40 protein-coding genes and 1 pseudogene (1 of these 41 running past the window's edge) are annotated in these 57671 nt (G+C 67.9%); 18 read left to right on the top strand and 23 right to left on the bottom strand.

What is annotated here, in order from left to right; genetic code table 11:
* Positions 1-399: 399 nt before the first annotated feature.
* The 5 genes from EPA99_RS07935 to aceE all read right to left on the bottom strand — a co-directional run bounded on the left by EPA99_RS07935 (position 400) and on the right by aceE (position 5906).
* Entirely contained in the window at positions 400-1413 is a 1014-nt protein-coding gene (locus EPA99_RS07935) for an XVIPCD domain-containing protein (RefSeq protein WP_129470668.1), read from the bottom strand.
* A 12-nt stretch (positions 1414-1425) separates the two neighbouring features.
* On the bottom strand, positions 1426-2070 hold the full coding sequence (locus EPA99_RS07930) for a hypothetical protein (RefSeq protein ID WP_241688313.1): 645 nt from the start codon (positions 2068-2070) through the stop codon (positions 1426-1428).
* Positions 2071-2495: 425 nt separating this feature from the next.
* On the bottom strand, positions 2496-2807 hold the full coding sequence (locus tag EPA99_RS07925; protein ID WP_129470667.1) for a type II toxin-antitoxin system RelE/ParE family toxin: 312 nt from the start codon (positions 2805-2807) through the stop codon (positions 2496-2498).
* On the bottom strand, positions 2804-3073 hold the full coding sequence (locus tag EPA99_RS07920; protein WP_129470666.1) for a ribbon-helix-helix domain-containing protein: 270 nt from the start codon (positions 3071-3073) through the stop codon (positions 2804-2806). Before EPA99_RS07920 ends, EPA99_RS07925 begins: the two co-directional genes overlap by 4 nt.
* A 142-nt stretch (positions 3074-3215) precedes the next feature.
* Entirely contained in the window at positions 3216-5906 is a 2691-nt protein-coding gene (aceE, locus tag EPA99_RS07915; protein WP_129470665.1) for a pyruvate dehydrogenase (acetyl-transferring), homodimeric type, read from the bottom strand.
* A 180-nt stretch (positions 5907-6086) separates the two neighbouring features.
* Here aceE and EPA99_RS07910 point away from each other — a divergent pair, with 180 nt between their 5' ends.
* The 4 genes from EPA99_RS07910 to EPA99_RS07895 all read left to right on the top strand — a co-directional run bounded on the left by EPA99_RS07910 (position 6087) and on the right by EPA99_RS07895 (position 10750).
* Positions 6087-8543 (top strand): SpoIIE family protein phosphatase, encoded by a 2457-nt coding sequence (locus tag EPA99_RS07910; protein ID WP_129470664.1) that lies wholly within the window; start codon positions 6087-6089, stop codon positions 8541-8543.
* A complete protein-coding gene (locus tag EPA99_RS07905) occupies positions 8540-8926 on the top strand; it encodes an STAS domain-containing protein (protein WP_129470663.1) in 387 nt (128 codons plus the stop codon). The genes EPA99_RS07910 and EPA99_RS07905 overlap by 4 nt, the downstream gene beginning before the upstream one ends.
* A 389-nt stretch (positions 8927-9315) precedes the next feature.
* Positions 9316-9849 carry a PadR family transcriptional regulator gene (locus tag EPA99_RS07900; RefSeq protein WP_129470662.1) on the top strand — a complete coding sequence of 178 codons (534 nt, stop codon included), beginning with the start codon at positions 9316-9318 and terminating at the stop codon, positions 9847-9849.
* A gap of 100 nt (positions 9850-9949) precedes the next feature.
* Positions 9950-10750 (top strand): siderophore-interacting protein, encoded by an 801-nt coding sequence (locus EPA99_RS07895; RefSeq protein ID WP_129470661.1) that lies wholly within the window; start codon positions 9950-9952, stop codon positions 10748-10750.
* A gap of 31 nt (positions 10751-10781) precedes the next feature.
* Here EPA99_RS07895 and EPA99_RS07890 read toward each other — a convergent pair whose 3' ends face one another.
* The 4 genes from EPA99_RS07890 to EPA99_RS07875 all read right to left on the bottom strand — a co-directional run bounded on the left by EPA99_RS07890 (position 10782) and on the right by EPA99_RS07875 (position 17854).
* The gene (locus tag EPA99_RS07890; RefSeq protein ID WP_129470660.1) at positions 10782-11282 is read right to left on the bottom strand and encodes a hypothetical protein; all 501 of its coding nucleotides are present in this window, start codon (positions 11280-11282) and stop codon (positions 10782-10784) included.
* A gap of 259 nt (positions 11283-11541) precedes the next feature.
* Positions 11542-12924, bottom strand: coding sequence for a GDSL-type esterase/lipase family protein (locus EPA99_RS07885; protein ID WP_164978598.1), 1383 nt, complete (start codon positions 12922-12924; stop codon positions 11542-11544).
* 12 nt (positions 12925-12936) lie between these two features.
* A complete protein-coding gene (locus EPA99_RS07880) occupies positions 12937-14979 on the bottom strand; it encodes a beta-L-arabinofuranosidase domain-containing protein (protein WP_129470658.1) in 2043 nt (680 codons plus the stop codon).
* A 133-nt stretch (positions 14980-15112) separates the two neighbouring features.
* On the bottom strand, positions 15113-17854 hold the full coding sequence (locus tag EPA99_RS07875; RefSeq protein WP_129470657.1) for a TonB-dependent receptor plug domain-containing protein: 2742 nt from the start codon (positions 17852-17854) through the stop codon (positions 15113-15115).
* A 576-nt stretch (positions 17855-18430) separates the two neighbouring features.
* Between EPA99_RS07875 and EPA99_RS07870 the strand changes: the two genes are divergently transcribed.
* From EPA99_RS07870 to EPA99_RS07860, 3 genes are read left to right on the top strand one after another with little or no spacing between them, the layout of a single operon-like run.
* On the top strand, positions 18431-19528 hold the full coding sequence (locus EPA99_RS07870; RefSeq protein ID WP_129470656.1) for a LacI family DNA-binding transcriptional regulator: 1098 nt from the start codon (positions 18431-18433) through the stop codon (positions 19526-19528).
* On the top strand, positions 19528-22890 hold the full coding sequence (locus EPA99_RS07865; RefSeq protein ID WP_241688312.1) for a GH92 family glycosyl hydrolase: 3363 nt from the start codon (positions 19528-19530) through the stop codon (positions 22888-22890). Before EPA99_RS07870 ends, EPA99_RS07865 begins: the two co-directional genes overlap by 1 nt.
* Positions 22890-23597: a basic secretory protein-like protein gene (locus tag EPA99_RS07860; RefSeq protein ID WP_129470655.1), complete on the top strand. Its 708-nt coding sequence runs from the start codon at positions 22890-22892 to the stop codon at positions 23595-23597. Before EPA99_RS07865 ends, EPA99_RS07860 begins: the two co-directional genes overlap by 1 nt.
* Positions 23598-24244: 647 nt before the next feature.
* Here the strand turns inward: EPA99_RS07860 and EPA99_RS07855 are convergent.
* Positions 24245-25744, bottom strand: a complete 1500-nt coding sequence (locus tag EPA99_RS07855) for a serine hydrolase domain-containing protein (protein ID WP_129470654.1) — start codon at positions 25742-25744, stop codon at positions 24245-24247.
* Between the two features lie 156 nt (positions 25745-25900).
* On the opposite strand from EPA99_RS07855, the gene EPA99_RS07850 reads away from it, so the two are divergent.
* Genes EPA99_RS07850 through EPA99_RS07840 form a run of 3 tightly spaced genes read left to right on the top strand, consistent with a single transcriptional unit; the run spans position 25901 to position 29076 of the window.
* Positions 25901-26311, top strand: a complete 411-nt coding sequence (locus EPA99_RS07850; protein ID WP_129470653.1) for a GntR family transcriptional regulator — start codon at positions 25901-25903, stop codon at positions 26309-26311.
* A complete protein-coding gene (locus EPA99_RS07845) occupies positions 26311-27252 on the top strand; it encodes an ABC transporter ATP-binding protein (RefSeq protein WP_129470652.1) in 942 nt (313 codons plus the stop codon). The genes EPA99_RS07850 and EPA99_RS07845 overlap by 1 nt, the downstream gene beginning before the upstream one ends.
* A 21-nt stretch (positions 27253-27273) precedes the next feature.
* A complete protein-coding gene (locus EPA99_RS07840) occupies positions 27274-29076 on the top strand; it encodes a hypothetical protein (RefSeq protein WP_129470651.1) in 1803 nt (600 codons plus the stop codon).
* Positions 29077-29226: 150 nt separating this feature from the next.
* Here the strand turns inward: EPA99_RS07840 and EPA99_RS07835 are convergent, their stop codons facing one another.
* From EPA99_RS07835 to EPA99_RS07825, 3 genes are all read right to left on the bottom strand, one after another.
* Positions 29227-29703 carry a hypothetical protein gene (locus EPA99_RS07835; RefSeq protein ID WP_129470650.1) on the bottom strand — a complete coding sequence of 159 codons (477 nt, stop codon included), beginning with the start codon at positions 29701-29703 and terminating at the stop codon, positions 29227-29229.
* A gap of 188 nt (positions 29704-29891) precedes the next feature.
* A complete protein-coding gene (locus EPA99_RS07830) occupies positions 29892-32189 on the bottom strand; it encodes an NADP-dependent malic enzyme (RefSeq protein WP_129470649.1) in 2298 nt (765 codons plus the stop codon).
* Positions 32190-32359: 170 nt separating this feature from the next.
* The gene (locus EPA99_RS07825) at positions 32360-33703 is read right to left on the bottom strand and encodes a dicarboxylate/amino acid:cation symporter (protein WP_129470648.1); all 1344 of its coding nucleotides are present in this window, start codon (positions 33701-33703) and stop codon (positions 32360-32362) included.
* Between the two features lie 316 nt (positions 33704-34019).
* Between EPA99_RS07825 and EPA99_RS07820 the strand changes: the two genes are divergently transcribed.
* Both EPA99_RS07820 and EPA99_RS07815 read left to right on the top strand, forming a co-directional pair.
* Positions 34020-35183, top strand: a complete 1164-nt coding sequence (locus EPA99_RS07820; RefSeq protein WP_425479187.1) for an OprO/OprP family phosphate-selective porin — start codon at positions 34020-34022, stop codon at positions 35181-35183.
* A 114-nt stretch (positions 35184-35297) separates the two neighbouring features.
* Entirely contained in the window at positions 35298-37949 is a 2652-nt protein-coding gene (locus tag EPA99_RS07815; protein WP_129470646.1) for a hybrid sensor histidine kinase/response regulator, read from the top strand.
* A 232-nt stretch (positions 37950-38181) separates the two neighbouring features.
* Here the strand turns inward: EPA99_RS07815 and EPA99_RS07810 are convergent, their stop codons facing one another.
* Positions 38182-38820, bottom strand: coding sequence for a LuxR C-terminal-related transcriptional regulator (locus EPA99_RS07810; RefSeq protein ID WP_129470645.1), 639 nt, complete (start codon positions 38818-38820; stop codon positions 38182-38184).
* A 475-nt stretch (positions 38821-39295) separates the two neighbouring features.
* On the opposite strand from EPA99_RS07810, the gene EPA99_RS07805 reads away from it, so the two are divergent.
* Positions 39296-41401 carry a phosphoglycerol transferase I gene (locus EPA99_RS07805; protein WP_129470644.1) on the top strand — a complete coding sequence of 702 codons (2106 nt, stop codon included), beginning with the start codon at positions 39296-39298 and terminating at the stop codon, positions 41399-41401.
* 68 nt (positions 41402-41469) lie between these two features.
* On the top strand, positions 41470-42417 hold the full coding sequence (locus tag EPA99_RS07800; RefSeq protein ID WP_129470643.1) for a cyclase family protein: 948 nt from the start codon (positions 41470-41472) through the stop codon (positions 42415-42417).
* A 594-nt stretch (positions 42418-43011) separates the two neighbouring features.
* Here EPA99_RS07800 and dcp read toward each other — a convergent pair.
* The 3 genes and pseudogenes from dcp to EPA99_RS18920 form a co-directional block, all read right to left on the bottom strand.
* The gene (gene dcp / locus EPA99_RS07795) at positions 43012-45171 is read right to left on the bottom strand and encodes a peptidyl-dipeptidase Dcp (RefSeq protein ID WP_129470642.1); all 2160 of its coding nucleotides are present in this window, start codon (positions 45169-45171) and stop codon (positions 43012-43014) included.
* 229 nt (positions 45172-45400) lie between these two features.
* Positions 45401-46357 carry an isoaspartyl peptidase/L-asparaginase family protein gene (locus EPA99_RS18925; RefSeq protein WP_241688324.1) on the bottom strand — a complete coding sequence of 319 codons (957 nt, stop codon included), beginning with the start codon at positions 46355-46357 and terminating at the stop codon, positions 45401-45403.
* Between the two features lie 219 nt (positions 46358-46576).
* A pseudogene (locus EPA99_RS18920) lies at positions 46577-47140 on the bottom strand (cyanophycinase); the annotation flags it as partial.
* 314 nt (positions 47141-47454) lie between these two features.
* Between EPA99_RS18920 and EPA99_RS07785 the strand changes: the two are divergent.
* From EPA99_RS07785 to EPA99_RS07775, 3 genes are all read left to right on the top strand, one after another.
* Entirely contained in the window at positions 47455-48027 is a 573-nt protein-coding gene (locus tag EPA99_RS07785; protein ID WP_129470640.1) for an RNA polymerase sigma factor, read from the top strand.
* A complete protein-coding gene (locus EPA99_RS07780) occupies positions 48008-49087 on the top strand; it encodes a FecR family protein (protein WP_129470639.1) in 1080 nt (359 codons plus the stop codon). The genes EPA99_RS07785 and EPA99_RS07780 overlap by 20 nt, the downstream gene beginning before the upstream one ends.
* Positions 49088-49231: 144 nt before the next feature.
* Entirely contained in the window at positions 49232-52297 is a 3066-nt protein-coding gene (locus tag EPA99_RS07775; protein WP_129470638.1) for a TonB-dependent receptor, read from the top strand.
* A gap of 199 nt (positions 52298-52496) precedes the next feature.
* Here EPA99_RS07775 and EPA99_RS07770 read toward each other — a convergent pair whose 3' ends face one another.
* Positions 52497-53057 carry a lysophospholipid acyltransferase family protein gene (locus EPA99_RS07770; RefSeq protein ID WP_129470781.1) on the bottom strand — a complete coding sequence of 187 codons (561 nt, stop codon included), beginning with the start codon at positions 53055-53057 and terminating at the stop codon, positions 52497-52499.
* 44 nt (positions 53058-53101) lie between these two features.
* Positions 53102-53533, bottom strand: a complete 432-nt coding sequence (arfB, locus tag EPA99_RS07765; protein WP_129470637.1) for an alternative ribosome rescue aminoacyl-tRNA hydrolase ArfB — start codon at positions 53531-53533, stop codon at positions 53102-53104.
* Positions 53534-53655: 122 nt separating this feature from the next.
* Here arfB and EPA99_RS07760 point away from each other — a divergent pair, with 122 nt between their 5' ends.
* Positions 53656-54291, top strand: coding sequence for a DUF2059 domain-containing protein (locus EPA99_RS07760; protein WP_129470636.1), 636 nt, complete (start codon positions 53656-53658; stop codon positions 54289-54291).
* 136 nt (positions 54292-54427) lie between these two features.
* On the opposite strand, the gene ung is transcribed toward EPA99_RS07760, so the two are convergent.
* From ung to ftsE, 4 genes are all read right to left on the bottom strand, one after another.
* Positions 54428-55144 carry a uracil-DNA glycosylase gene (gene ung, locus EPA99_RS07755; RefSeq protein WP_129470635.1) on the bottom strand — a complete coding sequence of 239 codons (717 nt, stop codon included), beginning with the start codon at positions 55142-55144 and terminating at the stop codon, positions 54428-54430.
* Between the two features lie 157 nt (positions 55145-55301).
* Complete coding sequence (locus tag EPA99_RS07750; protein WP_129470634.1) at positions 55302-56144, bottom strand: response regulator; 843 nt, start codon at positions 56142-56144, stop codon at positions 55302-55304.
* A 16-nt stretch (positions 56145-56160) separates the two neighbouring features.
* Entirely contained in the window at positions 56161-57111 is a 951-nt protein-coding gene (gene ftsX, locus EPA99_RS07745; protein WP_129470633.1) for a permease-like cell division protein FtsX, read from the bottom strand.
* A gap of 16 nt (positions 57112-57127) precedes the next feature.
* A protein-coding gene (ftsE, locus tag EPA99_RS07740) for a cell division ATP-binding protein FtsE (RefSeq protein ID WP_129470632.1) crosses the window boundary here: on the bottom strand, positions 57128-57671 show its 3' portion. The gene runs 143 nt beyond the window's last position; 544 of the gene's 687 nt are visible here — the last part of the coding sequence; its start codon lies beyond the right edge, outside the window; the stop codon is at positions 57128-57130.

Below are 57671 nucleotides of genomic sequence, written 5' to 3'. Positions count from 1 at the left end.
CTAATGAGACTGATTCTCGTCTGTGAACTGCGTCACAGGCCTCCAGTCGTGACGGGAATGTAAGAAGTGCGTCATTGGATATGCGTGCCAATGTCCAGAGACGAACCGCAGACGGGACGGGAACAATGCTTCATCGCGCCGATTTCAAAGCAGCGCGGTGAGCAGGGCCTGGGTTGGCTACGCGCAGGCGGAGGCACGTGCCATTGCGGTACTGGTGGCGCGTGGTTGGCCGGCCAACAACGAACGGGGTCAGGTTTACTTTTCCTACTGAAGCGGGCCGGCATGCGCATCACCGACATCAAGCAGTAAATGGACCTGAACCCGTCTTTTTTGCGCAGCTGGCTGGCGCTGCAGACAGGACAGAAGTAAGGGAAGGCGTCTCAAGCGCCGCGCCAGGCGTCACACCATCCCATGCTGCTGGGTGAGCACCTGCTCAGGTTGCGCAACCTGAGGCGTCTGTTGCAGGCGCTGGCTGTCGTTCAAGGCCTGCAACTGCGCGAGTGACTGCTCCACCGGCCTGGCCAACGCCTCGTCGGTGCGAATGTGCGCACGAAGATGCGCAGGGTTGTTCAACTCACCCTGCACGACGAAGAGATTCTCGCCCTGGCGGACGGGGCCTGCGTCACGACTGAGCACGACATGGTCAATCCGGGTGAGGCCATTCTCTTTCGCGAGGCATGCCGCGCTTGCAGCCAAGCGCTCGCTATTGCTGTCGTAGTCACGGCACAGACCTTTCTCCAAGCGCCTGACCGCATCTTCAGCTTGAGAAAGCAGTGGATCTCCCCGGCCGGCCATCTGCCCCTCCCTGCCCGGCTTGGCAGCAAGCTCGCCGCTCTGATGCCGGGTGCCATCGCTCTGATCCTGCTCGGTGAGCAGCCACTGCATGACTGATCGCTTCGGCATCTTGTTCTGATGCTCGGAGTTGAGCGGGCTGTCCTCGATGGGCGCCTTGATGCTCTTGATGTCCTGGATGTTCTCCAGCGGCTTGAGCTCGCCGTCAAAGCGCTTGTCACCGATCCCGAGGAGCGTCTTGCGGTGAAGCCCCGCATGATTCAGCGCGCCCCAGGTGAAGTCGATGCAGCTGTTAGACAAGCCGCCGTACTCCATGTCGAACTTGTACTTGGCTGGGTTGTCGCCGAACTGCTGCAGCTTGTCGTATTGCGCCTTGGTGATTTCCATGGTGCGCGCGTAGTAAGGCTCTTTGTAATCCTTGAGGTCGGTGTCATAGACCTTGCCTGGGCCGCTGGACTCACCATGCTCCTTGGGCGCGAAGCCGTAGCTCTGCTCCCGCTTTCCGTCGGAAATGACGTAGTACATATGGCCGGCGGCCGAGGTCCCACCCGAAAGCGCCAAAGGCGTGCCGGGTGCGGCCACATAGACGGTTACGGTGTAATGGGGGTCCTGCTTGTCCATAAGCGGCTCCTGTTACTTTGCCTTCCGGGTGTAAGCCACCAGAAGCTCGGCATGGGCATCGGTCAGCGCATTGCGGTTCTCGCTAACCACGAGGACCAGGCGGTAGCGACCGGCCGGCAGGTTGGGAACCAGGGCGAATGCCAGCTCGCGGTAGCTTTCCTCCACGAGCAAGCCCGCGGCCTGCATCGTGTTGAAGTCTGAATCGAACGGCATCAAGCCAGGGACAAGGCCGTCGGCTGGAAGCTCAATGAGCTCCGTGCCGCTTCCGGGTGTCATATCGCTGCGCAGCAAGGTGACCTGCGTTTGTCCTACGTGATCAAGGTGGAACAACTGCACGCGGGCAGAGACACCTGCATCTACCAGCCGCCGGGCCACTTCGGCTGTTACTGAAGGATCATTGCCGGCGATCCGCACACCAATGAACAGCGGCGGACTATCGTCATCTGGCAACGCGGGCACATCGAAGTCGAGCTCGAGGGGGCCGGTGTCAGCTGGATCGAGACGACGCACTAAGGGGACAGCAGTCCGCATGTCGCTGGGCTCCGTTGCAGTGGATTTGCTTGCTGGTTGAGGAGGCTGTGGCTGCCCATTGCAGGACACCAGCAACATCACCACTGCCATGGGCGCAATCCGTTTCCCGACCTTGGCCAACAACATGCTGATCCTCCCTGGGCCTGTGGCGCATACGGCGCACGCCGCTCGTCATCGACCAAGTTTCATGCTTCCTCCAGATAAATAAAAGGGGCGACCAATGGTCACCCCTTCACCAAAATCGAACCGTCTGGGCATCGAGCCTCGTCCAGGCTCGCCTTCTACACATCGACTTTGTACTGCTTGATCGCCCGGGCCCTGGTCGCTGTAGCCGCGCACGTCGCCGGTGGCGAAAATGATCGGCTCAAAGCCGAGCGTGCCACCCGCGCATAAGGCCAATTTGCTTTTTTTGCGCCACAACCAAGCCTTTCGCGCCGGAATTTTTCGGAGATTCGCGCCGCAAAGAGGGCTTGCGGCGGCTGTATTCGCGCAAGAATCCTCCGGATTCCGCCGCCTTTTGCTAACAGCCACGCCCTGTCCCGTGATGCATCTCAGGCGTCGCGCCAGCCGCCTTCGTAATCCTGACCTCCGTAGAACACACCGAGGATCGACACCACCTGCCGCGGGGCATCGACGTGGAAGGCGATCACGCAGGTGCCTTGGTAGTGGGTGATCCGAAGGCCCGGGAGCAGGTCATCTCGCCTGGCTCCCCTTTCCGGGAAGGTCTGCAGACGCTCGCAGTAGTCCACGATGGCATCGACATAGCGCGTGGCCGAAGCGGGCGCACCGGCAGTGATGATGTATTCCTCGAGGGCAGTGAGGTGGGCGACCGCCTCGGGTGCGAACTCGACCCGCCAGCTCACGTCCGACGCCGACGCTTCTCCGCCAGTTGCTCGCGGGCCTGCGTGGTGGACAGGCTGCGCCCTGGGTCGGCCTGCAAGGCAAGCGCCGCCGGCACCACTTGCTCGCGCAACCAGGTCTCCATCGCCCGGTCGCGGGCCAGCAGCGTCCGCAGACCATCCCGGAACACCTCGCTCTCCGTCGCGTACTCGCCCGCAGCCACTTTGGCCTTGACCAGGTCCGCCATCTCGTTGGGCAGGGTGATGCTGAATTGCTGGGTCGAACGCATGGCGACCTCCAACGCTTCGAATAGGATTGAATCCTACTCATCATTTCCAGGCTTCACAACCGAGCCGGCTCGCTTCGGGATTTAGCGAAGAACAAAAAAAAAGCGGCCCGAAGGCCGCTTTTTTTCTCACCCCAACAAAGCATCAAGCCCCATCAGGATTCATCTTCTCCACATCAATCTTGTACTGCTTGATCGCCCGGGCCACATCCTTGCCGGTCATCTTACCTTCCTTCGCCAACGCGGCGATGGCGGCATGGGCGATGTAGTACCGATCCACCTCGAAGAAGCGACGCAGGTTGGCGCGCGTATCCGAGCGGCCGAAGCCGTCGGTGCCCAGCACGGTGTAGTTGGTGGTGGGCAGGAAGGCGCGGATCTGGTCGCTGTAGGCGCGCACGTAGTCGGTGGCGGCGATGACCGGGCCTTGACGGCCTTCCAGCAGCTGGGTGACGTAGGGCTTGCGCTGCTCGCCTTCCGGGTGCAGGCGGTTCCAGCGCTCGCAGTCGAAGCCGTCGCGGCGCAGCTCGTTGAAGCTGGGGCAGGACCAGATGTCGGCGGTGACGCCGAAGTCCTTGTCCAGCAGCTCGGCCGCGGCGATGGCCTCGCGCAGGATGGTGCCGCTGCCCAGCAGCTGCACGCGCAGCTCGCCCTTCTTGGGCTTGCCGGCGTCGGTGAGCAGGTACATGCCCTTGATGATGCCTTCCTCTGCACCGGCCGGCATTTCCGGGTGGGTGTAGTTTTCGTTCATCAGCGTCAGGTAGTAGTACTCGTCCTTCTGCTCTTCCATCATCGCCTTCATGCCGTGCTGCAGGACCACGGTGACCTCGTAACCGAAGGTCGGGTCGTAGCTGCGCACGTTGGGGATGGAGCCGGCGATGACCAGGCTGAAGCCGTCCTCGTGCTGCAGGCCTTCACCGTTGAGCGTGGTGCGCCCGGCGGTGCCGCCCAGCAGGAAGCCGCGGGTGCGCATGTCGGCGGCCTGCCAGGCGATATCGCCCACGCGCTGGAAGCCGAACATGGAGTAGTAGATGTAGAACGGCAGCATCGGCACGTTGGACACCGAGTAGCTGGTGCCGGCGGCAAGCCACGAGGAGATCGCGCCCGGCTCGCTGATGCCCTGCTGCAGCACCTGGCCGGACTGGTCCTCGCGGTAGTACATCAGCTGGTCGGCATCGACCGGCTTGTACTTCTGGCCGTGCGGGGCATAGATGCCGATCTGGCGGAACAGGCCTTCCATGCCGAAGGTGCGGGCCTCGTCGGCCACGATCGGCACGATGCGCGGGCCCAGCTCCTTGTCGCGCAGGGCGATGTTGAGCGTCTGCACGAAGGACATGGTGGTGGAGTACTTGCGCTCGCCGCTGTCCTTGAGCAGGCGCTCGTACTTGTCCAGGCCGGGCACGGTGAAGGACTTGTCGGCCTTGCGGCGACGCTGCGGGAGGAAGCCGCCCAGCGCGTTGCGGCGCTCGAGCATGTACTGCACTTCCGGCGAGTCCTTGCCCGGGTTGTAGAACGGCACCTGGCCATCGGCCAGCTGCGCGTCGGTCACCGGGATGTCGAAGCGGTCGCGGAAATGGCGGACGGCATCGTCGTCCAGCTTCTTGGTCTGGTGGGTGGGGTTGAGCGCCTCACCGGCGCTGCCCATGCCGTAGCCCTTGACCGTCTTGGCCAGGATCACGGTGGGCATGCCCTTGGTGTTCACGGCCTGGTGGTAGGCGGCGTAGACCTTGTGCGGGTCGTGGCCACCGCGGTTGAGGCGCCAGATGTCGTCGTCGGACAGGTTGGAGACCATGGCCGCGGTCTCCGGGTACTTGCCGAAGAAGTTGGCGCGCGTGTAGGCGCCACCGAAGGCCTTGCAGTTCTGGTACTCGCCGTCGACGGTTTCCATCATCAGCTTGCGCAGCACGCCGTCCTTGTCCTGGGCCAGAAGCGGATCCCAGTAGCCGCCCCACAGCAGCTTGATGACGTTCCAGCCGCCGCCGCGGAACACGCCTTCCAGTTCCTGGATGATCTTGCCGTTGCCGCGCACCGGGCCGTCCAGGCGCTGCAGGTTGCAGTTGACCACGAAGATCAGGTTGTCCAGGCCTTCGCGGCCGGCCAGGGCGATGGCACCCAGGGTTTCCGGCTCGTCGGACTCGCCGTCGCCAATGAAGCACCACACCTTGCGGTCGGACTTCTCGATCAGGCCGCGGTGCTCCAGGTACTTCATGAATTGCGCCTGGTAGATGGCGCTCAGCGGCCCTAAGCCCATCGACACGGTGGGGGTCTGCCAGAAGTCCGGCATCAGCCACGGGTGCGGGTAGGAGGAAATGCCGCGGCCGTCCACTTCCATGCGGAAGTTGTCCAGCTGCGACTCGCTGATGCGGCCTTCCAGGAAGGCGCGCGAGTAGATGCCCGGGGCGCTGTGGCCCTGGATGTACAGCAAGTCGCCGGGGTGACTCTCGCTGGGGGCGCGCCAGAAATGGTTGAAGCCCACGTCGTACAGGGTGGCGGCCGAGGCGAAGGAGGCGATGTGGCCACCCAGGTCGCCGGGCTTGCGGTTGGCGCGCACGACCGTGGCCATGGCGTTCCAGCGCACCAGCGAGCGGATCTTCCACTCCATGGCCGAGTCGCCCGGGCTCTTGGCCTCATGGGCGGGCGAGATGGTGTTGACGTACTCGGTGGTGGGCGAGAACGGCAGGTAGGCGCCATTACGCCGGGTCAGTTCCACCATGTCTTCGAGCAGCTGGTGGGCGCGCTGCGGGCCGTCGGCGTTGATGACGGCCTTGAGCGACTCCATCCACTCCTGGGTCTCGACCGGATCCGGGTCGCTCTGCAAAATGTCGTTCAACCAATTCATCGCCACTCCCGTCAGCAGCCATGCCATGCATGACTTGATGTGTGTTTTATCGAACGCTCGATTCTAACGCAGCGGTTTCAGCGCTTATGCCGCAGCGCGGGGGGAGCCCCATTCCAATTGCGACGCACCACTATGATGGGCGGGCATAGAGGCAGCTAAGTCATGGAACGGACTACACCTTTGCCCGCCCCGGCAGCCCGTTTGACCTGGCGCAACAGCCTGCGCACCCGCCTACTACTTTGGTCGGGGTTGTCGCAGATGGCGCTGTGCGCGCTGCTGCTGGGGCTGTTCTACCTGGCCGCACGCGCGGCGATCCTGGCCAATGCGCAGACCGAGGCCGAGAGCCTGGCCTTGCAGGCCTCGCGCAGCCTCAACGAGACCCTGGGCTCGGTGCAGGTCAGCGCGCGCGTGCTGGAGCTGTCCGGCGCGGCCATCGGCCGGCAGCCGTTCAACCTGCGCTCGCTGCTGCGGGCCACGGTGCTGGGCGATGACAACATCGACGGCGCCATGCTGGTGCTGGCCCACGACGCGCTGGGCCCGGGCACGCCGGGCTTCACCTGGTACCTGCGCCGCGACGGCGGCCAGCGCCTGCGCGAGATGTCCGAGGCCGACCTGCGCTACGACCCGGAGCAGCAGTGGTGGTACGAGCGCACCGTCACCGGCGGTGCGGCCTGGTGGTCCGAGCCCTACCGCAACACCAACACTGCCGCCGAAGACTTCGTCACCTACAACGTGCCGCTGCGCCGGCCCGGCGACAGCCCGCGCGCGCGGCCGATCGGCATGGTCAGCGCCGACCTGCCGGTGGCGCGGCTGCGGCGCATGCTGGCCACCCTGCCGCACGATGCCGGGGTGGAGGCGCTGCTGCTGTCGCCGCAGTCGCGCGTGGTGGTGTCCACCCGCGATGCCGCGCTGGAAGGCCACACGCTGGAGCAGCTGGTGGGCGATCAGCGCGCGGACCTGGCGCCGCTGCGCACCGCCCTGCGCGGGCTGGGGCAGAACGACAAGCCGCTGGTGTTCCGCCACCGCGCGCGCGAGCAGAGCCTGTACACGGTGGCGGTGCCGGTGGAGGACAGCGGCTGGCACATCGCGCTGTCGGTCTCGCGCGATTACGTGCTGGCGCGACTGAACCGGGTGGCGGTGTGGCTGGCCCTGGGCGCGCTGCTGGGCACGGCGCTGGCGTGGTGGATCGGCCGGCGCATCAGCCGCAATGTCGCCGGCCCCATCGAGGACCTGTCCGGCAGCGCGCAGGGCTTCAAGCAGGGCCAGTTCCAGCAGCCGCTGCCGCATACCGAGCGCGACGACGAGGTGGGCGTGCTGGCGCGGGCGCTGGATTCGGCGCGGCACTCCATCCGCGACCAGATGATGGAGATCGAGAGCCTGGCCACCGAGCGCCAGCGGCTGGAAAGCGAGCTAAGCATCGCCCGCGACATCCAGACGGCGATGCTGCCGGTGGGGCGCATCATCGAAGGCCACCGCGCGATTGTGGAAGTCGGCGCGCGGCTGCAGCCGGCGCAGCTGGTGGGCGGGGATTTCTATCAGTTCTCCGAGGTGCAGCCGGGCATGCTGTGGTTCGCGGTGGGCGATGTCAGCGACAAGGGCCTGCCGGCGGCGCTGTTCATGGCGCGCGCGACCAGCGTGCTGGAGATCTCAGCGCGCGCGGCGCGCCCGGTGGACGAGGTGCTGCGCGCCGCCGCCCGCCGCCTGGCCGAGAACAACGACACCTGCATGTTCACCAGCGTGCTGTGCGGGCGGGTGGACGTGGAAACCGGCGAGTTCTGGATGGCCAGCGCCGGCCACGAGCCGCCGCTGCGCCTATGTGCCAATGGCCACGTGGAGACCGTGGCGATGGAGACCGGCTCGGTGCTGGGGATCGAGGCGGATTTGCGCTTCCCGGTGCTGCACGGCACCCTGTCGCGCGGCGAGACCCTGGTGTTGTTCACCGATGGCGTCAGCGAGGCCTTCGATGGCGACAACCATGCCTTCGGCCGCAGCGGCCTGCGCCAGGCCTTGCAGGCGGGCCTGAGCGCGCAGGCGCAGTGCGACCACGTGCTGGAACAGGTGCACCTGCACGCCGGCGATGCCGCGCAGTCCGACGACATCACCCTGCTCGCCATCCGCCTGCCCGAAGACCACACCCCGTCCGTTGTCGAAATTCCCGAAATGACCGTCGAACCCGCCGTTGCCGTCGCCGCCTTCCGCACCCGCCTGCGCATGCCGCTGCGCCACGACTCGCTGGGCACGCTGACCGATGCGGTGGACGCGCGCCTGGCCGGCTGGGGCCTGGACAGCGAGGCGATCAACGACGCGCGCCTGGTCACCGAGGAGCTGGGGGTGAACCTGATCGAGTACGGCCGCGCCCCCGGCCACGAGGCGCCGCCGATGGAGCTGTCGCTGTCGCTGCAGGATGGCAGCCTGCAGATGCAGTTCCGCGACCAGGGCGTGGCCTTCGACCCGTGGGCCCAGCCTGAGCCGGACCTGGACGAGGACCTGCTGGAGCGCCCGGTGGGCGGCCTGGGCCTGCACCTGGTGCGCAACATCGCCACCTCGGTCAGCTACCGTCGTGAAGGAAATGCCAACGTGGTCGGTGTCATCCTTTCCGCTTCCCCCACCGCCCCCGACGGGGCCGAGACACCATGAGCACGCTGAGCATCGAAATCGACCCGCCGGACAGCAAGCGCCAGCGCGTGGCGCTGACCGGACGCCTGGATACGCACACCTACGCCGCACTGGACGATGCGCTGGCGCCCCTGCTGGGCGCCGGGCCTTCCACCCTGGTGCTGGACCTGTCCGGGCTGGAGTACATCAGCAGCGCCGGCATCCGCTCGATCTTCAAGGCGCGCAAGGTGCTGGCCGGGCGCCAGGGCAAGGTGCTGATCGCCAACCCGCAGGCGCAGATCCAGAAAGTCTTCGACCTGGTCAAGGCGGTGCCGATGAACGAGATCTTCGCCAGCACCGCCGAGGCCGACGCCTACCTGGACGCGATGCAGCGCAAGGTGATCGATACGGCTGAGGGCGTGTAGCGCCTGGCCGCATGGCTTGATGGGATTTGACGACGCCGGCCTTGTGCCGGCGTTGTTGGTTTTGGTTGTGGGTGATTTGGCGTTGAAGGTCGCCTGCCCGTACTCACGCGCAGCGCTGATGCCGATCAAGTGTTCTCGTGAGCCCCCGCGGCTCCTGTGGGAGCGGTTCTGTGGGAGCGGCTTCAGCCGCGAATAGGCTTTACCGGTAAGGCCTCTTCGCGGCTGAAGCCGCTCCCACGGCAGTAACTGACAGCTCGTCATTGGCCTGGCGCGGGATGCCGAACTCAGACCAGCCTCTCACTGAACGATGAGATGTTCCAGACCGGAGGGGCATGGACCGCGACGCTATTTCGATATATCTTTTCACTGAATTCGATATGTCGAAACCCATGCGCCCAGGATCCCTGCCCCCACAGCCCTCTGACAGCCGCCGCGGCGGTGGTCGCCGCCGATTGGCGCACGGCGACCTGCCGCTGCTGCTGCTGAGCCTGATCGCCGGCCAGCCCCGCCATGGTTATGAGCTGATCCAGCTGATCGCCGACACCTTCCATGGGCACTACACGCCCAGCGCGGGCACGGTGTATCCGGCGCTGGCGCAGCTGGTGGAGGCCGGGCACATCAACGCCACCGAGGACGGCAGCCGCAAGCGCTATGCCCTGACCGAAGCCGGGCGCGAGTTCATGCGCGCGCAGGCCGAGCTGATGCAGCAGATGCAGGCGCGCACCTCCCACAGCGCGCGCATGGTGCTCAAGGCCTCCGTGCCGCCGGCGGTGCGCGATGGCATGGAGCAGATCAAGCAGGCGCTGGGCACGCGCCTGGGGCGCTGGGACCAGGCCAGCATTGCCCATGCCGTGCAGGCGCTGCGGCGTGCGGCGCGTGAGATCGATGCCGGGCCTGCGCAGCCACACGACAGCCTCGACTGACCCCTTATCCCCGCTGCCGCGACCCGCAGCGGCGCCCTGCCAGCCAGTCGCGCCTGGTGCCGACCCGCCCGCTTCCGCTTTCTCCTCAGGAGTGTTTTGAATGTCTCTTCATGAAAGCCGCGTGGTGCGGCACCCCGTGGTCTTCCGCCGTGTCCAGGTGATCAGCACGCAGGTGCTGAGCCCGAGCATGCGTCGCATCGTGGTCGGTGGCGAGGAGCTGGCCGGCTTCACCAGCGGCGCACCCGACGACCACGTCAAGCTGTTCTTCCCCAATGCCGAGGGCGAGTTCGTGACCCCGACGATGACCCCGCAAGGGCCGGTGTACCCGGAAGGCAAGGCGCACTCGCCGATGCGCGACTACACGCCGCGCCATTACGACGTGGAAGCCAACACGCTGACGCTGGACTTCGTGCGCCACGGCGATGGCCCGGCCGTGCGCTGGGCCGAGCGCGCCCAGCCAGGCGATGCGCTGGCGCTAGGCGGCCCGCGTGGCTCGTTCGTGGCGGCCGATGACTTCGACCACTACGTACTGCTGGGCGATGAGACCGCCCTGCCTGCCATCAGTCGCTGGCTGGAGGAAATGCCAGACGATGGCCGCCAGGTGCAGGTGTTCATCGAGATCCCCGAGGAGGACGACCGCCAGGACCTGCAGTGCCAGGCCGATGCGCAGGTGAGCTGGCTGGAGCGCAACGGCGTGCCGGCCGCGACCAGCACGCTGCTGGAAGACACACTGCGCGATTTCGACCCGCCCGAGGGCGATACCTTCTACTGGATCGCCTGCGAATCGCGCCGCGCGCGGATGATGCGCAAGTTCCTGGAAGGCCACCTGCAGGTGCCCAAGGACTGGATCCGCGCCACCGGCTACTGGAAGCACGATGCCAATGGCGAGGATGAAGACTGAAGCCGTGCCGCGCCGCACTCGCGCGGGCGCATCAGCTGACCGTCTTGCTGACCTGCATGACCTCCGGCGCGTTGCAGTCCTGCACGATGGCGAACTGCTTGGTGGTGGCGACCCAGGCGTTGTCCTGGAAGGTGTAAGTCACCTCCAGCCGCGAGTGGCGCGTGTCGCCGGTGTCCTGCGCGCAGCTCAGCACAGTGGCGGTATTGCCCTCGGCAGCGGGCAGCTGCAGCGCCTGCGGCGATGGCCGGGCGCTGCCGTCGGTGGTCGCGTGCAGCTCGACCAGCAGGTGGGAGTAGCGCTTGGCGCGCAGGCGCTGGATCTGGCGCTGGCCGATGTCGACACCGCCGGCCGCTTCGGCAGCCGAACGCGTCGCATCGCGCTCGAGCAGGCCGAGAAAGGTCGGTCGCCAGCGCTCGGCATCAGCCTGGGTGTACTGCGTGACCGAGGTCTGGGTGATGCGGGCCGCGGCGTCGGTGCCGAAGACTGAGAGCAAAGCCACGACGGCGGCGAGGAATGCGTGACTGGTGCGCATGGCGGAAACTCCTTTTCGCTGGGAAAAAAAACGATGATCGGTCGGGGTTAAAACTGGGCGGTTGCCTGCCCACCGTAATCGGGACGGATCGTGCATGGAAGGCGCCTCCCGAGTCGCGAAGAGGCTTCCTGGGAAGGCCCTTCGCGGCTGATGGCCCGAGGCCACCTCGAGCCGCTCCCACAGAAACTCCAGGTCTCCCTGCGCGCATTTCTCACTCCTCACTCCTCTGCGCTCACTCCTTGCCTCTAGCGCCCGGTCATCACGGAACGGCGGGCGCCGCACTCGCCCGACAAGGCGCGGCAACCTTACCCCTGGCGCCCGTCAGCGCATTGAACGCCACCTGCCCCATCGCCGCGTAACCGCGGTCATTGGGATGCACGCCTTCATCGACCACGCACACCGTGGCGATGCCCTGCGGCACCGGCGCGCCTGCGGGCGGCTGGCGGGTGTCGTAGGGGCCTTCGACCGCGTCGGCAAAATCGATCACGCCGTCGAATACCTCGGCCTTGGACAGCCAGGCATTGACCGTGCGGCGGGTGGCGTCGCGCTGGGGCGAGTACCAGTTGTCATCGTCGGAGAACGGCAGCACCGTGCCAGCCCAGATGCGCAGGCCGTGCTGGTGGGCCACGTCGGCCAGCAGCCGATAGCTGGCGATCAGCTCACGCGCATGGGCGCCGGTGGGCGAGAGTGCGGTGTCCGGGCCACGGTTGATGTCGTTGGCGCCGAACAGCACCACCACATCGGTGACGCCGGCACGGTCGATGACATCGCGGTAGTAGCGCTTCAACCCGGCGATGCCGGCACCGGGTTGCTCCAGCTGGTCGGCCGCCATCTCATCGGCGCTGATGCCGGCATTGCCCACCGCCAGCCCGGGCGCGCCGGCGGCATTGCTCAAGGTGGCCAGCACGGACGGCCAGGATTGCCAGGGCGTGCTGGCGCCGTGGCCATCGGTAATGGAATCGCCGAAGGCGATCACGCCGCGCGTGCCCGGCCTGGCGCCCACCTCCACCGAGGTCAGGGCGTAGACGTGCTCGCCGTTGTCGGCCGACAGCCCGGTCACGGGCGTGCGGCCTTCCAGGGTCTTTGCGGCCACCGCATTGCCCGACACCGCCCAGCGCACGCGACCGTGCTGCAGCGGATGCATGTCCGCCAGCTCGGCCTTGCCCGGCAGGTACAGGCTGATGCTCAGGATCGACAGCGCCGGTGCATCGAAGGAAAGCGGATCGCTGAGCAGCTCCTCGCCGGCGGGCACCTGCGCCTGGCTGCGCCCGTTGAAGGTGATGGGCACGGAGGTGCCGGGGCGGATGGCCGAATCCTGCGCGGCCAGGGCCAGCTGCGCCGCGCCGATGGCCAGGGGCTGGCGGCCGAACACGTTGGACACGCGGATCCGCAGTCGCGAGCCACCCAGGCTCAGGCGCACTCGCTGGCGCAGGGTGATGTCCTGCACGACCGGCCGCTGCTGGACGGGGTCGCCGCCAGCATCGCGCAGCAGCTTGCCGTCCGGCCCGCGCTGGTTGCTGACCTGCGCGGTCATCGGCTGCATCCAGCTGGTGACCCAGTGCGTGGCCTCGCCGGCCTGGGCCAGTCCTGCGCTGCACAGCAGGCCCAGCGCCAAGGCCACGTTTCGTAGGGCAGCCGTCATGCGCATGTCTCCTCAGGTGGCCGCGGGCACGCGCGGGAAGGCAGTGATGCGTAGCTTGGCCGCACCGTAAGGGATCAAGGTCAGCGCCACGGCCGGCTCGTCTTTGGCGGGTTCCGGCTTTTGCGGCACCGGGTCGGCCGCGCCTTCCTCGGCCTTCCATGCCGGCACCGGCCGCCCCTGCACCTGCAGGGTCACCGCCGGATGCTTGCCGGCGAAGGGCACCGGGCCGACCGGATGTTCTTGCACGCTGGCCGGCGCATCGACGATGCCGTAGTTCCAGCGCGTGGTCGGGTACACCATCCAGTCGGTGGTCAGCCCGCGCTTGCGCCAGGGCACCCAGGCCTCGCCCACCGGCAGCGAATACACCAGCGCGCCGCGCGTATAGGTCACCGCGTCGTGGTGGCCGCGTTCGACCCGTACCTGCGCGTCGAACTCCAGCTCGATCACATCGCCTGGCGACCAGCGCCGCATCAGCTGGGTAAAGCCGGCAGTTGCTTTCTGCGCCTGCCCGTTGACGCGCAGCACGGTGGCGCGCGACCACGCCGGGATGCGCAGGTGGATGGGGAACTCCAACGCCTGCTGCGGCCGCACGGTGATGCGCACGCTCTGGCGGAAGGGATAATCGGTGCTCTGCTCGATCTCCACCGGCGTGCCGCGCACCTGGGTGGCGATGCGGCACGGCGCGTAGACCATGGCCGCCAGGCCTTCATCGCGCGAGGCCATCCACAGGCTGGCGGTCAGCTTGGGCCAGCCCTGGTGGAAGTTGGCGGTGCAGCAGCCGAAGTTCGGCTCCAGCCCGTAGAGATTGGCCTCCGGTCCATTGGTAGTCCACGGCTTGCGGTGCAGGCTGCACTCGACCTGGTTGGGCTGTTGGTCGTACTGGTGCCCCCACATGTCGTCGGTGAAGGTGGCCGGCAAGGCGTTGAAGGCGATGCGCTCCAGGCGATCGCCCAACGGCGCATCGCCGGTCACGGCCAGGGCCAGTTCCAGCGAGTACATCACCTCCACCACCGCGCACAGTTCCACGCCCTGCGAGGGGCTCAGGCCGGCCAGATGCTCATCGGCCGCATACATGCCGTTGGGCATGCCGTGGTAGCGGTCAAGCATGGCCAGCTGGTGGTGGATGGCCTTGCGGTCGGCCTCTTGCTTGGACACCAGGTACCACATGGGCGAGGCCTTGATGCCTTGGGCGTGGTTGACGCCGTGCACTTCCTGCCCGCGGTCCTGCATGAACACCGCATCGCCCACGCCGGCCTGCAGCCCCTTGGCGTCCACCTTCTCCTTGAACGGGAAATCGGCAAAGCGCGCCTGCCAGTCGTAGCCCTGCTGCTTGAGCAGCGCGGCCAGTTCCAGCAGCTTGGGGTCCTGGGTGCGCGTGTACAGCCACACCACGCTGATGATTTCATCGGCCCAGCGCATGCGGCCCCAGTCGCGCAGCGGGCGCGCCGGCATGGCCTGCAGCTGATGGTGGAAGTAGCGGGTCATGAACGGGATCACCCGCGCATCGCCGGTGAGCTCGTGGTACTGGGTCAGCACCTTGAGCATCACCATGCGCGGCCACCAGTCATCGTTCTGGCGCGGGCCAAACATGCCGTTGTCCCACGGGTGCTCCAGGGTCCAGTCGATGAAGCGCTGGGCCTTGGCCTTCAGCCCCGGGTCCTCCAGCTGCCAGGCCAGCGGCAGCAGGCCATCGATGAAGTACGGGCCGCGCTCCCACGACTCGCCCTTGCCGCCCAGCCAGCCGCTGTCCGGGCCGACATCGGGCCAGGTCTCATCCAGCCGCCCGCCCAGGCCCGCGGCCTGGATCTCCAGCTGGCGCCGCAACCAGCCGGTGGGCTTGATCGCCCCGACCGGCAGCAGCTGATACGGCTGCTGCGCCAGCGGTGCCGGCGGAAACAGCACCGCATCGTGGCGCGGTGCGCCGCTGCCCGATGGCGTTGGCGGGCTGGCCTGCAGCGCGGTGGCGCTGGTGCTGGCGAACAAACCGCCAACCCCGGCAGCGGCGGCCGCCTGCAGCAGCGCGCGGCGGTCCTGCGAGATCGTGTCCTGCTTCATCGCTCTCTTCTCCCGGCATGCCTTGCACATGCCACTGGCGGCCAAGTGTGCAACAGCACGCACAGATTTGTCCTACAAAAAAGCGCCGTGCGATCAAGCCCGACGCTTGGCGGCGCTCAGATGTTGCGGCGCATTACAGATCCACCTGGAATTCCAGCGTGCCCGAACGCCCAAAGACGTTGTAGTTGCCGGTGTCGTAGAACGGCCAGCCGCCATTGGTGCGATCGCGCGGCGGCATCTGGTTGGTGATGTTGTTCATGGTGAACAACACGCCCATCTTCTCGTTGAAGCGGTAGCTGAAGCTGCCGTTGAACGTGGTCCATGGACCGATGTCGCGGTGCTCGCCGTCCTGGCGCCAGGTCGGGGCGTTGTTGATGCCCCACAGGGTGGCGCCCATCGGCCCCTTGTTCCAGCTCAGGCTGGCGGTGGTGCGGTAATGCAGCTCGTTAGAGTTGTTGCAGCACAGCTGGTCGTAGGTGGGATCGCCTTCCTGGTACTTGGTCTCGTGCTTGAGCACGCGGTAGTGGCCGATGGAAGTGCTGAAGTCGCCCCAGTTGCCGCCGTTCCAGCGGTAGTCGATCTGCGCCTGCAGGCCGTTCTGGCGCTGCTTGGACAGGTTGATCGGATAGGTCGCCACTTCGGTGATGCCATTGGGCGTGACCGGGTCGTTCGGGCCCAGGCGCGTGACCTGGGCCAGCACGTCGCGGCAGGTCGGCGAGTTGATGTCGAAGGGCGTGCCGCTCTCGGAGGCGCCCAGGCGGCAGTTGGCCTCGGTCTCCAGGATGTCGCCGGAACCCAGTACCGCCACCTCGTTTTCGATGAACACCGAGTTGAAGTCCAGCGAGGCGGTCAGCGCGTTGTCCGGGGTGGACCACACCACGCCATAGGTGAAGGTGTTGGCGGTGATGTCGCGCAGGTCGGTGTTGCCGGTGGACACCGCGCGGATCGATTGCCCGCCCTGCGCGCAGTCGTCGAAGTTCTCCGAGGTGAAGCCAGCCTGGCGGCACAGGTACTGGTCGGTGGCCGTGGAGAAGCCGCTGGACTGGCGCGAGTACAGATAGAACAGGTCCGGCGAGCGGAACGCGGTGGCATAGCTGCCGCGCAGCAGCAGGGTGTCGGTGGGCCGGAACTCCAGGCCGGTCTTCCAGGTCAGCTTGCCGTTGCCGCCACCGCCTTCCAGGCTGTACTTGTCATAGCGCGCGGACACATTGGCGTTGAAGCTTTCCAGGATCGGCACCTGGAACTCCACGCCGGCCGCGGCCAGGTCGCGTGAGCCGGCCGCGGTGGTGCTGCCACCGTTGCCGCGGAACAGGTTCTCCGAGCCGGGCATGGTGGACTGGTTGCTGAACTTCTCCTGCTGGCCCTGGACGATGGCGGCAAAGCCCACGGAGCCTGCAGGCAGCTCGAACAGCGAGGTGTTGGTGACCAGGGCGGTGATGTTCTGGGTCTGGCTCTCCGATTCGGCCCGGTTGGTGGCGCTGAACTGACCGTACAGCTCGCGCGAGAGCGGCTGGTACAGCCGGGCCAGGTTGGGCGAGAACACCGGATAGCCACCGTTGGTGCCCAGGCGTGGCCCCAGGTAGTAGTCATCCACGCCGTTGGCGGCCAGGAAGTCGGTGGACTTGCGGATGGCGTTGGACCAGGAGCGGTTGAGGTAGACGTTGTAGTCGAAGCCGGTGTCGCCCAGCGGCCCGCGCACGCCGGTGGCGATGTTGTACGAGCGCGTGTACACGCGCTGGTCCTTGGAATGCAGGCCGACCTCCTCTGGCGAGAAGATGCGCTGCCACAGCTCGAAGCGGCCGGCATCCTGGTTGTAGAAGGTCTGGTTCCAGGACGGCAGGCCGCCGGTGTAGGTGGGCTTGCTGTAGCTCACCAGCAGGTCGGTGTAGAACTCGGTCTCCGGGGTGATGTCATAGCGCAGGAACACGCTGCCGTTGACCGCCTCGCTCTCGCTCATCAGCGAGGCCGCGCCCACGTTGCGCGGGCTGCCGCAGTAGTAACCGCCGCCAGCCACATCGCGCAGGCTGTAGCTGTTGCTGCCGCCGAACATGTAGTTGAGCGGGTCGCAGGTGGCCTGGCCCGGGTCCACGTAGGCGGTGGCGCCGGTGTTGGTCACCTGGCGCAGGAAGCTGCGCGAGGGGTAGATGCCCTGGCCGGTGGGATTGTCCTCCACGCTGTCCACCTCATCGCGCTGATAGGCGTAGATCGGCTTCTGCTTGGACAGCTCCAGCGCGTAGCTGAGGTTGAGGTTGCCAAAGGCCGTGCCACCGCTGAACTGGAAGCGCTGGCTGGCGCCGCCGCCGTCCTCGTAGCCTCCCACGCGATAACGCAGGTGCGTGCCTTCCACATGATCCTTGAGGATGATGTTGACCACGCCGGCGATCGCCGCCGACCCGTACACCGAGGACTGGCCGCCGGTGAGCACGTCGATGCGCTCGATCATGCCCATCGGGATGTTGGCGATATCCACGATGCTAGTGCTGCCGTTGTAGGCCAGCGGGTAGCTGCTCATCGGCCGCCCGTTGAGCAGGGTCAGCGTATAGCTGGGGTCCAGGCCGAACAGGCTCACCGTCTTGGCGCCAGGCGTGTAGCCGCCGGTGAACTGCGAGTCCTGCACCGAGCCATTGGACTGCGGCAGCGAGCGCAATGCGTCGAACACATTGGTGAAGCCCTGCTTCTCCATGTCCTCGGCGGTGATGGAGGTGATCGGCGAGGGGCCTTCCACCTGCGCGCGTGGGATCAGCGAACCGGTGACCTGCACCGTGTCCATCTGCCTGGGGGTGGGCGCGGCGGTGTCCTCTCGCTGGTCCTGCGCCAGCGCCGCAGACGGCAGCAGGGCGGCGGATATCATCAACGGCAACAGTCGTGGCTTCATCGGGTCTCTCTTCCTGCAACGGGCATGAGGCGGCGCAAAGGGGCGCCGAAAGTCTGGGCACTGCGGAATGCGGAACGGTCGGGGCGGCAGCCACTGCGTCAGCCGGAGCACCTCGCTTTCTGACGTGTGCGCGAGCTGGGCGCGCGGACCGAAAGGTGCTGCGTCGCAGCAGCGGGCTGCGCGAAACGTGCGCCGTCAGGCGGGGGGATCACGTTGCGCAGAGGTCCTGGGGAATCGGGCCAGCCCCTTACGGGCAGGAACAGACCGCGCAGCAGGCAAAGGGCGGGAAATGCCCGGTCCGACAGGATCGGGGCGGTCTTCCACACTGCGGTCTGGACCACCTCACACATGCACGAACATCCGTGTGCTTCCGGCTGGCTGCTTAAATCGTTTTAACCCGGTTTGTCAGACAAATGCAATGTGCCGGACGGGCGCGTGTCATTTGATGCGCCGCGGAAGAATTCGTACCCATCCGATCCGTGCTCGGCTTCGGTTTTGGACGCCATGACGGAAGTTGTTGCCACCGCGCGATATTTTCTGCACGATCAAGTCCCGCCTTGAATCGTTTCAGCGCGCATGACGGAATCAGATCATCGTCGTCGCCGTATCACACTGGCCGATATCGCCAGCGCCTGCGGCGTGTCCTCGGCGACGGTGTCGCTGGTTTTGAGCGGAAGCCCCGCGGTGGCGGCCTCGACCCGCAAACGCGTGGAGGCGGAGATCGTCCGCCAAGGCTACGTCTATAACCGCAGCGCCGCCAATCTCCGCCGCAAGATTTCCAGCAGCGTGGCGGTGGTGATCAACGACCTGTCCAATCCGTTCGTGGCCGAGTTCGCCGCGGGCGTGGACGAGGCGCTGGCCGAAGCCGGCTGCGTAATGCTGCTGGGCAGCAGCGGCGAGTCGGTGGAACGCCAGCGCGCGGTGCTGCAGTCGCTGATCGAACACGGCCCTGCCGGGGTGATCCTCACCCCCGCCGAAGGCAGCAAGGTCTCGGACCTGCAGCCGGTGGTGGGCCTGCACACGCCGCTGCTGCTGTTCAACCGCGAGGTGCCCGAGGCCAAGTGGGATTACCTGGGCGCGGACAACGTGGCTGGCGCGCGCATGGCCACCGAGCACTTACTCGCGCAGGGCCATACCCGCATCGCCTTCTTCGGTGGCCATCGCGACTCCAGCTCGTGCCGGCAGCGCGTGGAAGGCTATCTGTCGGCGCTGGCCGAGGCCGGCATCTCGCCCGAGCCGCGCTGGATGGTCGAATGCGCGCCCACGCGCATGCAGGCGGCCACCGCCACCGCGGCGTTGTTCGCCCGCGACCCGGCACCGACCGCGGCGGTCACCTACAACGATGGCGTGGCGCTGGGCCTGATGATGGGCCTGCGCGCGCGCAACATCACCCCGGGGCGCGATTTCGCCATTACCGGCTTCGATGACATCCCCGAAGCCCACGCCCAGGTGCCGGCGCTGACCACGCTGGCCACCGGCCCGCGTGCGCTCGGCCGCCAGGCCGTCGGCCTGGTGCTGGGGCGCGGCAACAAGCCGGACCTGCCGGCGCGGCGCACCATTTCCCCCGTGTCGCTGGTCACCCGCGACAGCTCCCTCACCTACGCCCATCCCCTCGAAGCGCCTGCCGGCAAGGCCGCCAAGCGCAAGAGTCGCCGTACTGGAGAACCTGCCTGATGAATTCCCCGCTGCTGTCCCGCGTCAAGCGGGACATGTTGTCCGTTGCCGTGCTCGTCGTTCTGGCAACGCCGGCCGTGGCGCAAACGCGCGGCTTCGCCTCGTCCTTCGAACAAGGCCAGCCCAAGCTGGCGCAGGCCACCGCCACGGGCGTGAGCGTGCAGGTCGGCAGCGGCCCCGCGCAGCCCTACGCGGCCAAGGAAGGCGCAGGCTACAGCGGCAAGCAGGCGCTGGAATACCAGGGCACCGGTGGCAGCGTGCGGCTGTTCGAGGTGGATGCGGTGATCGGGCCGGACACCACGCTGTCCTGGCTGGTGCTGCCGGAGATCGTCGGCAAGGACACGGTGGCCTCCACCTATGTCTCCCTCGATGCGGTGCTGGACGATGGCACGCGCCTGTCGGCCTTGAATGCGCGCGACCACCATGGCTTCGCGCTCGGTGCCCAGGCGCAGGGCGATTCCAAATCGCTGTATCCGCAGCAGTGGGCGCGCAAGGCCGTGCGCCTGGGCGAGATGGCCGCCCTGCGCGGCAAGCGCGTCAAGGCCATCGAGCTGCAGCTGGCCCCACCGGCCGGTGCCACGGCCAAGGGCTGGATCGACGATGTGGCCCTGGCCGAGCTGTCGGTGGCCGAGCGCACCGCACCCAGCGACTGGGTGCTGACCACGCGCGGCTCGCAGGCCAACAGCGCGTTCTCGCGCGGCAACAATTTCCCGGCCACGGCGGTGCCGCACGGCTTCAACTTCTGGACCCCGGCCACCGATGCCAGCTCGCTGTCCTGGCTGTACAGCTGGAACGAGAAGAACGACGCCAGCAACCAGCCGCGCCTGCAGGCGTTCTCGCTCAGCCACGAGCCCAGCCCGTGGATGGGCGACCGCCAGACCTTCCAGGTGATGCCCTCCACCGACAGCGGCGTGCCCGAGGCCGACCGCGCCAAGCGCGCGCTGGCCTTCAGCCACGACAACGAAACCGCGCGCCCGCACCGCTATGGCGTGCGCTTCGACAACGGCCTGGCCGTGGCGCTGGCGCCGACCGACCACGCCGCGGTGTTCGAGTTCGCCTTCCCCGACAAGGGCGATGCCAACCTGCTGTTCGACAATGTCGATGACCGCGCCGGGCTGACCCTGGATGCCGGTACCCAGACCCTGTCCGGCTACACAGATGTGCGCAGCGGCCTGTCCACCGGCGCCACGCGCATGTACGTCTATGCCACCTTCGATGCGCCCTGGCAGCGCAGCGGCATGATCCAGACCGGGCGCCCGACTGGTTACGTGAAGTTCGCCGACGGCACGCGCAAGGTCGGCATGCGCATCGCCACCTCGCTGATCTCGCTGGAGCAGGCCAAGCACAACCTGGCGCTGGAGGTGCAGCGCGGCGATACCGTGGACAGCGTGGCCGCGCGCGCGCAGTCGCAGTGGGACGCGCTGCTGGGCCGGGTGGCCGTGGAAGGCGCCAGCGAGGATCAGCGCACCACGCTGTACTCCAACCTCTACCGCCTGTTCCTGTATCCCAACTCGGGCTCGGAGAACGTGGGCACCGCGGCCGCGCCGGACTGGCGCTACGCCAGCCAGAACAGCTGGTCCGACGACAACACCGATGGCAGCCCCACGCGCAGCTTCGCGCCGATCCGCGACGGCCAGGTCTACGTCAACAACGGCCTGTGGGACACCTTCCGCACCGCCTGGCCGGCCTACACCCTGCTCAGCCCGGACAACGCCGGTGGCCTGATCGACGGCTTTCTGGAGCAGTACCGCGCCGGTGGCTGGGTGGCGCGCTGGTCCTCGCCGGGCTACGCCGACCTGATGGTGGGCACCAGCTCGGACGTGGCCTTCACCGATGCCTGGCTCAAGGGCATCGACGGCTTCGACGTGCCGCTGGCCTACGAGGCCGCGCTGAAGAACGCCACCGTGGTGCCGCCGGACCGCCACGTCGGCCGCAAGGGCATGGCCACCTCGATGTACCGCGGCTACGCCGACATCGACACGCACGAAGGCATGTCCTGGACCCTGGAAGGCGCGCTCAACGATTTCGGCATCGCCGAGATGGCCAAGCGCCTGGCCAAGCAGGGCGGCGACGCCAAGACGCGCCAGCGCTATGCCGAGGAAGCCGAGTACTTCAGCCACCGCGCCGCCGACTACGCCAACCTGTTCGACCGCGATGTCGGTTTCTTCCAGGGCAAGAAGGCCGATGGCCAGTGGCGCGTGCCCAAGGGCCAGTACGACGCACGCGTGTGGGGCCATGACTACACCGAGTCCAATGGCTGGACCTTCGCCTTCACCGCCGCGCACGACGGCAACGGCCTGGCCGCGCTGTACGGCGGCCGCCAGGCGCTGGCGGACAAGCTGGATACCTTCTTCGCCACCCAGGAAACCGCCGACCCGGCTTTCGCCGGCTCCTACGGCGGCACCATCCACGAGATGATCGAGGCCCGCGACGTGCGCATGGGCATGTACGCGCACAGCAACCAGCCCTCGCACCACATCGCCTGGATGTACCTCTACGCCGGGCAGCCGTGGAAGACCCAGCAGCGCACCCGCGAGATCCTCTCGCGGCTGTACCTGGGCAGCGAGATCGGCCAGGGCTATCCGGGCGATGAGGACAACGGCGAGATGTCGGCGTGGTACGTGCTGGCCTCGATGGGCCTGTACCCGCTGCGCATGGGCTCGCCGGACTGGGTGATCGGCTCGCCGCTGTTCAAGCAGTCCTCGCTCACCCTGCCCGGCGGCAAGCAGGTCACCGTGCGCGCGCAGAACAACTCGGCCGAGAACGTCTACGTGCAGTCGCTCAAGGTCAACGGCAAGGCCTGGACCAAGACCTGGATCCCGCATGCGGTGCTGGCCCAGGGCGCCACGCTGGACTTCGTGATGGGACCCAAGCCGTCCAAGTGGGGCAGCGGCCCGCAGGACGCGCCGCCCTCGCTGACCCCGGCCGGCCAGGCGCCGCAGCCCTTCGCCGACCTGATCGACACCCAGGCCAAGGTGGCGCTGCACGATGGCCGCGATGCCACCGCCCTGCGCGACGACGATGGCCGCACCACCCTGGGGCTGATGGGCAAGTCCGCCGGCGTGGACATCACCCTGGCCTCGGCGCAGCAGCCCACCTTCTACACGCTGACCAACGGCGAGCGGCCGATGAAGGGCGCGGCCTGGACGCTGGAGGCCCGCAGCGGCAACGGCGGCTGGCAGACGCTGGATACGCGCAGCGGCGAGGCCTTCGCGTGGAGCCTGCAGCTGCGCCCGTTCCGCATCGCCAAGCCCGGCCGCTACGACCAGTACCGCCTGCGCTTCACCGCCCCGGGCCGCATGCAGCTGGCCGAGGTCGAACTGCTGGCGCCCAGCACCCCGGTCCCGGTGAAGGAGTCCTGATGCCCGCCCGTTCCCTGCTGTCCGCCGCCCTGCTGTCCTGCGCGCTGCTTGCGGGCAGCGCGTGCGCCACCGAAGTCACGCGCGAACAGGACGGCATGCGCGTGACCTACCGCGATGCCAGCGATGCGCTGGACGCGGCCATGCGCGAGCGCATCCTGGAGACCTTCTTCCACGCCTACGTGGCCGAACGTCGCGACTTCAATCCGGCCGCGCCGACCCAGGCCATCATCACCATCGATCCGGCCTACGACGGCATCGCCTACGTGAGCAGCGACGACTGGGCCAAGATGACCATCAACCCCGGGTGGCTGGTCAAGCACCCGGCCGATACCGACCTGGTCACGCACGAGGCCATGCATATCGTTCAGGGCTACCCGGACTACGGCAACGACAAGGCGCCGACCTGGCTGGTGGAAGGCATCGCCGACTACGCCCGCGACAAGTACGGCATGAACAACGCCGCCGGCGACTGGAAGCTGCCGACCGAGGTCAAGGACAAGCAGAACTACGACACCGGCTATCGCGTCAGCGGCGCCTTCCTGAAGTGGGTGGAAAGCCAGCATGCGGGCCTGATCAAGCAGCTCGACGGCGCCTTGCGCAGCGGCCGCTACAGCAACGCCTTGTGGACGCGCAGCACCGGGCGGGATCTGCCGGCGCTGTGGAAAGCGTACGTGGCCGCGCGCGGCGGCTCCAAGCCGGCAGCCTAGGGTGCGACATGCGGCCGCGCCGCAGCGGACCCCATGGTGGACAAGCTCCGCGTTGTCCACCCACGTAGGGTGGATGACGCTTTTTCATCCACCATCGCCGCGTAACAGACAACGCGGACATGACGGCACATCAGGCGAACCCGCGGCGGACGCCTGGGTGGACAAGCTCCGCGTTGTCCACCCTACGTAGGGTGGATGACGCTTTCTCATCCACCACCGCGGCGGAACAGACAAAGCGGGAATGACGGCGCATCAGGCGAACCCGCCGCGGACGCCTTGGTGGACAAGCTTCGCGTTGTCCACCCTACGTAGGGTGGATGACGCTTTTTCATCCACCATCGCGGCGGAACAGACAGGGCGGACATGACGGCGCGTCAGGCGAAGCCGCCGCGGACGCCTTGGTGGACAAGCTTCGCGTCGTCCATCCACGTAGGGTGGATGACGCTCTTTCATCCACCATCGCGGCGGAACAGACAGCGCGGACATGAGGCGTATCAGGCCAAGCCGCGGCGGTCGCCTTGGTGGACAAGCTTCGCGTTGTCCACCCTACGTCGGGTGGATGACGCCTCTTCATCCACCATCGCGGCGGGACAGATCAAACGCGCACATACGGTGCGTCGCATCGACTGCCGGCCCTGCCCACTTCCTCACTCCCCCTGCAGCTGCGCCAGCCGCTGGCGCAAGCGCCTGGACTCGGGCTTGAGCGCGATCATCTTCTGCACCTGCGCGATCGCCGCCTGGCGATTGCCGGTCTCGCGGTAGGCATCGGCCAGGCTGTCCAGCGCATCGAGCGAGCCGGGATGGATGCGCGCGTTGAACTCCAGCACCGCCAGCGCCTTGTCCCCCGCCTTGCGCCTGAGCAGATCGCCAGCGACCTGCTCCAGCGGCTGGCCCGGAAAGTCGTAGCGTCGCGGCACCTGCGCCCACTGCTGGTCCAGCCAGCCCGTGAGCTGCGCCGCATCCATCCCTTCGGCCTGCGCGTACAGCGCCCAGTGGACCGAGGTCAGCAACACCGGGCGCGGCTTGCCCGCCAGGATGGCCTCCACCGCATCGCGCGCGGCCTCCACGCTGTCGTCCTGGGCGTTGTTGGTCAGCAGCACGATCTGGACGCCTTGCTCGGGCAGCAAGGTCAAATCTGATTTGAAGCCGCGCCAATCGCCACCATGCGTGATCATGGGCTTGCCAAGCGCCGAATCCACCAGCTTGAAGCCCAGGCCATACGGCACCTTGCTGCCATCGGACAGCGTGGCCGGCGTGGTGGCCAACGCCCAGTTGGCCTTGGACATCGCCCTGCCCTGCTGCAGCGCATCGGCCCAACGCTGCAGGTCCTGCGCCGTGGAGTAGATGCCGCCAGGACCGACCGGATAGAAGTTGGGGATCTGGTCGAAGGCCTTACGGCTGCCGTCCGGACGAACGCTGAAGCCCCAGGCGCGCGGCTGGATCAGCGCATCGTTGTCCGGCAGGCGCACGCGCGTGTGGGCCATGCCCAATGGCGCGAAGAACTCGTGCTGCAGATAGTCGGCGTAATCCATGCCCGATACGCGTCCGACGATCTGCGCGAGCAGGATGTAGCCGGTGTTGCTGTACTCGAACGCCGAACCCGGCGCGAACGACAGCGGTGCCTTGTGCTCGGCCAGCAGCGCCGCCGCCTCATCGCCACGCATGGGCGTGACCACCTCGCCGCGCTTGAGCAGCTGGGTGTAGTGCGGGAAGACGTCGGGCACGCCCGAGGTGTGGTTGAGCAACTGGCGCAGCGTGATGTCCGCATACGGCAGCTGCGGCAGATATCTGGCGGCCGGGTCATCCAGCGACAGCTGCCCGCGCTCGGCCAGCCGCAGCACCGCCGCGGCCGCGAACTGCTTGCTGACCGAGCCGATGTCGAAGGCATGTTCGACCGTCAGATTGGCCTGCGCCTGGGCATCGGCCCATCCCAGCGCGTCCTGGTAGACGACCTTGCCGTGCTGGGTCACCAGGAAGCTGCCGTTGCAGACCCTGACGGCGTGGCAGTTCTCGAAATAGCGCGCGAGCTCGGCGGTGCGCGCGGGCGCAACCTCCGCCGCGCGGGCCAGCACCGGCAGGGCCATGCAGGTCAGCGCCAGGACGGCCAGGCGCGAGAGGCGAGGGACAGACTTGCGTGAGATTTCCATGGAACGCTCCTTCTCTGGCTGTACTGCACCAAGTAGTACAGCTGGTTCAAAAAAAGACGCCTGCCAAGGCGGGCGTCATCGGCGCGGCGTCCCACTGGACGGCCGTCGGCGCCGACTGTACTATTTGTATTAGTACACATCAACAGGAGCCACGGCATGGCCCGCACCGCAGCGCTGATGATCCAGATCGCCACCGGCGACCCCCGCCCCATCGTCCGGCAGATCACCGATGCGGTGCGCATGCGGATCGCGACCGGTGAGCTGGCCCACGGCCAGCAGCTGCCCAGCGTGCGCGGGCTGGCGCAGCAGCTGACGATCAACCCCAACACCGTGGCCAAGGCCTACGCGGAACTGGTGTCCGAAGGCTGGCTGGACGCGCGCCAGGGCATGGGCTTCTACGTGGCGCCTCCGCGGCAGCGCCTTTCCGAAGCCGAGCGCGAACGCCGGCTGGACGAAGCGGTGGCCCAGTTCGTCAACGACGTCGTTCCCCTTGGGCTGCCGGTGGCCACGGTGCGGCAACGCATCGACGAGGCCTTCGCGCAGACGCTCATGCGCAAACGCGCCTGATGGACGCGCACACTTCGGGCGATGCCATGGACCACGCGCCGGCATGGGCGATCCAGACCACGCAGTTGAGCAAGCGCTACGGCGATCGCTTTGCCCTGGATGGCCTGGACCTGCGCATCCAGCGCGGGCAGATCCACGCCATGGTCGGGGCCAACGGCGCGGGCAAGTCCACGCTGTTCCGCATCCTGCTGGGCTTTCTCTCGCCCAGCGGCGGGCAGGCGCGCATCCTGGGGCGCGACAGCCAACGGCTGACGCCCGCAGACCGCGCGGGCATCGGCTTCGTCAACGAGGAGCACACCCTGCCGGGCTGGATGCGCGTCAGCGAGATCACCGCGATGCAGCGCCGCCAGTATCCGCAGTGGAGCCAGCCCATCTTCGATGAGGTCATCGGCCATTACCGCCTGCGCCCGGCGCAGAGGGTCGCGCAGCTCTCGCGCGGCGAGCGCGCCGGTTTCAACCTGGCCCTGAGCCTGGCGCAGCGACCGGAGCTGCTGATCCTGGACGAGCCCACGCTGGGCCTGGACGTGGTCGCCAAGCGCGCGTTCCTGGAATCGCTGCTGCACACCGAGGCCATGCAGGACCGCACGGTGATCTATTGCTCGCACCAGATGGAAGAGATCGAGCGGATCGCCGACAACCTGGTGCTGCTCGAGGACGGCAAGCTGCGGCACATGTCCGCGCCGGAGGGCTTCTGCGAGCGCGTGACCTACTGGGTCGCCGACATCCCGTTCAAAGGACCTGCGCTTGAGACCATCCCCGGCCTGATGGAGGCGCGCAGGCTCGATGGCCTGCATCACTACCTGGTGCTGGACCAGGGCGAGGGGTTCTCCGACTTCCTGCACGCGGCGGGCGCGCGCTCGATCAACGCCATGCCGGTCAGCCTGGACCGCGCGGTCAACGCCTTCCTCTCGATGCGCCACGCCGCGCCGCCGGCGCACTGACGCACTTCTCGGAGACACCTCATGTGGAGCCTGTTCAAGGTCGAATGCCTGCGCTTTCGCACCCTGGCGCTGATCGCCGCGGGCGTGCACGTCTGCGCCCTGGGCTTCGGCACGCGCCTGATCGATCTTGCCCAGCTGAGCCTGCTGAGCGACCGCGCCCTGGGTGGCGTCTACGCGCTGGCTGGCGCGCTGCTGGGCGTGTACCAGATGGGCGGCTACCGCCGTGGCAGCCAGTGGATCACGCTGCTGCATCGGCCCGTCGCGCCGGCCCGCATCGCATTGACCCTGTGTGCGGCCGCGGGCGTGGTGCTGCTGGGCGCGGTGCTGCTGCCCGCCGTCCTGCTCGCCACTTGGCAGCAGGGCACCACCGCGCGCGTGGTCGACCTGCGTCATTGGCTGCTGCCTGGTTCGGCATGGCTGATCGCGATGGCCGGCTACCTGGCTGGCGCATTCTGGGCGCTGCGTGGCCTGCGGACGGCATTGGCCGCCGCGGCGCTGCTGGCTTGGCTCGCCTGCGCCGATGCGACCGGCCCTGCGATGCTGGCCATCGAGCTGGTGGTCGTGGCGTGGTTGCTGGCGCTGGTGCTGGGCGCCTTCAAGCCCGATGTTGAGGCCACGCCTCGCGGCCCCCTGGCCAGCGCATTGTTCGCCCTGCCCTTGAGTGCTGGCGCCTATCTGGTCTTGCTGCTGATGCTGTTCGGGATCGAGTTCCTGTGGATCGCGCAAGGCTCGCACCCGCTCAACAGCACCGTGCCGCCGCCTGGTGGCCATACCGAGGTGGAGCGGATGGACGCGCGTGCGCGCATGCGCCTGGCGCTACGCGAGGCGACACCGCCGGATCTGGAGCGGCTGGAAGCGGCTGTCACGGCCAGCAAGCCGCAGGGCCTTGCGGTTCGCCTGAGGGAGTGGCCTCAGCGCAACGCCATGGCCAATGCCGCACCGCTGCAGTTCGAAGACGCCGAGCGCCGGATTCGCTGGACCTTCAGTCATGACAGCATGCAGCTGCAGGGCGAGCAGCTGCTCGACGGGCGCGCAGCCGGCACGCTGGGCGTCTGGCCGCGCGGCCAGCCGTTCCCCGCCGTGGCCCTGCCGATTGGCCAGCTGCCCGGTCTGCCCAGTGAAGACACCGTACTGCTGGCCGGCGACACGCTGTATCGCTACGACAGCGCGCGCGAGCGCGTCGTTCCGCTGGTGCGCGTGCGCGCAGGCGAATCGATCACGGGCGCGGGCCGCGTCGGTGAGCGCTGGGTGCTGCTGAGCGATCAGGCGCTGTCTGTCTTCCGCGCCAGTCCGGCCGCAGGTGACGGCACCTTGGTCGCGCCACCAGCGCGCGTCGCGTTGCCGGATTCCAACCGTCGATTGAGTAGCCTGGACATGGTGGCCTTGGATGACGGCATGCTGGTCAGCCTGGTGTACTCCGAGCTTGCCCATACCTCAGATGGCGCGCAGCCCCGCCGTGTCCTGCTGCGGATCTTCGACGATGGACGCCCCGCGGTGATTCACGCCAAGGCGCTGTCCTTCGACTACCCGGCCCTGCACCGTTACCGGAGCTGGTGGCCCTCGCCGGTGCTGCATACCGCACTCGAGCGCGCACAGCGCCTGCTCGCGCCGACATCGCCGCAGCCCGCCCCTAGGCCCGCGCCCATCCCGGTCCCCGTGATGGTGCTGGCTGGCTGCCTCATGCTGGCATCGGCCGTGTTGGCAACCTATCGAACGCAGCGCGTTGGCATGGGTAAGCGGGCGCGACTTGGCTGGATCGCGTTTTGCGCCTTGTTCGGTCTACCCGGATTGGCCGCAGTGCTGCTGATGAAGCCACGCGCGTAGCGTGGCACTCGATGCCGCCTGGCGGGCGGATCGGGCTTCGGAGTCATGAACCGATTCGTTGTTGCGTTGGCGCAGCGAATTCCGCCTTGGCGATATCGCCAACCGTTATCGCCGACAAGCGCCCCGGACCTGCCGGGGCGCTTGCTTGGGTCAGGCCTCCAGGCCCCACTTGTCCGCATCGGCGGGCTTCTGCTTGTAGATCGTGCCGGCGAAATCGACGTGCAGCTCGGTCCACTCGCCCTCGCCCTGATAGGCCAGCACCTCGAAGTGCTTGGGCTTGCGCTCGGGCTTGCCGTGCACGGTCCAACCCGCCTGCTTGACGGCGGTCAGGGCCGCGCCTGGATCGGCGGGCAAATCGGGATGGTGGTGCTTGGGACCGTGGTGCGGCTTCTTGTGCTCCACCTCGACAAAGCGCCCGCCCTTCTTGCTGATGCGGGTGACCTTGATCTCCGAAGGCCGGCGCTCGCCCTCGAGCTTGACCGACAACCCCTGCTGCAGCGGAAAGGCTTCGGCGCCCTTCGGCCCCAGGTCGGCCAGGTGAACCTTATCGCCCGAGGCCAGGGTGAAGCGATGCGCGAAGACGTGTTCGATCACGCCAGTCAACGCGACTTTTTCATGGTGCGGCATGCATTTCTCCTAAGAGCGCCCAACCGCGGGCGCGCTGAGGAAATGAAGTCAGGCTCGCATTGATTCAAGCGTTCGGTCGATCACCGTTGGCCGAGGTGCAGCTTTGTTTGCACACCACAACAGCTGCGCGGAGCGAACATGCCCGGCATGCGCCGGGCTTGTTCGCGAACCTCACCATCGAGTCAGGATCAGCTGCGCCCGTTCTTCTCCGCCTCGCGCTGCTGGCGGATCTGCGCATCGACCGCGGCGATGGCGGTCATGTTGAGCACGCGGCGCGGGGTGGCGCTGGTGGTCAAGATGTGGACTGGCTTGGAGATGCCCATCAGGATCGGGCCGATGGCCACGCCCTCGGTGAACACACGCACCAGGTTGTAGGCGATGTTGGCCGCTTCCAGGTTGGGCAACACGAACAGGTTGGCGCGGCCCTTGAGCGTGCTGTTGGGCATCAGCTGCTTGCGCAGGGCTTCGTCCCAGGCGGTGTCGCCCTGCATCTCGCCGTCGACGTTGAGCTCGGGCTTGCGCTCCAGCAGCAGCTCGCGCACGCGGCGCATCTTCAGTGCGTCCTTGGAGTCGTGGCTGCCGAAGTTGGAGTGCGACAGCAGCGCGATCTTCGGCTCGATGCCGAACAGCTTCAGGCGATAGGCTGCCTGCAGCGTCGCCTCGACCAGCTGCTCGGCGGTGGGGTCATCCTGCACATGCGTGTCGACGAAGAAGAACGCGCCGAGCTGGTTGATCACGCCGGTCATGGCCGAGGTGGAGGTGACGCCCTTTTCCAGCGGGATCACGCTGCGCGCATAGCCGAGTTTCTTGTGGAAGCGCCCGACGATGCCCGAGACCATCGCATCGGCTTCACCGCGCGCCACCATCACCGCCGCGATCAGCGTCGGACGCGAGCGCATCAGGTTCTTGGCGGCCGAGACGGTCACACCCTTGCGCTCGGTCAGGGAGTGATAGGTCTGCCAGTAGTCGTTGAAGCGTGGATCGTCGTTGATGTTGGTGACTTCGAAATCCACGCCGGCGGTCAGGCGCAGGCCCATGCGGGCGATGCGCTGGTCGATGATCTCCGGGCGGCCGATCAGGATCGGGAACGCCACGCGCTCGTCGATCACCGTCTGCACCGCACGCAGCACCACCTCTTCTTCGCCTTCGGCGTAGACCACGCGCTTGAGGTCACTGCGCGCCTGGTCGTAGACCGGCTTCATCATCAGGTTGGTGCGGTAGACGAACTGGCTGAGCTTGTCGCGATAGGCGTCCATGTCCTCGATCGGACGCTCGGCAATGCCCGAGTCCATCGCTGCCTGCGCCACCGCGGCGGACAGTTCCACCAGCAGGCGCGGATCCAGCGGGCGCGGGATCAGGTAGTCCGGGCCGAAGCTCGGCGTTTCCCCGCCATAGGCCGCACCCAGGTCCGAGGCCTCGCGCCGGGCCAGGCCGGCGATGGCCTTGACGCAGGCGATCTTCATCTCCTCGTTGATGCCGGTGGCGCCGCAATCCAGGGCGCCGCGGAACAGGTAGGGGAAGCAGAGGACGTTGTTGATCTGGTTGGGGTAGTCCGAGCGCCCGGTGCCGATGATCGCGTCCGGACGCGCCTCGCGGGCCAGCTCCGGCATGATCTCCGGGGTGGGGTTGGCCAGGGCGAAGATGATGGGCTGCGGCGCCATGGACTTGACCATCTCCGGCGTCAGCAGGCCCGGGGCCGACAGGCCCAGGAAGATGTCCGCGCCCTCGACGATCTCGGCCAGCGTGCGCTTGTCGGTGTCGCGCGCGTAGCGCTGCTTGTCCGGGTCCAGGTCGGTACGGCCGGTGTGGATGACCCCGTCGCGGTCCAGGGCCAGGATGTTCTCAGGGTTCAGGCCCAGCGAGACCAGCATGTTGACGCAGGAGATGCCCGCCGCGCCCATGCCGGTGGTGGCCAGCTTGACGTCCTCGAGCTTCTTGCCGGTGACGATCATGGCGTTGAGCACCGCGGCGCCGACGATGATCGCCGTGCCGTGCTGGTCGTCATGGAACACCGGGATGTTCATCTTCTCGCGCAGGGTGCGCTCGACCTTGAAGCACTCCGGCGCCTTGATGTCTTCCAGGTTGATGCCGCCGAAGGACGGCTCCAGCGAGGCGATGATCTCGATGAGCTTGTCCGGGTCCTTCTCGTTGATCTCGATGTCGAACACATCGATGCCGGCGAACTTCTTGAACAGCACGCCCTTGCCTTCCATCACCGGCTTGGCCGCCAGCGGGCCGATGTCGCCCAGGCCCAGCACCGCAGTGCCGTTGGAGATCACCGCCACCAGGTTGCCGCGCGCGGTGTACTTGCTGGCCAGCTTGGGATCGGCGGCGATTTCCTCGCAGGCGAAGGCCACGCCAGGCGAATAGGCCAGCGCCAGGTCGCGCTGGGTCAGCATCGGCTTGGTGGCCGTGACCGTGATCTTTCCTGGGGGATTCTGGCTGTGATAGTCCAGGGCGGCCTGTTTGAACTCTTCTTTGGACATCGGGCGTCGGGGGCCTTATGGCGAGGGATTGGATTCTAGCGTCGGCCCTGCAACCGGGCCTGTCGGGACGGCGCGCGCTGGCGGCAATGTTCCGCAGGTCGGGAAAAGCGGCAGGACCGGCGGTGGAACGCGAACGGCCCCGTGAGGGGCCGTTCGGTCGGGGATGGCGGTCAGGCCTGTTCGGCGGGGCTGCCGGCGGTCAGCGGCAGGTCGTCCGGATCGACGGCCTTGCCATCCAGCGCGCGGTTGAGCGCGGTGTAGTCCAGGGCGTTCTCCCAGCGCGAGACCACCACGGTGGCCACGGCATTGCCGATGAAATTGGTCAGCGAGCGGCACTCGGACATGAAGCGGTCCACGCCCAGGATCAGCGCCATGCCGGCCACCGGCACGTCCGGCACCACGGCCAGGGTGGCCGCCAGGGTGATGAAGCCGGCGCCGGTCACGCCGGCCGCGCCCTTGGAGCTCAGCATCGCCACCAGCAGCAGGGTGATCTGCTGGCCCAGGCTCAGCTCGACATTGGTGGCCTGGGCGATGAACAGCGCCGCCAGCGTCATGTAGATGTTGGTGCCATCCAGGTTGAAGGAATAACCGGTGGGCACCACCAGGCCGACGACGGTCTTCTTGCAGCCGGCGTTCTCCATCTTCTCCATCAGCGAGGGCAGCGCCGACTCGGAGGAGGAAGTGCCCAGCACCAGCAGCAGCTCGGCCTTGAGGTAGCGGATCAGCTTGAGCACCGAGAAGCCGCACAGCCGCGCCACCAGGCCAAGCACCACCAGCACGAACAGCAGCGAGGTGATGTAGAAGCTGCCGACCAGCCAGGCCAGGTTGACCAGCACTTCCAGGCCGTACTTGCCGATGGTGAAGGCGATGGCGCCGAAGGCGCCGATCGGCGCGGCCTTCATCAGGATGTGCACCAGGCGGAACACCGGGGCGGTCAGGGCCTCGAAGAAGGCCAGCACCGGCTTGCCGCGCTCACCCACCAGCGCCAGGGCGATGCCGAACAGCACCGCCACGAACAGCGTCTGCAGGATGTTGCCGTCCACGAAGGCGCTGAGCAGCGTCTTGGGGATGATGTCCATCAGGAAGCCGGTGATGGTGAGGTCGTGCGTCTTTTGCACGTACTCGTTCACCGCGCCCTGGTCCAGGTCGGCGATGTTGACGTTCATGCCGGCGCCGGGCTGCACCACGTGCGCCACCACCATGCCGATCACCAGCGCCAGCGTGGAGAAGAACAGGAAGTAGGCCATCGCCTTGCCGAACACCCGGCCCACCGCCTTGAGGTGGGTCATGCTGGCGATGCCGGTGACGATGGTCAGGAAGATCACCGGGGTGATGATCATCTTGACCAGCTTGATGAAGGCATCGCCCAGCGGCTTGAGCGAGGTGGCGAATGCCGGCTCGAAGTGCCCCAGCAGGGCGCCCAGCACGATCGCCACCACCACCTGGAAGTACAGCTGGCGGTAGAGCGGGAGTTTCACTGGCACAGCAGGTGTCGGAGATGAACTGGGCAACATTGCGGGAACTCCACGCGGGATGCGGACTGAGGCGCACGTTGTACAGCGCGGGGCAGAAGCCACCGATAGCCTATTGGTACTAATAATTCATTGGTCGAAGGCGCCCTCGCCAACCTTACAGAATCGTTAGAATCCGCCGATATCGGGGGGACGCCCGATGCCGGACGCCGACGCAGATCGACGTCTCGCCGCAGCAATGCACCACGTTGAACGTTCCGGACGCGTGTTCAACAGCGCCGCACCCATTCCAATTGACGTTGCACCGCCTCCTTTTCATTTCCGACAGGAATCGTCTATGCGTAACCTCCGCGCCTGCCTGCAGCTTGGCGTGCTGCCCCTGGCCCTCATGTCCGGCCACGCCATGGCCGCCAACGGCAGCTTCGACAACTGGCCGACCAAGAGCATGCTGACCGACAGCATTGAGGGCGCCATCACCGGCAACATGGCCTGGGATAGCGACCGCTTCAGCGGCGACGACCGCCTGGCCGACGAGAGCGGCTGGCGTCGCAACGAGTTCGGCGCCACGCTGAAGAAGAAGGGCGTGTGGGATGCCATGGTGTATTACGACTTCCAGTCCGACCTGTGGCTGGACGTCTTCGTCCGCTTCGAGACCAAGGCCTGGTTCGGCCGCGACCTGGGCAAGATCCGCGTCGGCTACATCAAGACCCCCCTGGGGCTGGATGGCCTGACCGCCTCGCGCGCCGGCAGCTTCATGGAGCTGGGCCTGCCGACGCAGGTGGTCTTCGAGGGCCGCCGCACCGGCGTGGAGTGGTCCTACGAGCAGCCCAGGTTCCTGCTGACCGCCGGCGCCTACGGCGGCAAGGACCTGCAGGGCGACAACCCCGGCCAGACCTTCGCCGCGCGCGGCGTGTGGACGCCGATCAAGGCCGAAGGCAACGTGCTGCACCTGGGCATCGCCGGCTCGCGCGAGAACCCGGAAGGCTTCACCGACGGCCGCGGCGTCTATCGCCCGCCGAGCACGCGCCTGCGCGCACGCCCGGAAGCGGGCCTGACCGATGTGCGCCTGGTCGACAGCGGCACCCTCACCTACGTGGACCATATCAACCGCACCGGCCTGGAAGGCCTGTGGATCCATGGCCCGGTCTCGGTGCAGGCCGAAGCCCTGCGTGCCAACGTCACGCGCAATGCCGGCCTGCCCGAGTTCACCGCGCAGGGCGAATACGCCTATGTCAGCTGGCTGCTGACCGGCGAGTCGCGGCCCTACGCGGGCGGCGTGGCCGCCAACCCCAAGCCCAGCCACGACTTCGGCGCGGTGGAGCTGGTGGCGCGCTGGAGCCACCTGGATCTGGACGACGGCCCGATCTACGGCGGCCGCGAACATGACCTGACCGTCGGCGCCAACTGGTACCTGACCCAGCATTTCAAGTTCCAGGCCAACTACGTGCACGCCGACGCCTCCCGCAACCACGTGCATACCACGCCGGATGCGGTGGAAGTGCGTGCGCAGGTCATGTTCTAAGCGCTAGGAACGAGAAAGGAGGAACGAGGAACGAGTTAGGGCGGATCGGCGCGCCGGGTCTGCCACTCGTTTCTCGTTCCTCTCCACTCGTTCCTCGCCGTTACACTGGCGGCGATGCGAACCCCTCGCCGCCTGCGCCCGCTGGGCATCACACTGCTGGTGACCCTGGGCGGTCTGGCCCTGGTGGTGGTGCTGGCCTATGGCTGGGGCCAGCGCCGCGAGTTGCAGGCGCAGAGCCAGCAGGCCAGCCAGCAGCTGGATCTCTACGCACAGGCGCTGACCCAGCGCATCGACCGCTACCGCGCCCTGCCTGAAGTACTGGCGCTGGATCCGGAGCTGCGCCAGGCGGTGGCGGCACCGATGGACGCGGCCACCCGCGAACGCATCAACCGCCGGCTCGAAGACGCCAACCGCACCACCCGCAGCGCGACCCTGACCCTGATCGATCGCAACGGCATGGCCGTAGCGGCCAGCAACTGGCGCCTGCCCACCAGCAACGTGGGGCAGCGCTACGACTTCCGGCCCTACGTCATCCAGGCCATGCGCGAAGGCCATGGCCGCTTCTACGGCATCGGCGTGACCACCGGCGTGGCCGGGTATTTCCTGTCCGAGGCCGTGCGCGATCCGGCGGGCCAAGTGCTGGGCGTGATTGCGATCAAGATCGAGCTGTCGGTGCTGGAGCAGGAGTGGCTGCGCGCGCCGGACACGGTGCTGGTCAGCGACGATCACGGCATCGTGTTCCTCTCCAGTGCGCCGGAGTGGCGCTACCGCCTGCTGCGGCCACTGGACCCGCTGGCGCAGCAGCAGCTGCGCGACACCCGCCAGTACGAGGGCCAGGGGCTGCGACCGTTCGAGTACGAACGCGTGCGCGTCCTGGACGATGGCGGTGAGGTGGACCGCATCGGCGAGCCACGCCTGAGCGGGCTGTGGCTGTGGCAGCGCGAGGCCCTGCCGGACAGCGGCTGGACGCTGCACCTGCTGCACGATGCCAGCGGGGTCAAGACCGCCGGCCAGCAGAGCGCCATCGCCGCCGGCCTGCTGTGGCTGACGCTGGTGTTCGTGTCGCTGTTCATGGAGCAGCGCCGCCGCCTGACCGCGCTGCGCCTGCGCAGCCGCCAGGAACTGGAGAACCTGGTCAAGCGGCATGCCGAAGAACTGCGTACCCAGCAGGACACCCTGGTCGCCGTCGCCCAGCAGGCCGATACCGGCCTGAGCCGGCGCCTGGAACACCTGCCGCAGGGCGTGGTGATCATCGATGCCGAGCTGCGCCTGGTGGCCTGGAACTCGCGCTACATCGACTTGTTCCGCTTCCCCAGCGGCCTGGCGCAGGTGGGCCGGCCGATCGAGGACATCTTCCGCTACAACGCCCGCCGCGGCCTGCTGGGCCCGGGCCCGATCGAGGACGCCATTGCCCGGCGCCTGGAGCACCTGCGCAGCGGCAAGCCGCACATGCGCGAGAGCGAGAAGGAGGACGGCACGGTGCTGGAGATCCGCGGCAACCCACTGCCCGACGGCGGCTTCGTCACCAGCTACGCCGACATCACCAGCTACAAGAACACCGCGCGCGACCTGCGCTCGCTGGCCGACGCGCTGGAGCAGCGCATCGTCGAGCGCACCGCCGACCTGGAGCAGGCGCGACAGGAGGCCGAACAGGCCAACCGTTACAAGACCCGCTTCGTCGCCTCGGCCGTGCACGACCTGCTGCAGCCGCTAAACGCCGCGCGCATGTTCGTCTCGGCCCTGCGCGGACGCCTGCAGGATGCCGAGGCGCGCGATGTCGCCGACCGGGTGGAGGGCGCACTGGCCGCGCAGGACGCCATCCTGGCCAGCCTGCTGGACATCTCGCGCCTGGAATCGGGCACATTGCAGACGCGCGTGCACGACTTCGCCCTGCATCCGCTGCTGGATGCGCTGGCGCGCGAGATGGGCATGCTGGCGCAGGCGCGCGGGCTGCGCCTGGACTACGTGCCCACCCACGCGGTGGTGCGCAGCGATCCGATGCTGTTGCGCCGGATCGTGCAGAACTTCCTGTCCAACGCCGTGCGCTACACCGCACGCGGACGCATCGTGCTGGGCTGCCGCCGCGAGGGCGAGGCGATCCGGATCGAGGTGCATGACACCGGGCCCGGCATTCCCAGCCATCGCCAGCGCGAGATCTTCGAGGAGTTCCGCCGCCTGGACGATGCGGTGGCGGCCGAGCGCGGTGCCGGGCTGGGCCTGGCCATCGTCGAGCGCATCGGGCGACTGCTGCAACACCGCGTCAGCCTGCGCTCCACGCTGGGCCGTGGCAGCGTGTTCGCCATCACCCTGCCGCAGGGCGATGCCGCGCGGATCCCGGCCGCGCCGGCGGATGCGCCGGTGCAGGACGACTCCCTGCTGCGGGGCTGCGTGGTCTGGTGCGTGGACGACGACCCGCGCGTATGCGAGGCCACCCGCACGCTGCTGGAGCGCTGGGGCTGCCAGGTGCCGGTCGCGGCCGGCCCGGACGAGGCCCTGGCGATGGCGGCGCCGGCGACGGCGCCGCAGCTGGTGCTGCTGGACCTGCGCATGGGCGAGCTGCGCGGCCCGGACGTGCATGCCGCGCTGGTGCAGCGCTGGGGTCGGTCGCCGCAGGTCATCCTGATCACCGCCGAGCAGGACGCGGACACGCGGGCGCTGGCGCGCGAGAACGACTGGGGCTTCCTGGCCAAGCCGGTCAAGCCACCGGCGCTGCGCGCGCTGATGACGCAGCTGCTTTTGAGGCGAGGAGTGAGCGGAGAGGAGTGAGGAGTGAGGAAAGGCGGGCGTATGCGCCGCTACTTCCTAGCGCGTGACTGCGACCTTTCCCTGTGGGAGCGGCTCTAGCCGCGAAGAGGTATTACCGGTAAAGCCTCTTCGCGGCTAAAGCCGCTCCCACAGGGTTTACAGCTCCCGCAGGGTTTGCAGCTGAACTTCGCAGGATGCGCAGGCTTCCAACACCCAGCGCTCACTCCTCACTCCTCTGCGCTCACTCCTGCCCTCACACCTCGCCTTCCGGCTCAAGCGCCTTCACCAGCACCGCGGCCTGAGTGCGGCTGTGGCAATCCAGCTTCTTCAGGATGGCGGTGACATGCACCTTGACCGTGTTCTCCGCCAGGCCCAGTTCGTGGGCGATCTGCTTGTTGAGCAGGCCATCGGCCAGGCACAGCAGCACGCGGAACTGCTGCGGGGTCAGCTGCGCCAGGCGAGCGGCCAGCTGGGCGTCGGACTCGGAGCGCTCTGCCGTCATCGGCGGGAACCAGGTTCCACCTTCCAGGACGTCGCTGACCGCCTTGCCGATGACCTCCGCGGTGGACGACTTGGGGATGAAGCCGGCCGCGCCGAACTGCTGCGCCCGGCGGATGGTGCGCGGGTGATCGTTGGAGGAGATCACCACCACCGGGATGTCCGGCCGCTCGCCGCGCAGGTACACCAGCGAGGACAGGCCGCGCGCGCCAGGCATGGTCAGGTCCAGCAGCACCAGCTCGATCTCAGGATGCGCGGCCAGGGCCGGCCCCAGTGCCGAGGCGCTTGCGGCCTCGACCACATCCACCTGGCCCAGCGCCTCGCGCAGCGCATGCAGCACGGCTGCACGGAACAGGGGGTGGTCGTCGGCGATCAGGATGCGGGGCGCGGTCATTTTCCTAGTGTCCAACACTGCACGTGCGGAGTACACCTGTGGGCCGGCCGGGCCCACGCGTGGCCCGGCCCCGCGAGACCAAGGGCCGAGGTCCCTGCGCAGATCCGTCGGCGCCGACACGCGGGACCCTGCGCTTGCGACCAAAGTCCAACGGTTCCAACGCTGGGAACACGCGGCGGCACATGTCTGCCGAGCGGTCGCGTCACGGTGCTTCTGCTTCTGCTTCTGCGCATCGACGCCTACGCCTAGCGGCACGCGGCACGCGGCACGCGGCTTACGGCTTACGGCTTACGGCTTACGGCTTACGGCTTACGGCCATCCGAAGCGTAAAACTTGCATTAAGACGCGCACACTGGGGTGGACAAAATTTCACCATACCGACATCGCATTGTCATCATTTGTTCATCGAAGTCAGCTACCGCCAACAATTCGTGGGCTAGTCTCAAGGTTCGTTCGATTTGCAGGAAGCGCTCGCATGCACGCTCTCATCCTTGTCGCCTCGATTTGCGTGATGGCCTGGATGGTGCTGCGCTTTCCCAAGTTCGGCGTGGGCAAGGCCGCGCTGCTGTCGCTGCTGCTAATGCTGCTCACCGCGTGGTGGTTCATCGATCGCCTCAGCGGCGATGGGCTGAATGCAGCCACGCTCTACCACCTCACCGCGGGGATGGAAGGCGCTGGCGTCTCGGATTTCCACAAGGACATCGCGCTATGCGTGGTGCTGCTGGTGGCTTCGCTGTCGCCGTTCGCGCTGCTGCGCGTGCGTCGTTTCAATAGGCAGAGCCGTCGGCGCGGCATGGGCCTGTTCGTCACTGCCCTGCTGGTGGCGGTGGCCGCCAGTCCGCTGCTGCGCGATGGCAAGCGCCTGTATCGGCAGATGAAACCTGCCGATGCGATGGCCGTGGCAGGCGAATACCGCGTCCCGGAAGCCCCACTGACGCGCAAGCCCAACGTGGTGTGGATCTATGGCGAAAGCCTGGAGCGCACCTACATGGACGAGACGGCGTTCCCGGGGCTGATGCCCAATCTGCATCGCTTGGCGGCGCAGGGTCTGGATTTCCGCGACATCATGTCCACCGATGGGGCCGGGTGGACCATCGCCGGCATGGTCGCTTCGCAGTGCGGCGTGCCGCTGACCGCGGCGCAGGGTGATGAGAACAGCTTTGGGCGCATGGGCAGCTTCCTGCCGCAGGCGCACTGCCTGGGCGACTATCTGCACAAGCAAGGCTATCGCAACGTGTATCTGGGCGGGGCCGATGGCGCCTTCGCCGGCAAGGGCGATTTCCTGCGCAGCCATGGCTACGACGAGATCTCCGACCTTGCGCAGTTCCGCAAGAACAAGAAGATCGGTGCCTCGCACTTTTCGGCCTGGGGCGTACACGATGACGTGCTGCTGGAGCAGGCCTGGACGCAGTTCCAGGCGCTGTCCAAGGCCGATCAGCCCTTCATGCTGACCGCCTTGACGATGGACACCCATCACCCGGCAGGCCACCTGCCCGCGGCCTGCAAGAACCAGCACTACCAGGGCACCGGCGCGCGCGTGGGCATGCTTGATGCCATCGCCTGCAGCGATCGGTTGATCTCAAGGTTCGTTGAGCGTATCCGTGACAGCGCCTGGGCCGACAACACCATCGTGGTGGTCGCCTCGGACCACCTGGCGATGCCGAACGAACTGACCGACACCCTGTCGCAGATGCGCCGCGAGAACCTGCTGTTGGTGCTGGGCAAGGACATAGCGCCACGCCAGCTGCGCGTGGCCGCCGGCAGCACGCTGGACTCGGGCGCCACCCTGCTGCATGTCATCGATCCTTCGCAGCGGACACTGGGTTTTGGCCGGTCGCTGCTGACCCCGCGTGCCGAGCCCAGCGCCAGCGCCGCCGCGCGCAAGGACGACGGTGCCACCTATGCGCGCTACCTGGCCTACTCCCGCAACCTGTGGACCGGCGAGGAAACCCGCACCCTGCGCGTGCAGGGCGACAAGGTGATGGTGGGCGTGCAGGAAGTGCGCCCGCCGGTGCTGCTGGACTACGACAAGCACTGGCGCCTGTCGGGGATCACGCTGGAAGACGTGCCGCGCCGCTTCCAGGCGGCCTCGCCGAAGAACACCCTGGCCTATATCGACCGCTGCACCGCCTTCGATGACGAGTCGCCCGACACCGGCTGGTGCGCGATGCTGGTCAACCACGAGCAGAAGGCCCGCCTGTACCGCGCCGAGGACCTGGCCGCGGGCGTGCGCGTGGACAATCCCCTGCAGCGCTGGGAGGGCATGCGCCAGCAGCTGCGTCAGCCGGTGATGCTGGGCGATGCCATCCGCGGCACGCGCCCTGGGCATTACGAGGTCAAGCTCAGCGCGATCCAGCAGCCGTTGCAGCCCTTCTGGATCGAGGCGATCACCGCGCAGGGCGAGCTGCTGGGTCAGTACCGCGTGTTCCCCGACCGCGAGGGCCGCATCCGCATGCCGCTGGGCCTGGATGTGGAGGTGGAGGACATGCAGATCCGCGCCTGGCTGAGCGTGGCCGATGATCTGCTGCTGGACGACATCGCGCTGGTGCGTGCCCCGCGCCTGCGCGGTGCCGGGTCCTGAGGACCGCGATCGCCGGCCATGGGCGGGGTGTTTTAGGATCTCCAGCACCCCTGTGATGGAGCGCCTCAATGTCGACCAGACCTGCCGTCTTGATGGCCGCGCTGCTGGCCCTGCCCTGCGCCGCTTGGGCGCAGTCGCCCGCGGCCGCGCCCCCGCTGTGGCAGCTCTACGAGTCCACGCTCAAGCAGGCCAAGTACATCGACCTGACCCACGCCTTCGAGCCCGACCAGCCGGTGTGGCCGGGCTTTGCCAACGCCCGCTTCAAGCCGGCGGTGGCCGGCAAGGACCTGCCGGGCTATGCCCGCCAGGGGGAGGCCTACGACTACGCCAGGCACGGCTTCGTGGCGACCGCCTATGAGCTGACCACCGATCAGTACGGCACCCAGCTGGATCCGCCCGCGCACTGGAACCCCAAGGGCGCCACCATCTCCGACCTGCCGGCCACCTACACGCTGCGGCCGCTGGTGGTGATCGACGTGCACGACAAGGTCGCGCGCGATGCCGGCTATCACGCTACGGTGGAGGACATCCACGCCTGGGAGCGCGTGCATGGCCGCATCCCGGAAGGGTCGGTGGTGATGGTCCGCTCGGACTGGTCCAAGCGCTGGAAGGACACGCAGCGCTTCGCCGAAAAGCCTTTCCCGGGCGTGTCGCTGGATGCGCTGAAATTCCTGCACCTGCAGCGCGGCATCCTGTTCCACGGCCACGAGCCCTTGGACACCGATGGCACGCCCAACCTGGAAGGCGAGCATTGGCTGCTGCACCGCAACTTCGCCCAGGCCGAGGGCGTGGCCAACCTGGACCAGGTGCCCGAAGCCGGCGCGCTGATTTCCATTGGATTCGCCAAGCCGCAGGGCGGCACCGGCGGGTTCGCGCGGTATGTGGCCATCGCACCAGCGGATTGGCCGCACGGCGTGTCGGTCACGCAGGCACCCGGCGCGCCGCTGCCGGAGCAGCGCCATCCGCTCAGGCGCGATGCGCAAGGGGTGATGCGGCCGACGCCGGAGACGCCCTGACCTGCGGGCATCTACGCCAGGTGACCGCGACCGGTCGGTCCGTCCACGTTGTACGGTCCTTGGCGATGGAGGATGGAAGAGCACCATACACCCCACGTAGGGCGGACAACGCGAAGCTTGTCCGCCAGGGGGCCGCGCCGATCAAGTCAAACCATGCGTCCACGGTGTCCGATCCATGGCGGTGGTGGATGTAAGAGCGTCATCCACCCTACGTAGGGCGGACAACGCGAAGCTTGTCCGCCACGGGTCCGCGCCGATCAAGTCGAACCATGCGTCCACGGCGTCCGATCCATGGCGATGGTGGATGGAAGAGCACCATCCACCCACCGTAGGGCGGACAACGCGGAGCTTGTCCGCCATGGGTCCGCGCCGATCAAGCCTGGCCACACGTCAACGTTGCCGGATCCATGGCGGCGGTGGATGGAAGAGCGCCATCCACCCCACGTAGGGCGGACAACGCGAAGCTTGTCCGCCATGGGTCCGCGCCGATCAAGTCACGCCACACGTCAACGTTGCCGGATCCATGGCGATGGTGGATGGAAGAGCGCCATCCACCCTACGATGGTGGATGGCGCGACGCTGTCCGCCCACGTCCTACTTCAGTCCGCGGTTCTCCAGCAGTGGTTCCACGCTGGGGTCCTTGCCGCGGAAGTCGCGATACAGCTGGGACAGCTCCACGGTGTTGCCACGCGAGAGGATCTTGGCGCGGAACATGTCGCCGTTCTCGCGGCTCAGGCCGCCGTGCTCCTTGAACCACTCGAAGGCATCGTCGTCCAGCACCTCGGACCAGAAGTAGGCGTAGTAACCGGCCGAGTAGCCACCGCCCCAGATGTGGTCGAAATACGTGGTGCGATAACGCGGCGGCACTTCGGCCAGGTCCACCTTGAAGGTCTTCAGCGCATCGGCCTCGAACTTGCCGGTGTCCTGCAACGGCGCGTCGGCCGGCTGGGTGTGCCAGGCCAGGTCCAGCAACGCGGCCGACAGGTACTCGGTGGTGGCGTAGCCGCTGTTGAAGGTCTTGGCCTGCTGGATCTTGTCCACCAGCGCCTGCGGCATCGCCTCACCGGTCTGATAGTGCTTGGCGTAGTGGGCGAAGATCTTCGGATCGGTGGCCCAGTGCTCGTTGAACTGCGAGGGGAACTCGACGAAATCCCGCGAGGTGCTGGTACCGGCGATGGAGGGGTACTTCACCTTGGAGAACATGCCATGCAATGCGTGGCCGAACTCATGGAACAGCGTGGTTACGTCATCGAAGCTCAGCAGCGCCGGCTGGCCGGGCGCGGGTTTGGTGAAGTTGCACACGTTGTAGACCACCGGCTTGGCGCCGGTCAGTCCATCCTGCTCCACGAACACGTCCATCCAGGCACCGCCGGACTTGGAGTCGCGCTTGAAGTAGTCGGTATAGAACAGCGCCAGCGAGCTGCCGTCCACGTCGAATACCTCGTAGACCTTCATGTCCGGGTGATAGGTAGGCAGATCGGTGCGCTGCTTGAACTTGATGCCGTACAGCTCGGTGGCCGCGTAAAACACGCCATTCTGCAGCACGTTGTCCAGCTCGAAGTACGGCTTGATCTGCGACTGGTCCAGGTCGTACTTGGCCTTGCGCACCTGCTCGGCGTAGAAGTCCCAGTCCGAGGCGGCCAACTTGAACCTCTCCCCGCCTTGCCCGGCCTGGTCGTCGATGACCTTCTGCATCTCGGCCGCCTCGGCGCGCGCCTTGGCGGTGGCGGCCGGCACGGTGTCGGTGAGCAGCTTCAGGGCCGCTTCCGGCGTCTTGGCCATCTGGTCGGCCAGGCTGTAGGCGGCGTAGCTGTCAAAGCCCAGCAGCTTGGCCTTCTGCGCGCGCAGCTGCGCCAGGCGCTGCACGGTCTGGCGGGTGTCGTTGGCATCGCCATTTTCCGCGCGGGTCTCCGAGGCCTTGAGCACCTGCGCCCGCAGCTGGCGATTCTTCAGCGAGGCCAGCACCGGCTGCTGGGTGGTGTTCTGCAGCGCCAGCAGGTACTTGCCATCGAGCTTGCGCGCCTTGGCGTCCTCGGCCGCCGAGGCCAGCTCGCCTTCGCTCAGCCCGTCCAGCCGGGCCTTGTCGTCCACCACCACCGCGCCGGCGGCCGAAGCGGCCACCAGCTTGGTGTGGAACTGAGTGGCCAGCGTGGTCTCTTCCACATTGAGCTTGCGCAGCGTGGCCTTGTCGGCATCGGACAGCTGCGCGCCGGCGCGCACGAACTCCTCGTAGTCGCGCTCGACCAGGCGCTTGGCCTCGGCTTCCAGGTTGAGGCCCTCGCGCTGGTCGTAGATCGCCTTGACGCGAGCGAACAGCTTGGGATCGAGCTTGATCTCGTCCTCGTGCGCGGCCAGCTTCGGGGCGATCTCCTCCTGCACCTTCTGCCGGGCCTCGTTGGTGTCGGCCTGCACCAGGCCGAAGAAGATGCGCGAGACGCGGGTCAGGGTCTGGCCGCTGCGCTCCATGGCCACGATGGTGTTGTTGAAGGTGGCCGGCTCGGCGCTGTCGGCGATCTTGCGGATCTCGGCCAGGTGCTCGGTCATGCCCTGCTCGAAGGCCGGCAGATAGTCGCCGTCTTCGATCTTGTCGAAGGGCGGGGCCTGGAACGGCAGCGTGCTAGCGCTGAGCAGCGGGTTGGCGCGCTGCGGCTGGGCCGCGGGCTGGACGGTGGTGTTCACGGGGTCAGCCTCCTTGCCGGAGCAGGCGGCCAGCGCCAGGCTGATGGCGGCGGCCAGGACGAGGGGACGGGTCATGCGGACATTCCTGGAAACTAAGGACCGAAGAGGCCCGCACGCTACCCCAGGCCCGCCGCGCTTGCACGTGCCGGAAGCCCTGTGGGAGCCGCCGCGCGCGATGCGGCGGGATGCGCAAGGCTGGGGACAACCCGTCTTTCCCCGCAGCCGAGCGAGAGGCCCCTTTGCCCTGTGGGAGCGGCTCCCACAGGATGCTTCAAGGGTTATTCGGGATTCCCACGCGCCGCAGCTACTCCCGCGCCGGCAGCGGGTCGTCCTTGTAGATGGCCACGTGCGGCACGCCATCGGTGCCGATCCAGCCCCGGTACATGCCCTCGGTGTTGAAGGGAAACGCGAAGCTGCCATCGGCACCCAGTGCGATGGCGCCGCCGTCGCCGCCGGCGGCGGGAATCTGCCGGTTGATGACCGCCTCGGCCGCCCGCGACAGCGCCTGGCCGGCGTACTTCACCCGCGCGCAGATCTCGTGCGCGGCCACCGCGCGGATGTAGTACTCGCCCCAGCCGGTGCCCGAAACCGCACAGCGCGGGTCGGCATAGGTGCCGGCGCCGATCAGCGGGGTGTCGCCCACCCGGCCATAGCGCTTGTTGGTCATGCCGCCGGTGGAGGTGCCCGCGGCCAGGCGGCCCTGGCCGTCCAGCGCCAGCGCGCCCACGGTGCCGAAATGCTTGGCCGTCTCCAGGTCGGCATGGGCCTGGTGGTTGGCCTCTTCCTTCAGGGCCTGCTGCAGCTGCTTCCAGCGCTTTTCGGTGCGGAAGTAGGAAGGCGCCACCAGCGCGATGCCCTGCTCCCGGGCGAAAGCCTCTGCGCCATCGCCGACCATCATCACGTGCTCGGAGTGCGCCATCACCGCGCGCGCCAGCTGGATCGGGTTGCGCACGCGGTGCACCCCGGCGATCGCGCCGGCCTTGCTGGTGGCGCCATCCATGATGGCCGCATCCAGCTCGTTGCGGCCGTCATGGGTGAACACCGCGCCCTTGCCGGCGTTGAACTGCGGCGAGTCCTCCAGCACGACGATGGCCGCGGCCACCGCATCGGTCGCCGGCCGGCCCTGCTGCAGCAGCGCATGGCCGGCGCGCAGGGCCTGCTCCATCGCCGCGCGCGCTTCGGCTTCATCGGCCGGGGTCATGCTGACGCGCTCGACCCCCGCACCGCCGTGGATCACCAGCGTCGGCTGCTCCAGCACCATCAGCACGCCGTCCTTGACCCGGTAGCGGCGCTGGAACGCCGGAGCCTGCACCGTGCCCTGCGGCAGCTGCAGCACCGAGGCGGTGCCCACGCCCAGCGTTTCCACCTGCGCCAGCTGCATGGCCTGGTCCTCGCGCTGCGGCGTGTCCAAGCCACCGCGTACCACCGTGGCCCCCGCTCCTGGCGCGGTGGCGTACACCCGCGCACGGCCGTCGCCCTCCACCGCCAGCGCGGCGTCCTCGTCCACGCCCAGACCGATCAGGGCATGGCCGGCCTGCTGCTCTGCCTTGGCCACAAAAGCGATCAGCCGGCCCAGGCGGTTGCGCTCGCTGAAGTGGGTGTCGGTGACCACGCCCTGCAGCGCCTGCAGGTGCAGGAAGTCGGTCTCGATGGTGTTGCCCGGGCCCAGCGGGTCTTCCAGCGCCTGCGGCGTGGTCAGGCTGCCGCCGTCCATCGCGCCATACAGGTACTGGCCCAGCATCGCCAGGCCGGCACTGGTGCCGCCCAACGGCTTGCCGGCGCGCACGTGCGCGTCCAGGGCCTGGGCGACCGGGGTGCCGCGCCAGTAGCGCACGTAGCGCGACTGGTCGCCGCCACCGATGAAGATGCCGTCGGCCTTGCGCAGGCTCGCCAGCAGCTTGCGGTCGCTGGCCGCGGCGCGGTCGCTGAAGACGAAGGTCTCCACCGAGGCGATGCCGCCGACCTCGCGATAGAACTCCTCGCCGATCTCTCCACCCTGCGAGGCGCGCAGCACCACGATGTGGCCGTGCCCGGCCTGGCCCATGAACCAGCGCAGCGCATCGTGGTTGCGGTCGCCGCCGCCCATCAGCAGCAGCCCGGGCCGCACTGGGTCGGGCGTGGGCAGGGCGCGGTCGCCCAGCAGGTACTGCCGATAGCCCTCGGCCGCATGGGCGCCGGGCAGCATCGCCAGCCCTCCCACCAAGGCCACCAACAGCCAGGACCTGACCCGGGATACAGCCATGCGCGCGTCTCCTCGTTGACAATGCGATGCCGCGGCAGGCGCGGCCTACCCGGGGAAGACGAACCAGCCCGCGCAATCCCGCCACTGGGCCGCGGATGTCGGCTAAGGTGCGGCGCATGCACACCGCCCTCGATGACTGGTTCATCCGCGAGATCCTCGTCCACGAGGCCGCGCTGGCTGGCTTCCTGCGGCGCTGCTGGCCGCACCGCGACGAGCTGCACGACCTGCGCCAGGAGGTTTACGTCCGCGTCTACGAGTCCGCAGGGCGCGCCCTGCCGCAGCAGCCGCGTGCCTTCCTGTTCGCCACCGCCCGCCACCTGATGACCGACCGCCTGCGCCGCAGCCGGGTGGTGTCGATCGAGGCGATGGGTGATCTGGAGCCCTTGCACGTCCTCATAGACGAGGTCTCGCCCGAGCGCTGGTGCGGCGGGCGGGAAGGACTGCGAAAACTGGCCGAGGCCTTCGACCAGCTGCCCACGCGCTGCCGCCAGGTGGTGTGGATGCGGCGGGTGGAGGAACTGGCCCAGAAGGAGGTGGCGATGCGCCTGGGCATCAGCGAGAAGACCGTGGAAAAGCATCTGGCGCGGGCCATGCGCCTGCTGGCCGAGCAATGCCACGGGCAGGTCATGGACATGGCGTGGGGACGGCGCCAGGCACGGGAGCGGCGGCATGGACAGCAGGGAGATTGAGCGCATCGCCTCGCACTGGCTGGCCCGGCGCGAAGGCGGCCAGTGGGATGCGACGGCGCAGCAGGCGCTGCAGGCCTGGCTGGAGCAGGACACCGCGCATCGCGTGGCCTGGCTGCGCCTGTCGGCGGCCTGGGACGAGGCCGGGCGGCTGCAGGCGCTGGGCGCCGGCCTGCCCCGTGGCCAGCTGCCGCCGCGCGGGACCTGGACCGGGCGCGGCGCGGCGGCCACCGACGCCAGCGCGATGCCGCCGCAGGCACCTGTCGGCGATGCCTGGGATCTGCGGGCGCTGCGCTTTGCCGCGCGAGCGCCCACCGAGCGCCGCCGACGCTGGCCGCAGCTCCTGGCGGCGACGGCCGCCGCGCTGGGGCTGCTGGCCATCGTCTTCCACGCCGGGCTGGCCCCGCCGCCGCGCACCGACACTTACGCCAGCGCCGTGGGCGACCTGCGCACCCAGCGCCTGGCCGATGGCACCGATGCCACCTTGAGCAGCGACAGCCGCATCGCCGTCACCCTCTCGGCCGGCGAGCGCCATGTCGAACTGCAACGCGGGGAGGCCTTCTTCCACGCGGCCAAGGACCCGGCGCGGCCCTTCGTGGTGGCCGCGGGCGCGCGCCAGGTGGTCGCGGTGGGCACGCGCTTTTCCGTGCGTCGAGGCCAGGACGAACTGCGCGTGGTGGTGACCGAGGGCCTGGTGCGGCTGCAACCGTCACCCGGCCAGCCCGCCACCGCGCCCACCACCCTGCTGCCCGCCGGCAGCATCGCCCTGGTCGGCCCACACGGCGTGCTGGTGCGCAGCCCCGGCGTGGCCGAGGCCGAGCGCGCCCTGGATTGGCGCCAGGGCCTGCTGACCTTCCAGGACAGCACCCTGGCCGCGGCCGTGGCCGAGTTCAACCGCTACAACACGCGCAAGCTGGAGCTGGGCGATGCGGCGACCGCGCAGCTGCGCGTGGCCGGACAGTTCCGCTGGGCCAACGTGGATGCCTTCGTGCGCCTGCTGGAGCAGGGCTTCCCGGTGCGCGCCGAGCGCCACAAGGATCGCGTGGTGCTGCGCCAGCGCTGAGATCTCGCGCAGCTGGTTGCACGCGCAACCAGCTGCACGAGACAACACGCTGGGCGCGCGTGGAGGGATCGGGCCGGCTCGTTCGTCCTGATGATCTGAAGGGCGCCCCACTGCGCCCACTTCTGGGGAAGAGTCATGCAGTCGATGGGGAAGCCTCGCCTGCGGTCGGCGTGCCGCGTGTGGTCCTTGAGCCTGGCCTGTTCGATCGTGTTGTCCGCGCCGGTCGGCGCCGTGGAGATTCCCGCCGGTAGCCTGGCCTCGGCGCTGGATGCGCTGGGCCGGCAGACCGGCGCGCAGTTGATCTACCGCCCGGACCAGCTGCAGGGCCTGCGCTCGCCCGGACTGCGCGGCGATGTGCCGACCGAGCAGGCCGTGACCACCTTGCTCAAGGGCAGCGGCTTCAGCGCGCGGCGCGATCCTTCCGGCGCCTGGCTGATCGCGCGCCAGGACGCGGCCCCGGTGCGCACCGCGCAGGTCGCCCCCACCCCGGCGGCGGCCAGGGCCGAGGAGCCCATTGAACTGTCCAGCGTGCAGGTCACCGGCTCGCGCATTCCGCGCGCGCAGGTCGAGGGCCCGGCGCCGATCAGCGTCATCACCGCCCAGCAGATCCAGGCCGCCGGCTTCACCAGCGTGCCCGACGTGCTGCGCGCGATGACCCAGAACGGCGGCGAGACCCAGAGCCAGCAGTCCTCCAGCGGCGCGGATTTTTCGCCCGGCGCGCAGCAGGTGGACCTGCGCGGGCTGGGGCCCAACCACACTCTGGTGCTGGTCAACGGCCGCCGCATCGCCGACTTTCCGATGCCCTTCAAGGGCCGCAGCAACTTCACCGATGTCTCCAACATCCCGCTGGGCATGATCGACCGCATCGAGGTGCTGACCGGCAGCGCCTCGGCGATCTACGGCTCGGACGCCATTTCCGGCGTGGTCAACTTCATCCTCAAGCGCAAGGCCGACGGCACCACCGTGGACTTCCGCTTCGGCGACACCACCCGCGGCGGCGGCGAGTCGTTCAATCTCAGCCTGTCCAGCGGCTTTTCGCGCGGCGCCTTCGACAGCGTGTTCGGGCTGGAGGCGATCTCGCAGACGCCGCTGTGGGCCTTCGAGCGCGGCCAGCAGGATTCCACCCTGGATGGCCCGACCGAGCGCTCGCGCGTGCCGCGCCGCACCTTCGTGCGCAGCGACTACTACGACACCTACCTCGACCCGGGCCAGGACACCTGCGACCGCCTGGCCTACCTCAACGGCAACTCGACCTATCGTGGCGCGCGCCCCGGCTATGGCGACTACGACGCCGAGCTGGACGACTACGGCCCCGGCTACTTCTGCGGCAGCGACAAGTCCATCGGCTACGGCACCATCATCAGCAAGCGCCGCGGGCTCAACGGCTACGCCTCGCTCAACTACGCCTTCGGCAACGGCACCGAGTGGTTCGCAGACGTGCAGCTGGGCGTGCACGACCTGTCGCTGTTCCGCGACGTGGCGCAGTGGTCCTACATGGCCCCGGACGGCAACGAGGAAGGCTACTTCTACAACCAGGCCACCGAGCAGGTGGAGTACTGGGGCCGCCAGTTCACCCCGGAGGAGATGGGCGGCCTGCAGCGCGGCATGATCGAGACCACACAGAAGACCTTCAGCCTGACCACCGGGCTGCGTGGCCGCCTGGGCCAGGACTGGGATTGGGAAGGCGCTTTCAGCCACTCCCAGTATCAGGCGCGCATCAGCTGGCCGCAGATCGTGGCCGAGCGCGCCAACGCGCTGTTTCTGGGGCCGCAGCTGGGCGTGGACGAGGACTCGGGCTTTCCGATCTTCAACGCCGACCCGGCGCGCCTGTACACGCCGCTGACGCGCGCCGAGTACGAGGACATCGCCCAGCGCACCGTCTATCACCCGCGCTCGCGCACCGACACGCTCTCAGGCACGCTGACCAACGCCTCGCTGTTCGAGCTGCCCGGCGGCGCGGCCGGCGTGGCCCTGACCGCCGAGCTGGGCCAGCAGGCCTATGCGCTCAATCCCGATCCACTGGCCACCCAGTACTACTACTACAGCTGGAAGGACTCCGACGGCCAGGGCAGCCGCAACCGCTGGGCGCTGGCCGGCGAGCTGCGCCTGCCGCTGCACGAGCGCCTCAATCTCAGCCTGGCCGCACGCTACGACCAGTACCGCTTCTCCGGCCGCAGCATCGGCAAGGCCACCTGGAACGGCGGCCTGGAGTTCCGCCCGCTGGACACGCTGCTGCTGCGCGGCTCCTACGGCATCGCCTTCCGCGCGCCGGACCTGCACTACGTCTATGCCGGCCCGGGCAACGATGAAACCTCCGGCGTGGATTACTACCGCTGCGCCACCGAACAGCCGGAGGCGGACGTCAACGACTGCGACTATGCCGAGGAAGGCATCATCCGCGGCCGCAGCGGCAACCGCGACCTGGACCCGGAGACCAGCACCTCCTGGACGGCCGGCCTGGTGTATTCGCCCTGGCGCAACCTGGACCTGACGGTGGACTGGTTCGACATCGACATGCGCGACCAGGTCCAGGACCTGCGCGTGGACCAGGTGCTGCGCGATGAATCCAACTGCCGCCTGGGCAACCTGGATGCGGCCAGCACGACCTGCATCCAGGCGCTGGCGCGCGTGACCCGCAGCAGCGATGGCAGCCTGTACGGCGTTTACGTCAACCCGATCAATGTCGCGCGCGAGCGTACCGACGGTGTGGATGTCAGCGCCAACCTGCGCCTGCCCACGGCCATCGGCGATTTCCGCCTGGGCCTGAACTACACCTGGGTGCACCGCCACGACATCCAGATCTACACCGGCGAGGACATGGTCGACCAGTTCGCGGTCAACAGCGGCTATGACATCCCGCGCAGCAAGGCCAGCGCCACCCTGGGCTGGGAACGCGCGGCCTGGTCGGCCACGCTGCACGGCCAGCGCCTGGGCCGCCTGCCCAATTCGGACTCCTACGACCAGGTCTACGACCCGGACGATGGCGGCAGCCCGTGGGTCAAGGCCACCTACCGCTACAACGCCTCTCTGCAGTACCGCTTCGACGAGCGCAGCCGGCTATCGCTGTCAGTGGTGAACCTGTTCGACAAGATGCCACCCAAGGACCCGACCTACACCGCGTATCCGTACTACGACGTGTCCTGGTTCGACACCCTGGGCCGCACGGTGTATGTGCAGTTCACGCAGAAGTTTGGGGGTGGACCGTTGTGAGGAACGAGTGAGTAGGAACGAGGAACGAGAGAAGGCAAGAGCGCGCGCACCGACGCACTCACTCGTTCCTCGTTCCTCGCTTGAAACTGAGAAACGAGTGATGAGGAACGAGGAACGAGAGGGAGAAGGCAAGAGCGCGCGCGCCGACGCTTTCACTCGTTCCTCGTTCCTCTCCACTCGTTCCTCATGCTCCTCGCTCTCAAACAGTGCCCCGCGTCTTCCCCATCCACGGCCGGTAGTACTCGCGGATGCGCGCCATGTCCGCTTCCAGGTCGTCGGTGGGGTAGAACAGCTCGCCCATGCCGACGATCTTCTCGGGGTAGTGGAAGTAGCACATGAAGATCGGCACCTCGGCCGCGCGCGCGATCTTCCAGAAGCCGGTCTTCCACTTGTCCACGCGGCTACGCGTGCCTTCGGGCGTGACCACGAACCACATCTTGTCGGCCCGGCGGATCGCGTCCACCGCCTGGCGCACCGTGCCCTGCGGCGAGCTGCGGTCCAGCGGGATCACCCCGAGCTTGTGCAGCAGCAGCGACAGCGGCCACCAGAACAGCGAGGACTTGGCCAGCACCTTGACCTCGAACCCCAGCGCGATCTTGGTGGCCATGCCCCACACGCCATCCCAGTTGGACGAGTGCGGCGCCACGATCATCACCAGTCGCGGCACGTCCGGCACCTGGCCCACCACGCGCCAGCCGCTCAGGCGCAGGAAGTTGCGCCCCAGCCAGCGGAAGAACCGGCTGGGCTTGACCCGGGGCATGTTCGGTGTGGTCGCCGGCAGCGAGAAATCGTCGTGTTGCAAGGTCACTCCCAGGTGCCGCGGCCACGGCCGCGCTTGATATCGGCGCGTTCGCGCTTGGCCTGCAGCCGACGCTGCTGCGATCCGCGCGAAGGCTTGGTGGCCACGCGCGGCTTGGGGACGGACAGGCTGGCGGCGATGAACTCGGCCAGGCGCTCGCGCGCGTCGTCGCGGTTGCGGTCCTGGGTGCGGTGGCGCTGGGCATCGATCACCAGCACCCCGGCATCGGTCAGGCGGCGGTCGCGCCGCGACAGCAGGCGCTGCCGCAGCGGCTCGCTCAGCGAGGGCGAGTTGGCGATATCGAAGCGCAGCTCCACCGCGGTGGCGACCTTGTTGACGTTCTGCCCGCCCGCGCCGCTGGCGCGCACGAAACGCTCGACGAGTTCATCGCCGGGAATGCGCAAAGACGTGGAAATGTGCAGCCAGTCGTACCCCATGGGGCGATTGTAGAAGGAACGATGTGACCAGCGCCTTCTCCGCCATCGCGGCGCCCGGATTAACCAATTGTTTACTTTGCCGACGGCACCATGCCGGGCCCCTCCCGTTTCCCGGTGCGCGCATGACCCGTTCGGCCCTGCTCTTCCTCCTGGCACTGGTGCTGTCCTGCGGTGCCGCCCTGGGCATCGGGCCTGCAGCCGCCGCCGAGCGCCCGCCGACGCCGGAGCAGATCGAACGCCTGCTGCTGGCCTCGCGCGCCGAGCAGATGCTGGCCTCGACCATTCCGCAGATGGAGCAGCTGCAACGCCAGCAGTTCGAGCAGCTGACCCAGGGCAAGAACCTCACGCCTGAGCAGCGCGCCGAGGTGGACGGCATCCAGACCCGCACCACGCAGATCGTGCGCCAGGCGCTGTCCTGGCAGGAAATGAAGCCGCTGTACGTGCAGGTCTATTCGCAGACCTTCAGCGCCGACGACGTCAAGGCGATGACCAAGTTCTACGAGAGCGAGGCCGGCCGGCACATGCTGGACAAGACCCCGCTGCTGATGCAGAACCTGATGGGCGCCATCCAGCAGAAGATGATCCCGCTGCTGCAACAGCTGGAGTCGGAGTTGAAGACCGTCTCCACCGAGGAAGCCATGCCGGCCCCGCCGGTCACCGCCCCGCAGGCGCGTCGCAAGGCGGCCACGCCGGCCAGGAAGGCCACGACCAAGAAGAAGGCGCCGGCGAAGAAGACCACGACGAAGAAGAAGTCCTGAGGGGCGCAGGAGCTAGGGGCGAGGAGTGAGCGCAGAGGAGTGAGGAGTGAGGACCGGCGAAGAAGCACCTCCTACTCCTTGCCGCCGCCTGCTCCCACAAAAAGGGGCTCAACGCTCACTCCTCACTCCTCTGCGCTCACTCCTCGCGCTCGCCCAGCCGCTCCCGCGGCGGCAGCGTCCAGTCCACCGCGCCCAGGCCACGCTGGCGCAGATAGGCATTGGCCGCAGAGAAGTGCCCGCAGCCCATGAAGCCGCGATGCGCCGACAACGGCGAAGGATGCGGCGCGCGCAACACGCGGTGGCGCCCGCCATCGATCACCTTGCCCTTCTGCTGCGCATAGCTGCCCCACAGCAGGAACACCAGGCCCTCGCGCTCGGCCGCCAGGGTCTGGATGACGTGATCGGTGAAGCCTTCCCAGCCCTTGCCCTGGTGCGCGCCGGCGCGGCCTTCTTCCACGGTCAGCACCGAATTGAGCAGCAACACGCCCCTGTGCGCCCACGGCGTCAGGCAGCCATGGTCCGGCGGCACGAAGCCGGTGTCGCGCTGCAGCTCCTTGTAGATGTTCAGCAGCGAAGGCGGCACCGGCACGCCCGGCTGCACGGAGAAGCACAGGCCATGGGCCTGGCCGGCGCCGTGGTAGGGGTCCTGCCCCAGGATCACCACCTTGACCGCCTCGAACGGCGTGGCATCGAAGGCGGCGAAGATCTGCGGGCCCGGCGGGAAGATGTGCGCGCCGGCGGCCTTGCGCTGTCGCAGGAAAGTGGAGAGCTCCTGCATTTCCGGGCGCAGCAGCCAATCGCCCACGCGCGCCTTCCATGACGGTTCCAGCTTGATCTGCGTCGCTTGGTTCAAGGCGGCTGCTCCCTACGGCAAAGCGCGCATTTTCGCATGGCGCCCGCGCAGGGCCGTCGCAGGCGGCCAGCACGCCGACCTGGCGATGCCGGGCGCTGCCGGTACCGTTGCCTGGCAAACGCACCTGCCGCGCGTAGGCGCTGGCCCGGGGCGCTCCTCAGCGGCCTTGCGCTTCGCCGCCCATGCGCGCCAGGCGCAGCTGGAACAGTACCTTGGTCACCAGCAGGCGCTCCTCGATCGGCTTGAGCACCAGGTCATTGGCCCCGGCCACCAGCAGCGCCGACTGGTTGTCGCGGTTGCTGTCGCCGGTCATCACCAGGATCGGCATGCGCCGCTTGCCGTAGTCGAAATCCACGCGCACGCGCTGCACCACGTCCACCCCGGACAGTTCGCCCTTGAGGGTAACGTCGGTGAGGATCACGTCGAACTTGTGCTTGGAGATGCCCAGCGATTCGGCCGTCAGCAGCGCGAAGGCGTCCTCGGCGCGCAGCACGTGCACGACGTTGAGGTCATGGCGCTCGAGGATGCGCTTGGTCGCCTCGGCCACCACGCGGCTGTCTTCCACGTACAGCACGGTCGCGCCCGGCACGGCCTCGGGCTGCACATAGCCACGGATGAAGGCAGCCAGCGCCTCGTGCCCCAAGGCCTTGTCGAAGTAGTCGGTGACGAACTCGGTGAAGCGGCGCTGCTCCAGGTGCGCCTGCGCCTCGCCGGAGACCACGATCACCGGCACGTAGGCCTGGCCGGCCGATTCGCGCACCGCGCGCGCCACCTCCAGGCCATCGCCGTCCTTCAGCGTCAGCGCCGTGGTCACCAGGTCCACGTGGCCGGCCTCCAGTGCTTTGCGCGCCTCGGCCACGCTGGCGCAGCCGGCCACGTCCACCGCCGGCAGCTCACGCTTGAGCACGTCGGTGATGAGCTTGCGCACCATCTTGGATCCATCCACCACCATGATCCGGGGGGCGTCGCTGATCAGGTGGCGCAGTTCGGCTGTGGACATGGGCTGGGCGCGCGCTCTAGGTCTGGGTGGGGCGGGTCTGCCGCAGATAATGACCTGTCACCAGCCACGCGCCCAGCCATCCGATCACCAGGGCGCCCAGCAGCACCAGCCCGGCGCGCAGCGGGTCCAGCCCGCCCAGCACGAACTGGCTGCCGTAGCTGCGCGCCAGGCCGGCCAGCGGCTCGCGCAGGGCCACCGCCGCGGCGGCCACCAGGCCCAGCGCCAGCAGCCCGGCCGCCAGCCCGTACCAGGCGCCCAGGTAGATGAAGGGCCGGCGGATGAAGCCATCGCTGGCCCCCAGCAGCTGCAGCACGCCGATCTCCTCGCGCCGCGACTGGATGTCCAGGCGCACCGTATTGCCCACCACCAGCAGCGCGCCGATGCCGAACATGGCGGCCAGCACCACCACCAGCCGCGCGCCGAAGCCCAGCCAGCCGTCCAGGCGCTGGCGCCAGACCGCATCGTGCAGCACCTTGTCCGCATCGGGGAACTGCGTCAGCGCCGCGGCCAGGGCGGTGTCATCGCCCTTGGGCACGACCACCAGCCGGCTCGGCAGCGGGTTCTCGTCCAGCGCATCCAGCGCATCGCCCAGGCCGCTCATCTGCCGGAACTCGGCCAGACCCTGCTCGGGCGTGTGCAGCTGCACCTTGGCCACGTCCGGCCGCTGCTGCAGCTGGCGCGCCACCGCCTGGGCCTGGGCCACGGTCACGTCCGGCTTGAGGAACACGTCGATCTGCCGGGATTCCTGCACATCGCCGGCGAAATGCTGGACATTGGCCAGGGCCAGCCACAGGCCCAGCGGCAGGGCGAAGGCCACCGCCATCACGCCGATGGTCAACAGCGTGGACCAGGGCTTGCGCACCACCCGGCCCAGGCTGGAGACGAAACTGTAGAGATGCTGGTCCAGCCAGATGCCGGGCGCCGAGCGCGGGCCCTTGGCCGGTCGATTGTCGATGCGTTCGCTCATGGGTCGATCGTCGCCTTCAGTCGGCCAGGTCTTCGGGCGAGATGTCGTCCATCAGCTTGCCGTGGTCCAGGATCAGCACGCGCTTGCGCATGCGCCGGATCAACGGCAGGTCGTGGCTGACCACCAGCACGCTGGTGCCGCGCTCGGGCATGGAGGCGAACAGCGACATGATCTCCGCGGCCAGCGCCGGGTCCAGGTTGCCGGTGGGCTCGTCGGCCACCAGCAGGCGCGGCTCGGAGACGATGGCGCGGGCGATGCCCACGCGCTGCTGCTCGCCGGCCGACAGCTCGCCAGGCAGTGCGCGCTCGCGATGGCCCAGGCCCAGCCGGGTCAGCACCTCGCGCACGCGCTTGCCGATATGGTCGCGGCGCTCGCCGCGCAGGATCAAGGGCAGGGAGACGTTCTCGGCCACCGAACGGTCGGTGAGCAGGCGGTGGTCCTGGTAGACCGCGCCGACCTGGCGCCGGTGCAGGGACACCTGGCCGCCGCGCACCTTCAGCAGGTTGCGCCCTGCGAACATCACCGTGCCCTGGCTGGGCCGCTCGGACAGGTGGATCAAC

It is taken from the genome of Pseudoxanthomonas composti, from assembly GCF_004122095.1.
GTDB classification, from domain to species: Bacteria; Pseudomonadota; Gammaproteobacteria; order Xanthomonadales; family Xanthomonadaceae; genus Pseudoxanthomonas_A; species Pseudoxanthomonas_A composti.
This window is presented reverse-complemented; position numbering and strand designations above follow the sequence as displayed.

Excerpts from the sequence above, each read along its gene's own strand:
- ftsX (WP_129470633.1), bottom strand. The coding sequence starts at position 57,111 with ATGAGCGAACGCATCGACAATCGACCGGCCAAGGGCCCGCGCTCGGCG.
- EPA99_RS07810 (WP_129470645.1), bottom strand. The coding sequence starts at position 38,820 with ATGACCGCGCCCCGCATCCTGATCGCCGACGACCACCCCCTGTTCCGT.
- EPA99_RS07890 (WP_129470660.1), bottom strand. The coding sequence starts at position 11,282 with ATGCGCACCAGTCACGCATTCCTCGCCGCCGTCGTGGCTTTGCTCTCA.
- EPA99_RS07850 (WP_129470653.1), top strand. The coding sequence starts at position 25,901 with ATGGCCCGCACCGCAGCGCTGATGATCCAGATCGCCACCGGCGACCCC.
- EPA99_RS07775 (WP_129470638.1), top strand. The coding sequence starts at position 49,232 with ATGGGGAAGCCTCGCCTGCGGTCGGCGTGCCGCGTGTGGTCCTTGAGC.
- EPA99_RS07895 (WP_129470661.1), top strand. The coding sequence starts at position 9,950 with ATGTCTCTTCATGAAAGCCGCGTGGTGCGGCACCCCGTGGTCTTCCGC.
- EPA99_RS07860 (WP_129470655.1), top strand. The coding sequence starts at position 22,890 with ATGCCCGCCCGTTCCCTGCTGTCCGCCGCCCTGCTGTCCTGCGCGCTG.
- EPA99_RS07800 (WP_129470643.1), top strand. The coding sequence starts at position 41,470 with ATGTCGACCAGACCTGCCGTCTTGATGGCCGCGCTGCTGGCCCTGCCC.
- EPA99_RS07770 (WP_129470781.1), bottom strand. The coding sequence starts at position 53,057 with ATGCCCCGGGTCAAGCCCAGCCGGTTCTTCCGCTGGCTGGGGCGCAAC.
- EPA99_RS07920 (WP_129470666.1), bottom strand. The coding sequence starts at position 3,073 with ATGCGTTCGACCCAGCAATTCAGCATCACCCTGCCCAACGAGATGGCG.
- arfB (WP_129470637.1), bottom strand. The coding sequence starts at position 53,533 with ATGGGGTACGACTGGCTGCACATTTCCACGTCTTTGCGCATTCCCGGC.
- EPA99_RS07780 (WP_129470639.1), top strand. The coding sequence starts at position 48,008 with ATGGACAGCAGGGAGATTGAGCGCATCGCCTCGCACTGGCTGGCCCGG.
- EPA99_RS07760 (WP_129470636.1), top strand. The coding sequence starts at position 53,656 with ATGACCCGTTCGGCCCTGCTCTTCCTCCTGGCACTGGTGCTGTCCTGC.
- EPA99_RS07870 (WP_129470656.1), top strand. The coding sequence starts at position 18,431 with ATGACGGAATCAGATCATCGTCGTCGCCGTATCACACTGGCCGATATC.
- EPA99_RS07905 (WP_129470663.1), top strand. The coding sequence starts at position 8,540 with ATGAGCACGCTGAGCATCGAAATCGACCCGCCGGACAGCAAGCGCCAG.
- dcp (WP_129470642.1), bottom strand. The coding sequence starts at position 45,171 with ATGACCCGTCCCCTCGTCCTGGCCGCCGCCATCAGCCTGGCGCTGGCC.
- EPA99_RS07750 (WP_129470634.1), bottom strand. The coding sequence starts at position 56,144 with ATGTCCACAGCCGAACTGCGCCACCTGATCAGCGACGCCCCCCGGATC.
- EPA99_RS07875 (WP_129470657.1), bottom strand. The coding sequence starts at position 17,854 with ATGAAGCCACGACTGTTGCCGTTGATGATATCCGCCGCCCTGCTGCCG.
- EPA99_RS07825 (WP_129470648.1), bottom strand. The coding sequence starts at position 33,703 with ATGTTGCCCAGTTCATCTCCGACACCTGCTGTGCCAGTGAAACTCCCG.
- EPA99_RS07865 (WP_241688312.1), top strand. The coding sequence starts at position 19,528 with ATGAATTCCCCGCTGCTGTCCCGCGTCAAGCGGGACATGTTGTCCGTT.
- EPA99_RS07805 (WP_129470644.1), top strand. The coding sequence starts at position 39,296 with ATGCACGCTCTCATCCTTGTCGCCTCGATTTGCGTGATGGCCTGGATG.
- aceE (WP_129470665.1), bottom strand. The coding sequence starts at position 5,906 with ATGAATTGGTTGAACGACATTTTGCAGAGCGACCCGGATCCGGTCGAG.
- EPA99_RS07855 (WP_129470654.1), bottom strand. The coding sequence starts at position 25,744 with ATGGAAATCTCACGCAAGTCTGTCCCTCGCCTCTCGCGCCTGGCCGTC.
- EPA99_RS07835 (WP_129470650.1), bottom strand. The coding sequence starts at position 29,703 with ATGCCGCACCATGAAAAAGTCGCGTTGACTGGCGTGATCGAACACGTC.
- EPA99_RS07885 (WP_164978598.1), bottom strand. The coding sequence starts at position 12,924 with ATGACGGCTGCCCTACGAAACGTGGCCTTGGCGCTGGGCCTGCTGTGC.
- EPA99_RS07880 (WP_129470658.1), bottom strand. The coding sequence starts at position 14,979 with ATGAAGCAGGACACGATCTCGCAGGACCGCCGCGCGCTGCTGCAGGCG.
- EPA99_RS07900 (WP_129470662.1), top strand. The coding sequence starts at position 9,316 with ATGCGCCCAGGATCCCTGCCCCCACAGCCCTCTGACAGCCGCCGCGGC.
- EPA99_RS18925 (WP_241688324.1), bottom strand. The coding sequence starts at position 46,357 with ATGGTGCTGGAGCAGCCGACGCTGGTGATCCACGGCGGTGCGGGGGTC.
- EPA99_RS07785 (WP_129470640.1), top strand. The coding sequence starts at position 47,455 with ATGCACACCGCCCTCGATGACTGGTTCATCCGCGAGATCCTCGTCCAC.
- EPA99_RS07930 (WP_241688313.1), bottom strand. The coding sequence starts at position 2,070 with ATGTTGTTGGCCAAGGTCGGGAAACGGATTGCGCCCATGGCAGTGGTG.
- EPA99_RS07845 (WP_129470652.1), top strand. The coding sequence starts at position 26,311 with ATGGACGCGCACACTTCGGGCGATGCCATGGACCACGCGCCGGCATGG.
- EPA99_RS07830 (WP_129470649.1), bottom strand. The coding sequence starts at position 32,189 with ATGTCCAAAGAAGAGTTCAAACAGGCCGCCCTGGACTATCACAGCCAG.
- EPA99_RS07935 (WP_129470668.1), bottom strand. The coding sequence starts at position 1,413 with ATGGACAAGCAGGACCCCCATTACACCGTAACCGTCTATGTGGCCGCA.
- EPA99_RS07840 (WP_129470651.1), top strand. The coding sequence starts at position 27,274 with ATGTGGAGCCTGTTCAAGGTCGAATGCCTGCGCTTTCGCACCCTGGCG.
- EPA99_RS07815 (WP_129470646.1), top strand. The coding sequence starts at position 35,298 with ATGCGAACCCCTCGCCGCCTGCGCCCGCTGGGCATCACACTGCTGGTG.